The organism is Mesorhizobium sp. P2_E10 (genome assembly GCF_056404235.1).
On the sequence record NZ_JBFUEK010000005.1, the window covers coordinates 222584 to 276029 of the forward strand.

General features: G+C 62.3%; 66 protein-coding genes (2 of these 66 cut by a window edge). 40 read left to right on the top strand and 26 right to left on the bottom strand.

Annotation, left to right across the window (positions count from 1 at the left end; all coding sequences use genetic code 11):
- Positions 1 to 46, bottom strand: partial view of an IS110 family RNA-guided transposase gene (locus tag AC1D0N_RS15835; RefSeq protein ID WP_477245423.1) — the 5' portion only. Its footprint begins 896 nt before the window's first position; 46 of the gene's 942 nt are visible here — the first part of the coding sequence; its start codon is at positions 44 to 46; the stop codon falls past the left edge of the window.
- A gap of 435 nt (positions 47 to 481) precedes the next feature.
- On the opposite strand from AC1D0N_RS15835, the gene AC1D0N_RS15840 reads away from it, so the two are divergent.
- The 3 genes from AC1D0N_RS15840 (at position 482) to AC1D0N_RS15850 (ending at position 3494) form a co-directional block, all read left to right on the top strand.
- Complete coding sequence (locus AC1D0N_RS15840; protein ID WP_477245425.1) at positions 482 to 1387, top strand: DMT family transporter; 906 nt, start codon at positions 482 to 484, stop codon at positions 1385 to 1387.
- Between the two features lie 253 nt (positions 1388 to 1640).
- Positions 1641 to 3167: an ABC-F family ATP-binding cassette domain-containing protein gene (locus tag AC1D0N_RS15845; RefSeq protein WP_477245426.1), complete on the top strand. Its 1527-nt coding sequence runs from the start codon at positions 1641 to 1643 to the stop codon at positions 3165 to 3167.
- 153 nt (positions 3168 to 3320) lie between these two features.
- Entirely contained in the window at positions 3321 to 3494 is a 174-nt protein-coding gene (locus tag AC1D0N_RS15850) for a hypothetical protein (RefSeq protein ID WP_477245428.1), read from the top strand.
- A 49-nt stretch (positions 3495 to 3543) separates the two neighbouring features.
- Here AC1D0N_RS15850 and AC1D0N_RS15855 read toward each other — a convergent pair whose 3' ends face one another.
- Entirely contained in the window at positions 3544 to 4158 is a 615-nt protein-coding gene (locus tag AC1D0N_RS15855; RefSeq protein WP_477245429.1) for a glutathione S-transferase family protein, read from the bottom strand.
- Positions 4159 to 4368: 210 nt separating this feature from the next.
- On the opposite strand from AC1D0N_RS15855, the gene AC1D0N_RS15860 reads away from it, so the two are divergent.
- From AC1D0N_RS15860 to AC1D0N_RS15870, 3 genes are all read left to right on the top strand, one after another.
- The gene (locus AC1D0N_RS15860) at positions 4369 to 4797 is read left to right on the top strand and encodes a VOC family protein (protein ID WP_477245431.1); all 429 of its coding nucleotides are present in this window, start codon (positions 4369 to 4371) and stop codon (positions 4795 to 4797) included.
- A gap of 190 nt (positions 4798 to 4987) precedes the next feature.
- Complete coding sequence (locus AC1D0N_RS15865) at positions 4988 to 5341, top strand: DUF1428 domain-containing protein (RefSeq protein WP_477245433.1); 354 nt, start codon at positions 4988 to 4990, stop codon at positions 5339 to 5341.
- A gap of 70 nt (positions 5342 to 5411) precedes the next feature.
- The gene (locus AC1D0N_RS15870) at positions 5412 to 5999 is read left to right on the top strand and encodes a dihydrofolate reductase family protein (RefSeq protein WP_477245435.1); all 588 of its coding nucleotides are present in this window, start codon (positions 5412 to 5414) and stop codon (positions 5997 to 5999) included.
- A gap of 4 nt (positions 6000 to 6003) precedes the next feature.
- Here AC1D0N_RS15870 and AC1D0N_RS15875 read toward each other — a convergent pair whose 3' ends face one another.
- Together AC1D0N_RS15875 and AC1D0N_RS15880 are read right to left on the bottom strand one after the other, a co-directional pair.
- The gene (locus AC1D0N_RS15875; protein WP_477245437.1) at positions 6004 to 7587 is read right to left on the bottom strand and encodes a sulfotransferase; all 1584 of its coding nucleotides are present in this window, start codon (positions 7585 to 7587) and stop codon (positions 6004 to 6006) included.
- Positions 7588 to 7791: 204 nt separating this feature from the next.
- On the bottom strand, positions 7792 to 7974 hold the full coding sequence (locus AC1D0N_RS15880) for a hypothetical protein (RefSeq protein ID WP_477245439.1): 183 nt from the start codon (positions 7972 to 7974) through the stop codon (positions 7792 to 7794).
- A 367-nt stretch (positions 7975 to 8341) separates the two neighbouring features.
- Between AC1D0N_RS15880 and AC1D0N_RS15885 the strand changes: the two genes are divergently transcribed.
- The 4 genes from AC1D0N_RS15885 to AC1D0N_RS15900 all read left to right on the top strand — a co-directional run bounded on the left by AC1D0N_RS15885 (position 8342) and on the right by AC1D0N_RS15900 (position 9480).
- Positions 8342 to 8608, top strand: a complete 267-nt coding sequence (locus AC1D0N_RS15885) for a hypothetical protein (RefSeq protein ID WP_477245440.1) — start codon at positions 8342 to 8344, stop codon at positions 8606 to 8608.
- Positions 8605 to 8853: a hypothetical protein gene (locus AC1D0N_RS15890; RefSeq protein ID WP_477245442.1), complete on the top strand. Its 249-nt coding sequence runs from the start codon at positions 8605 to 8607 to the stop codon at positions 8851 to 8853. The genes AC1D0N_RS15885 and AC1D0N_RS15890 overlap by 4 nt, the downstream gene beginning before the upstream one ends.
- Positions 8854 to 9016: 163 nt before the next feature.
- Positions 9017 to 9151 carry a hypothetical protein gene (locus AC1D0N_RS15895; protein ID WP_477245443.1) on the top strand — a complete coding sequence of 45 codons (135 nt, stop codon included), beginning with the start codon at positions 9017 to 9019 and terminating at the stop codon, positions 9149 to 9151.
- 104 nt (positions 9152 to 9255) lie between these two features.
- A complete protein-coding gene (locus AC1D0N_RS15900) occupies positions 9256 to 9480 on the top strand; it encodes a hypothetical protein (RefSeq protein WP_477245445.1) in 225 nt (74 codons plus the stop codon).
- Between the two features lie 19 nt (positions 9481 to 9499).
- Here AC1D0N_RS15900 and AC1D0N_RS15905 read toward each other — a convergent pair whose 3' ends face one another.
- A complete protein-coding gene (locus AC1D0N_RS15905) occupies positions 9500 to 9898 on the bottom strand; it encodes a Kazal-type serine protease inhibitor domain-containing protein (protein ID WP_477245447.1) in 399 nt (132 codons plus the stop codon).
- A 496-nt stretch (positions 9899 to 10394) separates the two neighbouring features.
- On the opposite strand from AC1D0N_RS15905, the gene AC1D0N_RS15910 reads away from it, so the two are divergent.
- The 3 genes from AC1D0N_RS15910 (at position 10395) to AC1D0N_RS15920 (ending at position 11764) form a co-directional block, all read left to right on the top strand.
- Positions 10395 to 10607 carry a cold-shock protein gene (locus tag AC1D0N_RS15910; RefSeq protein ID WP_006202520.1) on the top strand — a complete coding sequence of 71 codons (213 nt, stop codon included), beginning with the start codon at positions 10395 to 10397 and terminating at the stop codon, positions 10605 to 10607.
- Between the two features lie 345 nt (positions 10608 to 10952).
- Positions 10953 to 11165 carry a cold-shock protein gene (locus tag AC1D0N_RS15915; RefSeq protein WP_013530020.1) on the top strand — a complete coding sequence of 71 codons (213 nt, stop codon included), beginning with the start codon at positions 10953 to 10955 and terminating at the stop codon, positions 11163 to 11165.
- A gap of 188 nt (positions 11166 to 11353) precedes the next feature.
- A complete protein-coding gene (locus AC1D0N_RS15920) occupies positions 11354 to 11764 on the top strand; it encodes a BA14K family protein (RefSeq protein ID WP_477245449.1) in 411 nt (136 codons plus the stop codon).
- 167 nt (positions 11765 to 11931) lie between these two features.
- Here AC1D0N_RS15920 and AC1D0N_RS15925 read toward each other — a convergent pair whose 3' ends face one another.
- The 3 genes from AC1D0N_RS15925 to AC1D0N_RS15935 form a co-directional block, all read right to left on the bottom strand.
- A complete protein-coding gene (locus AC1D0N_RS15925) occupies positions 11932 to 12573 on the bottom strand; it encodes an MBL fold metallo-hydrolase (protein ID WP_477245450.1) in 642 nt (213 codons plus the stop codon).
- 139 nt (positions 12574 to 12712) lie between these two features.
- Entirely contained in the window at positions 12713 to 13030 is a 318-nt protein-coding gene (locus AC1D0N_RS15930; RefSeq protein WP_477245452.1) for a hypothetical protein, read from the bottom strand.
- A 145-nt stretch (positions 13031 to 13175) separates the two neighbouring features.
- The gene (locus AC1D0N_RS15935; protein ID WP_477245454.1) at positions 13176 to 14069 is read right to left on the bottom strand and encodes a branched-chain amino acid aminotransferase; all 894 of its coding nucleotides are present in this window, start codon (positions 14067 to 14069) and stop codon (positions 13176 to 13178) included.
- Between the two features lie 247 nt (positions 14070 to 14316).
- Here AC1D0N_RS15935 and AC1D0N_RS15940 point away from each other — a divergent pair, with 247 nt between their 5' ends.
- The 5 genes from AC1D0N_RS15940 to AC1D0N_RS15960 all read left to right on the top strand — a co-directional run bounded on the left by AC1D0N_RS15940 (position 14317) and on the right by AC1D0N_RS15960 (position 19367).
- Positions 14317 to 14850, top strand: coding sequence for a MarR family winged helix-turn-helix transcriptional regulator (locus AC1D0N_RS15940; protein WP_477245456.1), 534 nt, complete (start codon positions 14317 to 14319; stop codon positions 14848 to 14850).
- Positions 14837 to 15556 carry a response regulator gene (locus tag AC1D0N_RS15945; protein WP_477245457.1) on the top strand — a complete coding sequence of 240 codons (720 nt, stop codon included), beginning with the start codon at positions 14837 to 14839 and terminating at the stop codon, positions 15554 to 15556. The genes AC1D0N_RS15940 and AC1D0N_RS15945 overlap by 14 nt, the downstream gene beginning before the upstream one ends.
- Before the next feature lie 52 nt (positions 15557 to 15608).
- Positions 15609 to 17024 (top strand): ATP-binding protein, encoded by a 1416-nt coding sequence (locus AC1D0N_RS15950; protein ID WP_477245459.1) that lies wholly within the window; start codon positions 15609 to 15611, stop codon positions 17022 to 17024.
- Positions 17025 to 17232: 208 nt separating this feature from the next.
- A complete protein-coding gene (locus AC1D0N_RS15955; RefSeq protein WP_477245461.1) occupies positions 17233 to 18255 on the top strand; it encodes a glycosyltransferase family 4 protein in 1023 nt (340 codons plus the stop codon).
- A gap of 233 nt (positions 18256 to 18488) precedes the next feature.
- A complete protein-coding gene (locus AC1D0N_RS15960; protein WP_477245462.1) occupies positions 18489 to 19367 on the top strand; it encodes a hypothetical protein in 879 nt (292 codons plus the stop codon).
- Between the two features lie 40 nt (positions 19368 to 19407).
- Here AC1D0N_RS15960 and AC1D0N_RS15965 read toward each other — a convergent pair whose 3' ends face one another.
- The 3 genes from AC1D0N_RS15965 to AC1D0N_RS15975 form a co-directional block, all read right to left on the bottom strand.
- The gene (locus tag AC1D0N_RS15965; RefSeq protein WP_477245464.1) at positions 19408 to 19767 is read right to left on the bottom strand and encodes a tRNA-binding protein; all 360 of its coding nucleotides are present in this window, start codon (positions 19765 to 19767) and stop codon (positions 19408 to 19410) included.
- 13 nt (positions 19768 to 19780) lie between these two features.
- On the bottom strand, positions 19781 to 20281 hold the full coding sequence (locus AC1D0N_RS15970) for a type III secretion system chaperone family protein (RefSeq protein ID WP_006202532.1): 501 nt from the start codon (positions 20279 to 20281) through the stop codon (positions 19781 to 19783).
- A 323-nt stretch (positions 20282 to 20604) separates the two neighbouring features.
- Positions 20605 to 20907 carry an accessory factor UbiK family protein gene (locus AC1D0N_RS15975; RefSeq protein WP_477245904.1) on the bottom strand — a complete coding sequence of 101 codons (303 nt, stop codon included), beginning with the start codon at positions 20905 to 20907 and terminating at the stop codon, positions 20605 to 20607.
- Between the two features lie 131 nt (positions 20908 to 21038).
- Here AC1D0N_RS15975 and lgt point away from each other — a divergent pair, with 131 nt between their 5' ends.
- Together lgt and AC1D0N_RS15985 are read left to right on the top strand one after the other, a co-directional pair.
- Positions 21039 to 21893: a prolipoprotein diacylglyceryl transferase gene (gene lgt, locus AC1D0N_RS15980; RefSeq protein WP_477245466.1), complete on the top strand. Its 855-nt coding sequence runs from the start codon at positions 21039 to 21041 to the stop codon at positions 21891 to 21893.
- The gene (locus AC1D0N_RS15985) at positions 21890 to 22954 is read left to right on the top strand and encodes a class I SAM-dependent methyltransferase (RefSeq protein WP_477245468.1); all 1065 of its coding nucleotides are present in this window, start codon (positions 21890 to 21892) and stop codon (positions 22952 to 22954) included. Before lgt ends, AC1D0N_RS15985 begins: the two co-directional genes overlap by 4 nt.
- 6 nt (positions 22955 to 22960) lie before the next feature.
- Here the strand turns inward: AC1D0N_RS15985 and AC1D0N_RS15990 are convergent, their stop codons facing one another.
- On the bottom strand, positions 22961 to 23860 hold the full coding sequence (locus tag AC1D0N_RS15990) for a hypothetical protein (RefSeq protein WP_477245470.1): 900 nt from the start codon (positions 23858 to 23860) through the stop codon (positions 22961 to 22963).
- 185 nt (positions 23861 to 24045) lie between these two features.
- On the opposite strand from AC1D0N_RS15990, the gene pgeF reads away from it, so the two are divergent.
- From pgeF to AC1D0N_RS16010, 4 genes are all read left to right on the top strand, one after another.
- Positions 24046 to 24840, top strand: coding sequence for a peptidoglycan editing factor PgeF (gene pgeF / locus AC1D0N_RS15995; RefSeq protein ID WP_477245471.1), 795 nt, complete (start codon positions 24046 to 24048; stop codon positions 24838 to 24840).
- Positions 24840 to 25991: a M24 family metallopeptidase gene (locus AC1D0N_RS16000; RefSeq protein WP_477245473.1), complete on the top strand. Its 1152-nt coding sequence runs from the start codon at positions 24840 to 24842 to the stop codon at positions 25989 to 25991. Before pgeF ends, AC1D0N_RS16000 begins: the two co-directional genes overlap by 1 nt.
- Before the next feature lie 54 nt (positions 25992 to 26045).
- Positions 26046 to 26645 (top strand): hypothetical protein, encoded by a 600-nt coding sequence (locus tag AC1D0N_RS16005; protein WP_477245474.1) that lies wholly within the window; start codon positions 26046 to 26048, stop codon positions 26643 to 26645.
- 158 nt (positions 26646 to 26803) lie between these two features.
- Entirely contained in the window at positions 26804 to 27739 is a 936-nt protein-coding gene (locus tag AC1D0N_RS16010) for a ribose-phosphate pyrophosphokinase (RefSeq protein WP_477245476.1), read from the top strand.
- Here AC1D0N_RS16010 and AC1D0N_RS16015 read toward each other — a convergent pair.
- Positions 27736 to 28620 carry an AraC family transcriptional regulator gene (locus AC1D0N_RS16015; protein ID WP_477245478.1) on the bottom strand — a complete coding sequence of 295 codons (885 nt, stop codon included), beginning with the start codon at positions 28618 to 28620 and terminating at the stop codon, positions 27736 to 27738. The two genes, AC1D0N_RS16010 and AC1D0N_RS16015, sit on opposite strands and share 4 nt — an antisense overlap.
- 180 nt (positions 28621 to 28800) lie before the next feature.
- Between AC1D0N_RS16015 and AC1D0N_RS16020 the strand changes: the two genes are divergently transcribed.
- Entirely contained in the window at positions 28801 to 30042 is a 1242-nt protein-coding gene (locus tag AC1D0N_RS16020; RefSeq protein ID WP_477245480.1) for an MFS transporter, read from the top strand.
- A gap of 62 nt (positions 30043 to 30104) precedes the next feature.
- Here the strand turns inward: AC1D0N_RS16020 and AC1D0N_RS16025 are convergent, their stop codons facing one another.
- Positions 30105 to 30947 carry an alpha/beta fold hydrolase gene (locus AC1D0N_RS16025; RefSeq protein ID WP_477245482.1) on the bottom strand — a complete coding sequence of 281 codons (843 nt, stop codon included), beginning with the start codon at positions 30945 to 30947 and terminating at the stop codon, positions 30105 to 30107.
- Positions 30948 to 31099: 152 nt separating this feature from the next.
- On the opposite strand from AC1D0N_RS16025, the gene AC1D0N_RS16030 reads away from it, so the two are divergent.
- From AC1D0N_RS16030 to AC1D0N_RS16060, 7 genes are all read left to right on the top strand, one after another.
- Positions 31100 to 31531 (top strand): MarR family winged helix-turn-helix transcriptional regulator, encoded by a 432-nt coding sequence (locus AC1D0N_RS16030; RefSeq protein WP_477245483.1) that lies wholly within the window; start codon positions 31100 to 31102, stop codon positions 31529 to 31531.
- Positions 31532 to 31715: 184 nt separating this feature from the next.
- Positions 31716 to 32360, top strand: coding sequence for a 50S ribosomal protein L25/general stress protein Ctc (locus tag AC1D0N_RS16035; RefSeq protein ID WP_477245485.1), 645 nt, complete (start codon positions 31716 to 31718; stop codon positions 32358 to 32360).
- Between the two features lie 21 nt (positions 32361 to 32381).
- Positions 32382 to 33107, top strand: coding sequence for an aminoacyl-tRNA hydrolase (gene pth, locus AC1D0N_RS16040; protein WP_477245486.1), 726 nt, complete (start codon positions 32382 to 32384; stop codon positions 33105 to 33107).
- 98 nt (positions 33108 to 33205) lie between these two features.
- Positions 33206 to 34309, top strand: a complete 1104-nt coding sequence (ychF, locus tag AC1D0N_RS16045) for a redox-regulated ATPase YchF (RefSeq protein ID WP_477245488.1) — start codon at positions 33206 to 33208, stop codon at positions 34307 to 34309.
- A 182-nt stretch (positions 34310 to 34491) separates the two neighbouring features.
- Positions 34492 to 35466 carry a magnesium/cobalt transporter CorA gene (gene corA / locus AC1D0N_RS16050; protein WP_477245489.1) on the top strand — a complete coding sequence of 325 codons (975 nt, stop codon included), beginning with the start codon at positions 34492 to 34494 and terminating at the stop codon, positions 35464 to 35466.
- 103 nt (positions 35467 to 35569) lie between these two features.
- A complete protein-coding gene (locus AC1D0N_RS16055) occupies positions 35570 to 36031 on the top strand; it encodes a MaoC family dehydratase (RefSeq protein ID WP_477245491.1) in 462 nt (153 codons plus the stop codon).
- A complete protein-coding gene (locus tag AC1D0N_RS16060; protein WP_477245493.1) occupies positions 36028 to 36498 on the top strand; it encodes a MaoC family dehydratase in 471 nt (156 codons plus the stop codon). The genes AC1D0N_RS16055 and AC1D0N_RS16060 overlap by 4 nt, the downstream gene beginning before the upstream one ends.
- Before the next feature lie 170 nt (positions 36499 to 36668).
- Here the strand turns inward: AC1D0N_RS16060 and AC1D0N_RS16065 are convergent, their stop codons facing one another.
- The 5 genes from AC1D0N_RS16065 to petA all read right to left on the bottom strand — a co-directional run bounded on the left by AC1D0N_RS16065 (position 36669) and on the right by petA (position 41047).
- Entirely contained in the window at positions 36669 to 37214 is a 546-nt protein-coding gene (locus tag AC1D0N_RS16065) for an adenine phosphoribosyltransferase (RefSeq protein WP_477245495.1), read from the bottom strand.
- 221 nt (positions 37215 to 37435) lie between these two features.
- Positions 37436 to 38131 (bottom strand): acid phosphatase, encoded by a 696-nt coding sequence (locus AC1D0N_RS16070; RefSeq protein ID WP_477245497.1) that lies wholly within the window; start codon positions 38129 to 38131, stop codon positions 37436 to 37438.
- 137 nt (positions 38132 to 38268) lie between these two features.
- Positions 38269 to 39141 carry a cytochrome c1 gene (locus tag AC1D0N_RS16075; protein ID WP_477245499.1) on the bottom strand — a complete coding sequence of 291 codons (873 nt, stop codon included), beginning with the start codon at positions 39139 to 39141 and terminating at the stop codon, positions 38269 to 38271.
- Positions 39142 to 39168: 27 nt separating this feature from the next.
- Complete coding sequence (locus tag AC1D0N_RS16080) at positions 39169 to 40470, bottom strand: cytochrome b (protein ID WP_477245501.1); 1302 nt, start codon at positions 40468 to 40470, stop codon at positions 39169 to 39171.
- A 16-nt stretch (positions 40471 to 40486) separates the two neighbouring features.
- Positions 40487 to 41047: a ubiquinol-cytochrome c reductase iron-sulfur subunit gene (gene petA / locus AC1D0N_RS16085; RefSeq protein WP_477245502.1), complete on the bottom strand. Its 561-nt coding sequence runs from the start codon at positions 41045 to 41047 to the stop codon at positions 40487 to 40489.
- Positions 41048 to 41360: 313 nt separating this feature from the next.
- Here petA and AC1D0N_RS16090 point away from each other — a divergent pair, with 313 nt between their 5' ends.
- Positions 41361 to 41705, top strand: coding sequence for a cupin domain-containing protein (locus tag AC1D0N_RS16090; protein WP_477245504.1), 345 nt, complete (start codon positions 41361 to 41363; stop codon positions 41703 to 41705).
- A gap of 48 nt (positions 41706 to 41753) precedes the next feature.
- Here the strand turns inward: AC1D0N_RS16090 and AC1D0N_RS16095 are convergent, their stop codons facing one another.
- From AC1D0N_RS16095 to AC1D0N_RS16110, 4 genes are read right to left on the bottom strand one after another with little or no spacing between them, the layout of a single operon-like run.
- Positions 41754 to 42065 carry a DUF6665 family protein gene (locus tag AC1D0N_RS16095; RefSeq protein WP_477245506.1) on the bottom strand — a complete coding sequence of 104 codons (312 nt, stop codon included), beginning with the start codon at positions 42063 to 42065 and terminating at the stop codon, positions 41754 to 41756.
- A 9-nt stretch (positions 42066 to 42074) separates the two neighbouring features.
- Positions 42075 to 43958 (bottom strand): ABC transporter ATP-binding protein, encoded by a 1884-nt coding sequence (locus tag AC1D0N_RS16100; protein ID WP_477245508.1) that lies wholly within the window; start codon positions 43956 to 43958, stop codon positions 42075 to 42077.
- Between the two features lie 10 nt (positions 43959 to 43968).
- The gene (locus AC1D0N_RS16105) at positions 43969 to 45849 is read right to left on the bottom strand and encodes an ABC transporter ATP-binding protein (RefSeq protein WP_477245510.1); all 1881 of its coding nucleotides are present in this window, start codon (positions 45847 to 45849) and stop codon (positions 43969 to 43971) included.
- A gap of 25 nt (positions 45850 to 45874) precedes the next feature.
- Positions 45875 to 46390 carry a hypothetical protein gene (locus tag AC1D0N_RS16110; RefSeq protein ID WP_477245512.1) on the bottom strand — a complete coding sequence of 172 codons (516 nt, stop codon included), beginning with the start codon at positions 46388 to 46390 and terminating at the stop codon, positions 45875 to 45877.
- 283 nt (positions 46391 to 46673) lie between these two features.
- On the opposite strand from AC1D0N_RS16110, the gene AC1D0N_RS16115 reads away from it, so the two are divergent.
- Together AC1D0N_RS16115 and soxR are read left to right on the top strand one after the other, a co-directional pair.
- Positions 46674 to 47132 carry a tRNA (cytidine(34)-2'-O)-methyltransferase gene (locus tag AC1D0N_RS16115; RefSeq protein ID WP_477245513.1) on the top strand — a complete coding sequence of 153 codons (459 nt, stop codon included), beginning with the start codon at positions 46674 to 46676 and terminating at the stop codon, positions 47130 to 47132.
- A 164-nt stretch (positions 47133 to 47296) separates the two neighbouring features.
- The gene (gene soxR, locus AC1D0N_RS16120; protein ID WP_477245515.1) at positions 47297 to 47770 is read left to right on the top strand and encodes a redox-sensitive transcriptional activator SoxR; all 474 of its coding nucleotides are present in this window, start codon (positions 47297 to 47299) and stop codon (positions 47768 to 47770) included.
- Positions 47771 to 47872: 102 nt separating this feature from the next.
- On the opposite strand, the gene AC1D0N_RS16125 is transcribed toward soxR, so the two are convergent.
- Entirely contained in the window at positions 47873 to 48130 is a 258-nt protein-coding gene (locus AC1D0N_RS16125) for a hypothetical protein (protein ID WP_292311022.1), read from the bottom strand.
- 102 nt (positions 48131 to 48232) lie between these two features.
- Here AC1D0N_RS16125 and hemF point away from each other — a divergent pair, with 102 nt between their 5' ends.
- The 5 genes from hemF (at position 48233) to AC1D0N_RS16150 (ending at position 52064) form a co-directional block, all read left to right on the top strand.
- Positions 48233 to 49147 (top strand): oxygen-dependent coproporphyrinogen oxidase, encoded by a 915-nt coding sequence (gene hemF, locus AC1D0N_RS16130; protein WP_477245516.1) that lies wholly within the window; start codon positions 48233 to 48235, stop codon positions 49145 to 49147.
- A gap of 244 nt (positions 49148 to 49391) precedes the next feature.
- On the top strand, positions 49392 to 49652 hold the full coding sequence (locus AC1D0N_RS16135; RefSeq protein WP_477245517.1) for a DUF1344 domain-containing protein: 261 nt from the start codon (positions 49392 to 49394) through the stop codon (positions 49650 to 49652).
- A 260-nt stretch (positions 49653 to 49912) separates the two neighbouring features.
- On the top strand, positions 49913 to 50098 hold the full coding sequence (locus tag AC1D0N_RS16140) for a DUF1059 domain-containing protein (protein WP_477245519.1): 186 nt from the start codon (positions 49913 to 49915) through the stop codon (positions 50096 to 50098).
- 298 nt (positions 50099 to 50396) lie between these two features.
- Positions 50397 to 50990 (top strand): hypothetical protein, encoded by a 594-nt coding sequence (locus AC1D0N_RS16145; protein ID WP_477245520.1) that lies wholly within the window; start codon positions 50397 to 50399, stop codon positions 50988 to 50990.
- An 87-nt stretch (positions 50991 to 51077) separates the two neighbouring features.
- Entirely contained in the window at positions 51078 to 52064 is a 987-nt protein-coding gene (locus AC1D0N_RS16150) for a S8 family serine peptidase (RefSeq protein ID WP_477245521.1), read from the top strand.
- 40 nt (positions 52065 to 52104) lie between these two features.
- Here the strand turns inward: AC1D0N_RS16150 and AC1D0N_RS16155 are convergent, their stop codons facing one another.
- Positions 52105 to 53367: a CCA tRNA nucleotidyltransferase gene (locus AC1D0N_RS16155; protein ID WP_477245523.1), complete on the bottom strand. Its 1263-nt coding sequence runs from the start codon at positions 53365 to 53367 to the stop codon at positions 52105 to 52107.
- Positions 53364 to 53446: the 3' portion of a CoA pyrophosphatase gene (locus tag AC1D0N_RS16160; protein WP_477245525.1), read on the bottom strand. Its footprint extends 547 nt past the window's final position; 83 of the gene's 630 nt are visible here — the last part of the coding sequence; the start codon falls outside the window, past its right edge; its stop codon occupies positions 53364 to 53366. Before AC1D0N_RS16160 ends, AC1D0N_RS16155 begins: the two co-directional genes overlap by 4 nt.

Here is a 53446-nt window from a genome sequence, read left to right on the forward strand (position 1 = left end):
GATCCTTGGCTACATCGATGCCGACATGAAGCGCAATTTGTGTCATCTTCTGATCCCTTCCTTGCTGGTGCGGGGTCGAACCCCTTGCAACCGTTCGGGCTATGGAAGATGCGGCGGAGCTCCTTGCTCATCCACGGGCTTATACCAAGGGTGTACGGGCTTCCGTCGCAGCGGGTGATCCGGTCGTGACCCGGATCACCCGCCACCCCAATTCTGCATGATTCGAGAGACACAAGGGGTGTTCCAGGGAACGCCAACGTCTCACTCCGCTGGAACACCCCTCATCCGTCGCCTTCGGCGACACCTTCTCCCACAAGGGGAGAAGGGAAGCGCTCCACCGTCAGGCCCTTGATAGTCCCGGCTTTGCAACGCATGAACAGCCCAGCTGGACCATGAGCCCACCCTTGCAAGCCGCCGGTGGAACCGATACGGCCGGTTGCGATCCTTCCGCGCAGCAAGCCCTCCCACTGATCCACGAACCATGAAATCCAGAGACATCGCCTCCTATATCTTCCTGGCCATCACCTGGGGGCTGTCCTTCCTGGTCCTGCTCAAGGTGGTGCATGCCTTTGGCTGGATCGGCGCGGTGACCTTGCGCTCGCTGATCGCCGGCACCACGCTTCTGCTGCTGGCAGCTGCGACCAGGCGCAAGCTCGATTTCAGCGCCGGCTGGCGGCCATTCGCCATGGTCGGCGCAACGACGGTTGCGGCACAGCTGATCGGCCTGTCCTATGCCACGCCGCGCATCGGCACGGCGATGGCGGCCATCCTAGTAGCGGCGATCCCGCTGTTCTCGATGATCCTTTCCCAGATTTGGGGGCTGGAGCGCATCACCGTGCGCGGGCTGGCCGGGCTGCTGCTCGGCGCCGCCGGCATCATGGTTCTGGTCGGCTTTCCCTCGGTGCCAGTGACAACATCCTTCGCACTCGGTTGCGCCGCATCCCTGCTAAGTTCCTTCTCGGCGGCATTCGGCAGCAACTACGCCAACCGCCATCTGCGCTCGGTCGGCTCGCTCGAAGTCACCAGCGCCGCCTTCCTGTTCGGCGGATTGATGACGCTGCCGCTGCTACTCGCCGTGCCGGTACCGGCGATGCCGCGCGCTGTGGACTTCCTCTATCTCGCCATTCTCGCCTGCGTGATGAGCGCAACGACCTACGTCGTCTATTTCCGGCTGGTTTCCAGCATCGGCGCCACCAGGGCGATCAGCGTCGAGTTCGCCGTGACCGTGATCGCAGTGCTGGTCGGCACGGCCATGCTCGGCGAGTCGCTGACCATCATCCAGGGCTTCGGCGCGGTGGCGATCATCTGCGGTTGCTTGCTGGTGCTGGATCCGTTCCCGCGCCGGGCGAAAGCGATCCCCTTGCCATCCGCCCAGCCTTTGGTGTAATCGCTCCGCACACTCGAACGTCTTGAAAGGAGGGCTCACGTGTTTGATTTTTCTCGTCACCATCGTCAGCGTGGCCCGATTTCTGCCCTGCGAGCTAGCTTGCAGGGCTGACCAGGGACATCGCGGGTTTTTCCCGCTTCGATTTTTTGGTCTGCCCTTCGTGGTGCCGCAACGCCAAGCCTGATGGCCGGCATGCGCACCGTCAAAGTGCATTGAACCGGACTTTGCCTCCGGACAGACCAGAGAAATCAAAATGGCCCTGATCAGCCTCAAATCCCTCGGCGTAGCCATGAGTGCGCCGCTGTTTTCCAACCTCGACCTCACCATCGGCACGGGCGACCGGCTCGGCATCGTTGCCGCCAACGGTCGCGGCAAGTCGACGTTGCTCAAATGCCTGACCGGCGAAATGGAGCCGACCTCCGGCGACATCACTCGCACGCGCGGCCTGCGCGTCGGCCATGTCGAGCAGGCCGTTCCACCTGCTCTCCTCGACCAGAGCTTTCATCAAATTGTCGCCGATGCCTTGCCGGCCGAGCAGGCCGAAAGCGAGCTGTGGCGCGTCGACGTGGTTCTCGATTCGCTCGATGTGCCGGAGCCGATGCGCGAACGGACGATGCGGGCTTTGAGCGGCGGCTGGCAGCGGCTGGCGCTGATCGCGCGTGTCTGGGTCACCGATCCGGATGTGCTGCTGCTCGACGAGCCGACCAACCATCTCGACCTTGCCAAGATCAGCCAGCTGGAGGCCTGGCTGAATGCGCTGCCGCGCGAGGTGCCGGTGGTCATCGCCAGCCACGACCGCGCCTTCCTCGACGCCGTCACCAACCGCACGCTTTTCCTGCGCCCGGAACAGTCGCCGGTGTTTGCGCTGCCCTACTCCAGGGCGAGGCAGGCGCTGGACGAAGTCGACGCCTCGATGGCGCGCAAGTTCGAGCGCGACATGAAGGTGGCGCAGCAATTGCGCCGGCAGGCCGCCAAGCTCAACAACATCGGCATCAATTCGGGCAGCGATCTTTTGGTGGTCAAAACCAAGCAGCTCAACCAGCGGGCAGAGCGCCTCGAAGTATCAGCGGCACCGGCACACTGCGAGAGATCGGCGGGCGCGATCAGGCTGGCCAATCGCGGCACACACGCCAAGGTGCTGATCACGCTCGACGACGCCACGGTTGAAACGCCCGAGGGAACCCTGCTGTTCAAGACCGGCAAGCGTCATATCTGCCAGGGCGACCGCATCGTCCTGCTCGGCCGCAATGGCGTCGGCAAGACGCGTTTCGTCACCTTGATCCGCAACGCCATCGCCGAGCCGGAAACGGTGCCGAACGTGAAGGTGACGCCGTCGACGGTGCTCGGCTACAGCGACCAGGCGTTGGCCGGCATTAGCGGCAACGACACGCCGCTGGCGATGGTTTCGCGTCGCTACGATGTCGGCGAGCAGCGCGCCCGCTCGCTGCTTGCCGGCGCCGGGGTGGTCATCGAGATGCAGGAGAGAAAGATCGGCATGCTGTCCGGCGGACAGAAGGCGCGGCTGATGATGCTGGCGCTCAGGCTCGCTAATCCCAACTTCTATTTGCTCGACGAGCCGACCAACCATCTCGACATCGACGGCCAGGAAGCGCTGGAGGGGGAACTGCTGGCGCATCAGGCAAGCTGCCTGCTCGCCTCGCACGACCGCTCCTTCATCAGGGCCATCGGTAACCGCTTCTGGCTGATCGAGAAGCGGAAGCTGATCGAGGTCGAGGACCCCGAGGATTTCTTTCGCTCGGTGGTCGAAGCAACGGGCTGAGGAACTACCGGAGTGCATGGGCCGCATGGCGTTGCGGCCCATGCTTTCGCGTGTCTCGTAAAATACTTCCGGCGCCCTGTCGGATCGCCTGAACGTGCCGCGTCCTTGGGATGCCGACACGATGATGCCGGCTTCATCCGAGGAGAAAGCATCATGTCCATTCTGTCATCCATAGGTCGCGTCGCCATCCGTTACGCACAGAACCGCGCCCGCCATCGCAGTGAGCGCGAGCTGCTGTCCCTGCCGATCGAACTGCGCAAGGATATTGGCTGGCCGGAAATCGTTATCGACGCGCAAGACGGCCCGCGGATCCGCAGGGCGCCCTGACCATGCGGGCGAAAGATATCGATGCAGGCAGCCGTCGGGCGACCGTTGCTCAGTCATGCGTATCGCCCGACAGCGGCGTCGCCTGCATCGATCCGCGCCTTTCGAAAGCCTCGAACCAGCGCGTCAGCCGTGTCCGCTCGCGAAACGACGGAAGCTGGCGGAATGCCATCCAGGACAGTGTGGTGGCGAGCGCTATATGGCCGACATGGAGCGGGGCCTCATCATCCAGCGTGCTTTCGATCCAGTCGTAGCTCGCCTCGATTTTGTCCCGGTATCCCTCGGCAAGGGCGCCATAGCGTAGTTGTTCGGGTCTTCTTTCTGTCTCCCAACGCAAAGCTATGCCCGTCTGCGCCAACCCTTGAGCGACTGCTTGCAGCCGCAATGCTTGCCAGCGCGCCTCGCCGTCCTGCGGCAGCAGCTTGCGGCCGTCATGCAGCGTGTCGAAATAGGCGCAGATGACATCGGAATCGAAGAGCGGCGACGCGTCTGGCCGCAACAGCACCGGCACCTTTCCAAGCGGGTTTTCGGCATAGACGCGCGCATTGCGCAAGGTCGGACTGGTCTCGTGATGGATGACCTCGAGCCGATCGGCAATGCCGGCCTCATGCGCGAAGACGAGTGCCTTGCGCGCGAAGGGCGAATGGGTCTGGTAATAGAGAATCATGGTCGTCTCAGGCGGTTTGAAGAAGCGGCGCGGAGCCCCCTTTTCTAGCCTGCGAGCTCCGAGATTTGCGCTCTGATTGGCGGCCCCCGACGCAAGTTCATTTCACGCAAAAAAATTGCGGCGGCCATGTAGGAATGCCGGCACCTCGTTCGTCCTATGGTCCGCAAGGCCAGACCAAACGCCCGGACCAAACGCAAAGAGGAGCAAGACATGACCGACCAGACCCCCGTTCAGCCGGCCGCGAAAGTTCTCGGTGGATTGACCCCTTATCTGCAACTGGACGGCGCCTTCAAGGCTGCCGAGTTCTACAAGAAGGCCTTTGGCGCCGAGCAGGTGTTCTTCTACCCGCCCGATGACCAGGGCCGCACCATGCACATCCACCTCCACATCAACGGCTCGACCTTGATGATTTCGGATTTCTACCCCGAAAACGGGATGCCTGCCGTCAAGCCGCAGGGCTACACCATGCAGCTCCACCTTGGCAGCGACGACATCGATGCCTGGTGGAAGCGCGCCGTCGAGGCCGGCTGCGAAGTCGCCGTGCCGCTGCAGGTCATGTTCTGGGGCGACCAATGGGGCAACATGCGTGACCCCTTCGGTGTCGAGTGGGCGATGAACGCGCCGGCCAAGAAAGCCTGAGGCTTTTACCTCTCCCCCTGTGGGAGAGGTCGGATTGCCCCGGATTGCTCTTGGCAATTCGGCTGGCAATCCGGGTGAGGGGTAACTTGGCGCCAAGCCGGAACACCCGTCATCCGTCTCGGCGCTGCGCGCCGATCCGCCTTCTCCCACAAGGGGAGAAGGAAGAGCGCCGCTAACCAAGGAGAAACTCATGTCCTATGTCGATGGTTTCGTGCTGGCCGTGCCCAAGGCAAAGCTCGATGACTACAAAAGGCTGGCCAACCTCACCGGCCCCATATGGATGGAACACGGCGCACTCGCCTATGTCGAATGCATCGGCGACGACGTGCCCTATGGCGAGGTGACCTCGTTTCCGCGTGCCGTGCAGGCAAAAGACGACGAGATCGTCGTCTTTTCCTGGGTGGTCTATGAATCGAGGGAAAGTCGCGACACGGTGATGCCCAAGGTCATGGCCGACCCGCGTTTGACGCCAGATTGGGGGCCTATGCCCTTCGATATGAAGCGCATGATCTTCGGCGGCTTCCAGCCGTTCATTGAACTGTAGACCGGGCGTTCCGATGCCAACGGCAGAACGCGAAACTCGACTCGATTTCTCGAAAAAATAGGACCGACTTATGCGCAAGCTGATCGTATTCAACAGCATATCGCTCGACGGCTATTTTACCGACGGGCACGGCGCCATGGATTGGGCGCACAGCCAGGACCCGGAATGGAACGCCTTCGTCGCCAACAATGCCAAAGGCGGCGGCATGCTGGTGCTAGGCCGCGTCACCTATGACCTGATGATCCAGTTCTGGCCAACGCCGCTGGCCGCACAGATCGCGCCGGTGGTGGCCGAACGAATGAACACCATGCCGAAGGTCGTGTTTTCCCGCACGCTCGACACAGCCAGTTGGAACAACACCGAGTTGGTCAAAAGCGGACCAGCCGCGAAGCTCCGGGAACTGAAGCAGCAGCCGGGCAATCACATGACCATCCTGGGAAGCGGCAATCTCATCGCCCAATTGGCCGAGGAAGGTCTGATCGACGAATACCAATTCGTCATCGTTCCGGTCGTGCTCGGCGCCGGCAGGACGATGTTCGAAGGCATCGGCAACCGGCTCGACATAAAGCTGAGCCGATCGCAGACCTTTGGCAATGGCAACGTCTTTCTGTGCTACGAGCAGAAGGCGCAAGCCGATCAGCTCAAGGCATTGGCCTGATTGTTCAGTCCAGCCTGTCGAGCAGCGGCTTCAGCCTGTCACCATAGCGCTTCCAGAGATCGACCGAGCCCTGGTACATCGGCTGGCGCACTTGCGCCGCCGATGCCGTGCGCACCGGCCGGTCGGTCTCGTGGAACGACAGCGCCGCATCGTCCCAAGGCAGGCCGAGATGGGCGATCAGCGCCCGCGTCTGCCCTTCCTGGTCGGCGACGAAATCCTCGTAGCGCACATCGTGCACGACGCCGGGCAGCACGGCGCGCCAATGCGCCATGATGTCGGTGTAGAGATTGTGGAAATCGGCGAGCTCGCCAAGGTCATAGCCATAGCGGTGGCTGTCGCCGCGGAAATGCACCTTGTAGATCGACAGGCATGTCGCCGCCGCATCGCGCGCGCAATGGATGATCTTGGCCTTGGGCAGCATCATGTGGATGAAGCCGATGAGCAGGAAGTTGCCGGGCATCTTGTCGGTGACATGCTGGAGGCCGGGATAGCGGGCGTGCAGCATGTCGAGATAGGCTTGGCCCGCCTCGGCGAAGGCCTTGTCGGGCATGTCGGCTATCCCCTGGGGGAAACCGCCCTTCATGGTCAGCGGAAACTGTTTTCCCACCGCCGTCTTCAGGATCGAGAGCTCGCCCGCGCCATAGACCTTGGGATGGCTGGCAATGATCTGCTCGATCAGCGTGGTACCTGAGCGCGGCATGCCGACAACGAAGATCGGCGTGTCGTCGCTGATCGTGCTCGGCCTGTGCTTTTCGAAGAAGCCGGCGTTGAAGGTCGCCTTCATCGCCTCGAATTCGGCGCGCGTCCTGTCCGCATCGTAGTCGATGCCTTTGCGCCGGATCGCATTGCCCTCGGCGAAATAGTCGAAGGCTCTGTTGTAGTCCTTCAAATCGTCACTGGCCTTGCCGAGACCGAAGGACAGCTGCATGCGCGCCAGGCTGTCGGCCGGCGCCTTGGCATGCTGTGCCTCCATGCCGGCCAGCTCGGCGTCGCGCTCCTTTTGGCGCTTGACCTGCGCCAGCATCAGCCAGGCTCTCGCCATGCCGGGATCGACCGCCAGCGCCTGCCGGAAAAGGTCGGCCGCCTCGTCGAGCTTGCCCTTTTCCATCAGCCCGACGCCTAAGCCGTGCAACAGGTCAGCATCCTTCGGCCGGATGGTCAGCGCCTCGCGGAAGACGCCTAGCGCATCGTCCAGCCGTCCCGCCTCTTGCAGCGTTTCGGCAAGCCCGATGCGGGCGCGGACGTGGAACGGATTGCGCCCGATCGTGCCGCGATAGATTTCTTCGGCGCCCTCGAACTGGCCGAGCTGCTTCAGCGCCGAACCGAGATTGTCGCGCGCCGCAAGCTGATCTGGCTTGAGGTTCACTGCACCGCGGAAGAAATCCACGGCCGCGGCAACGCGGCCGAGATCGCGCATCACCGTGCCGAGATTGTTGAGAAAATCCGGATTGTTCGGCAGCAAGCGCACCGACTGTTCAAGCAGCGCCAGCCCATCGGCGCTGCGCCCGGTCTGGTGCAGCAGCAGCCCGAGGAAATGCGCAGCCGCAGGGTGATTGGCCTTTTGCGCCAGCACTTGCCGGTACAGCATCTCGGCCTCTTGCCGGCGACCGGCCTGATGGAGCTGCAACGCCTGCTGCACGCGCTGGTCGAGCCCTAGCGGCGGCTGTCCGCCTGCGCCTGCCCGTTGTTTTGGATCTCTGGTGATGGGAAACCTGCCGTGTTTGTCCGCTTGCCGGACCTAAGCCATGGCAGACGCAGATTCAAGAGCGGATCAAGACGGGATCCGGCCCTGTCAAATCAGGCGGTTGCTTTCGGCAAGCTGGCGCGCGCGGCGCAGCGTGCCGTCGGTGTCGGCGATCATCCGCCTTGCTGCCTCGTCGCTTCTGATCGTCAGCCGCGCCGAGGTGACTTTGATCGGCTTGACGATCGGCTTGATTGTCACGGTGGAGCCGTCCGGGGTTTTTACAGAAATCATGTTTTCTCCTCCTATGCCTAAATAAAATGCAAATGCCTGGACAAATGTTCCGGCGAAATATCAAACAATTTTTGAGAATGCATCCGCACCCTATCAGCATTCTACAGATAGTTATAGCGGACGATTTTTGCGATAAGATCAGGGATTTACAGGAATCTTCTTGATTTACCCGGGATTCCGGAATAAAGATTTGAGGTCAATTTTGGGTCAGGCTTGGCATCTCGCGGCGTCAGAGTTCTCGACCCGTGAACCTCATTCAAGATCGCCGATAACCCAGATTGCCGATACAGGGCGCGCGACACCTCGCGACCATTTCTCTCTTTCAAGAAACCGCTCGCGCGGATCGATAGAACATCGAGGCACCAGAATGTCCGGCCGCACCACCCATTCCATCGCCCACTTCGCAGCACCTTTCGTGCTCGGCGGGCTGGAAGGAAAATTGCCGGCCGGCGACTATGACATCGACCACGACGAAGAGCTGATCGACGGCATGTCGTGGCTTGCCTGGCGCCGTGTCGCCACCTTCATCCATCTGCCGGCAAGGACGGTAAAAAGCCCGACCAGCCAGCTCATCGCCATCGACCACGCCGAGCTCGAAACAGCGCTTCGGCAAGACCGGGAGAACGCCGCATGATCCGTTTCCAGCAGAATGCACGCCCACGCACCGACACGCCGGCGCATCTCTTCGCGATCGGCCAGACAGTGCGCATGAAGAGCCGCACCGGCCTGGTGCAGAAGACCGCGGAATTGTTCCAGATCAAGAGCATGATGCCGGTCAAGGACGGCTCGCCGCAGTACCGCATCCGCAGCGAGCAGGAGAGCCACGAGCGGGTCACCACGGAAGACAATCTCGAAGCGGCCGACAATCCGGCGGTCTAATGCATGTCGCCCAAAAGTGTGCAGCGGTTTTGGGAGAACGACATGCATGAAACAAAGGCCTAACCATCGCGGTTGAATGACAAGACAGGGCCCCATCCCGATCCACCGGAATGGATCAGGCTCTCGTCCGCACCTCAACAGACACACAACGAGGGACCAGAGAATGGCCAAGGGTCAACAGCGCAGCAATCGCGAGACACGCAAGCCCAAGAAGGACAAGGTGGCGGCAAAACCGGCCTCGCCCTTCGGTTCGGCGGTCAAGCAGGCGGAAACCGGACTGAAGCCGAAGTCCAAGTAGCGGAAGCAAACGGACCGCTCGCCGGTGCCTCGAAGGCGAGAGGCGCCGCTGCATATCTGACGCGATGCAGGATAGTTAAACGCCTGTCCAACACGGAGGCGCGCTTGAACTTCGTCATCGAGTTCTATCGGTCGCGCGATGCCGACGAGGCGATGCTCGACAAGGTGTCGCTGGAGGCGCCGAATTTGCGCGCCGCCTTGCAAGGCGCGAGCGCGCTGTTCCACACACTGGCCATGCCGCAGATCCCCGACCGCCTGCGTATTTCCGACGAGGATGGCAGCGAGCTTTACGCCGGGCCGGCTGATGGGGCATATCCCGTAGAAATGTGAGACGCGCCCCGCTCACGCCTCAGCAGGGACCGTCGTCGACGACGTTGTAGTCGGCGGCACGCGCCTCGCATTCGTTGGGGAAAGTGCGCAGTTCGCCATGGCGGCGGGCACAGACCGGAGCATATTCGCGGGTGCAGAATGTCTGCTCCTCGCCGGCACCACCACCGTCGCGGCACTCGCCGTCGCGCAGAATGCGATATCCGGCCCGCTCGGCAAGGCAGGCATTGGCGAAGGTCTGGCGGTCGCCGCCGCGCCGGGCGCAGACAGGCTCATAGTGCTTGGGGCAGAATTGCGGCTCCGGCCTTGGCGGGCGCGACCCTGGTCCCTCATCGACCACCACCGTGCAGGCGCCGAGAATTGCCGACAGGAACAGGATGGCAAAGCCCTGTCGCGAGAAGATTGCCGCAAGAAATCTCATGAATATGTCTCCCTCGAGACCCCCCGTCCCGGCACTAAACACGCCAGCCAATCCTCTTCATTCCGGTCGCAAATGCAACCCCCGTTTGCGGTCCGCCGTTTGCGGAAACGACGCGGCGCGCGTGCCGGCGCCACCCCTGACATCGCCCGCTTTCCAGCGCTGGACCATGCGTGGCGGGGCTCTGGCCGATGACCGGGGAGAGAGCCGGGGTTATCGATGCGCTACGTCGGGATGCGCCCATCGGGGCGCCCCGCGGGCCTATCTTGCAACCATCACGTTTCCGTGCGATAAATTTTGTGTTCGGGCATTTGCGACCCGGAGAGCGGAACGTTTTGGACGACCTTTCCCCGATACTGTGAATCTCTGACGGCCCCGTTTTCGGCGGGGGGTTTGACCATGCGCAAATGCGTGACTGCCGAAGCAACCACCGGGACTTGCCCACGGCGCCAGGCGGCGGGCAAACCACAAGACTGACACGGGTGAAGGAGTTTCCCCAATGGCCCAGACCGGCACCGTTAAATTCTTCAACGCGACCAAAGGCTTCGGCTTCATCACGCCAGACGGCGGCGCCAAGGATGTGTTCGTCCACATTTCCGCGATCGAGGCTTCGGGCCTGCGTACTCTCGTCGATGGCCAGAAGGTCACCTTCGACGTCGAGCCCGACCGCATGGGCAAGGGTCCGAAGGCGGTCAATCTGCGCGCAGCCTGAACCGTTGCGCGTCCGTTCGGACGTGCGAGAGGACGCTGCAAGACCTTGAGCCGGCTTCCGGAGTCGGGCCCGAATTTTTTCGAAGGCGCGACGGTTCTTGTCGCGCCTTTTTCGTGTCCGGCGCGCCTAATGCATGTCGCCCAAAAGTGCGCAGCGGTTTTGGGACAACGACATGCATCAAAACAAAGACTTAAAGTGCGTTGCATGAATCCGCTTCAACGCGACGCGCTTTAGCCCACCCCCGCAAAACTTTCTCTTGCCGATAGCGCTAAAATAAAGGACAAATTTCCCTTCGGGCATTTGCCGGCCCGAGACTGGACTTTATGGGATCAAAGGGAGCTTCCCATGCCGCAGACCGGCACCGTCAAATTCTTCAATCATGCCAAAGGCTTCGGCTTCATCACGCCGGACGATGGCGCGAAGGATGTCTTCGTCCATATTTCCGCCGTGCAGGCGTCGGGTCTTCCCGGTCTTGAGGATGGGCAGAAAGTGTCCTTCGACACCGAGCCGGACAAGCGCGGCAAGGGGCCGAAGGCCGTCAACCTTTCGGTCGGCTGAGCCGGCCTGAAAGACAGGACCGAACGGGGTGAGGTCCGCTCTCTGCGAGCGTGCGGTTTTTGTCGCACGCTTTGAATGTCTGAAAATTTCGTTCAGCCCCCGTTCAGCCACGGTCGCCTATTAATCTTTGGTAAAGCCGGACCGCATCCCCCCGAAAAATTGCACGGGCCGGCACGAAGGAGACCAAGATGAATCGCATTTTCAAGACCACCATCCTGTCCGCAGCCATCGCCGCGACCACGCTCGCCACCTTGCCTGCGGCCAATGCCGATGAGTGGCGCCATCACCGGCATCACAATGGTGACGCCCTCGCCGCCGGCGTCCTTGGCCTGGCGGCCGGCGCGCTGATCGTTGGCGCGCTCAACAACCCGCAGCCGACCTACTATGACCCCGGCTATGACGATTACGATGGTTACGCCCGGCCGGCACCGGTACGCCGCTACTACGTACAGCCGCGGGTCGTTTATGCCGATCGCTACGCCGAACCGTGGACCCGCGAATGGTACGAATACTGCTCGGATCGCTACCGGACGTTCAACTCCCGCTCGGGAACCTTCACCGGCAATGACGGCGAGCAGCATTTCTGCACCGCCAACTGAGTGCATGTCACCCAAAAGTGCGCAGCGGTTTTGGGACAACGACCTGCACAAGGCAGAGCAATAAAGCGCGAAGCGCTTTAGGACTTCCCTGCCCCAAAGCAAAAGGCGCTGTCCGCAAGGCCAGCGCTTTTTGTATTGAGTTCCCCGATTTCTGATCCGTTGCTAAATTAGGTCAGGAACGGATTGCTCCGCCGCTCCTCGCCGAAGCGGCCACCAGGTCCATGGCCGCAGATGAAGCCGATGTCGTCGCCAAGCGGCAGAAGCTTCTCCTTGATCGAGGCGATCAGCGCGGCATGGTCACCGCCCGGCAGATCCGTGCGGCCGACCGAGCCGCGAAACAGCACGTCGCCGACATGGGCGAACTTCGCCGCACGGTTGTAGTAGACGACATGGCCGGGCGCGTGGCCGGGACAATGAAGCACCTCGAACACATGCTGGCCGAACGACACGGTTTCGCCTTCGGTGAGAAACCGGTCGGGCACGCAGTTGCGCACCGGGTCGGTGATGCCGAAGCGCCTGGCCTGGTTCTCGAGATTGGCCAGCAGCGGCTTGTCGGCCTCGTGCGGGCCGATGATCTCGACGCCGAGCGCCTCCTTCAGTTCCATCGCACCGCCGGCATGATCGATATGGCCATGCGTGATCCAGATCGCGCCCGCGGTGATCGTATTGTCCTTCAGCACCGACAGCACCTTGTCGATATCGCCGCCCGGATCGACGACGACACCATGCTTGTTATCCATGTCGAACAGGATGGTGCAATTCTGCTGGAAGGGTGTGACCGGCACGATGCCGGCATTGAGCTGCCCCATGGTCGTCCTTTCGCTATCTCATCTCCGATGTAGAGACAGAGGCGAAAGCCGTCCACCGCCAAAAAGCGGCCGGCGCGTAGCCCAAAATAGAAATGGGCGGCCGCAGCCGCCCATGCGAGAAGCCTGAAACGCTGAAGGCTTATTTCTTCATCGCACCCATGACCGCACCGATGATGCCGGTCAGGATGGCGCCGCCGCCGGCACCGCCAACAATGTTGTTGAGGTTCAACGCGCTGCCCAATCCGCTGGTGGCCGCCGCAGCCGCTGCCGGATCGACCGCGCCGCCGCCGAGCAGGCTGCCGAGGATAGCCGCGCCGCCGACGCCGCCGAGAGCGCCGCCCAGGATTTTGGGAAGCTGACCCAAGGCTGCCTGTTTGAGCGCCGCGCCCACCGCCTGACCACCGATGATACCCGTAATCACCTGAATAATGATCGGAAGAAGCGTGTTCATGTCCATATTACCAGTCCCTCCATGACTGCCAGCCTCCCGGGCCGACGCCATCATGAGACGCTGAATTGGAGGAAAGTCAAATGCAGAGATGCTGAAATAAAAGGGGCGGCCCGAAAACCGCCCCTGCTTGACTAAAAAGCTGTGACTTACGCTATTCTGCGGCGATCGCATGCTTAGGCTGCACTGCGGCCGAGTAGTCATTCATCAGTGTTTTGGCGATTTCGCCGACCTCGAATCGGTAGGGCCCAACCTCCGAAACCGGCGTCACTTCGGCCGCCGTCCCGGTCAGGAAGCACTGCTGGAAGCCTTCCAACTCATCCGGCATGATGGCGCGCTCGATCACCTCGATGCCACGCTCCTTGGCAAGGCCGATGACCGTGCGGCGGGTGATGCCGTCGAGGAAGCAATCGGGCGTGGGCGTATGGATCTTGCCGTTCTGGACGAAGAAGATGTTGGCGCCCGTGGCTTCCGCGACCTGGCCGCGCCAGTCAAGCATCATGGCATCGGCATAGCCCTTGGCTTCGGCGGCATGCTTGGACATGGTGCAGATCATGTAGAGGCCGGAGGCCTTCGACTTGGACGGCGCGGTGCGCGGATCGGGCCGGCGCCATTCCGCCAGATCGAGACGGATGCCCTTGAGCTTCTGCGCCGGATCGAAGTAGCTCGGCCACTGCCAGATGGCGATGGCGCAGTTGATGCGATTGTTCTGTGCCGCAACGCCCATCTGCTCGCTGCCGCGCCAGGCGATCGGCCGCACATACGCGTCCTGGAACCCCTGCTTCTTCAACAGCGTGGTGGAGGCATCGTTGAGCTCGGCCACCGAATAGGGAATCTTGTAGCCGAGCAGATGTGCCGATTCATGCAGGCGCTCGGTATGCTCGTTGAGCTTGAAAATCTCGCCGCCATAGGCGCGCTCGCCCTCGAAGACGGCGCCGGCATAGTGCAGGCCGTGAGTCAGCACGTGGATCTTGGCGTCGCCCCATTTGACGAACTCGCCGTTCATCCAGATAAAGCCGTCCAGCTGGTCAAAGGGAACGGATGCCATGGAAACCTCCCGCGAGCGGCCGCCCGCACATTTTTTTCGTTGCGTGTTTCGTCTCGGCCGCGCCGGGCAGCCGGTGTCTCAAAGCGTAGGCGGATATTTGAGGGTTGGCAAACTCACGAAGTTCCGGAAAAACCGCTTCCCTTTGCCTTTTCGTTCGCAATCCACCGAAAAGCTTGTCAAAAATTACCATTGCCAGGAAATTACGTCAATAGTACTGACATAATTTCCTGCTTTGCATGGAGAAAAGATGACGGATCGAAGCCCAGCTGCCGGAAAACCGATCAGGACGGCGATCACCGACGAGGACGGCATCGACTTCGCCATCATCGAATTGTTCTTCTTCGCCTATCGCGATTTCACCTCCGATCCCGATCAGATCCTGGCCGACTATGGTTTCGGCCGCGCCCACCACCGCGTCCTGCACTTCGTCAATCGCCGGCCGGGCCTCACCGTCGCCGAACTGCTGGACGTGCTGAAAATCACCAAGCAGAGCCTGGCGCGCGTGCTCAAGCAACTGATCGACACCGACCATATCGTCCAGTTGCAAGGTCCTCGCGACCGCCGCCAGCGCGAACTCTACCCGACGGCCAAGGGCCGTGCCCTGGCACTGGCCCTGGCGCGGCCACAGTCGCGCCGCATCCGTGCGGCATTGGAGGATTCCGGAGCCACCGAACGCGCCTTGATCGAACGTTTCCTGGAAGCGATGGTGAATCCGGAACTAAGAGCGCAGATCGACATTGTGCCTGCGAACGCATCGGGGAAAAGCCATGGAGACCATTGAGAGGGTTGATCACCCGGCAGCACCGGACGACGACGCACCGCATCTGCTTGTGGTCGATGACGACACCCGCATCCGCAACCTGCTCAAGCAGTATCTGACCGAGAACGGCTTTCGCGTCACCGTTGCCGGAAATTCCGGCGAGGCCAGGCGAAAGCTTGTCGGTCTCGATTTCGATCTGATCGTGCTCGACGTCATGATGCCGGGCGAAAGCGGCGTCGATCTGACCAAGGCGCTGCGGGCCGAGAAGAACGTGCCCATCCTCATGCTCACCGCGCTGTCGGAAACCGACAGCCGCATCACCGGGCTCGAGGCCGGCGCCGACGATTATCTGCCCAAGCCCTTCGACCCGCGCGAGCTGATCCTGCGCATCAACAACATCCTGCGCCGTGGCGGCCCGACGACGACGCCCAAGGTCGAGCAGCTGGTCTTCGGCCCCTACACGTTCCAGATCGCCAGGCGGGAGCTGAAGCGCGGCGGCGAGGCGCTGAAGCTGACCGACCGCGAGCAGGAGATCCTGGCGATTTTCGCTGCAAGGGCCGGCGAAACCATACCGCGCCATGAACTCGTCGGCGACGATTCGGAAGTCGGCGAGCGCACCATCGACGTCCAGATCAACCGGCTGCGCCGCAAGATCGAGCGCGATCCGTCCAATCCGGTCTGGCTGCAGACCGTGCGCGGCATTGGCTATCGGCTCAGCGTGGAATAGAATGCCGACCTCGGCCCTTTGCTGAAAGGCCGCAGACGAGCGAAAAGGGCGAATGGCGACCACGGAACTGCAACAGCCGGGAAATGGCGGCTTGAGCGATCGCTTGACGCGCACGCTGAAAGCAATGCCGCGTGCCTGGAACCGGTTCTGGCGCCTGGTTGCGCTTTATATGCCCAAGCGGCTCTATGCCCGCTCCCTGATCATCGTCATTGCGCCGATGATCCTGCTGCAATCGGTCGTCGCCTTTGTCTTCATGGAACGCCACTGGCAGACCGTGACGCAGCGCCTGTCGCAGGCCACCGTGCGCGACATCGCCGCGATCATCGACCTGATCGAGACCTATCCGCACGACGCCGACTACGCCAATGTCATCCGCATCGCTCAGGATCGCATGCAGCTGAAGGTTGACCTGCTGCCGCCTGATCCGCTGCCGGCGCCCGGTCCAAAGCCGTTTTTCTCGATTCTGGACGATGTTCTCTCAACCGAGATCACCCGCCAGATCAACCGCCCGTTCTGGATCGATACGGTCGGCAATTCCAACATCGTCGAGGTCCGCGTCCAGCTAGAGGGCAAGGTGCTGCGCGTCTTCGTGCGCCGCAGCCAGGCCTATGCCTCGAACACCCATATCTTCCTGATCTGGATGGTCGGCACCTCGCTGGTGCTTTTGATGATCGCCATCCCCTTCCTGCGCAACCAGATCCGGCCGATCCTGACGCTCGCCGAGGCCGCCGAGAGTTTTGGCAAAGGCCGACCGATGCCGCGCGATTTCCGCCCGCGCGGGGCCGAGGAGGTTCGCCGCGCCGGCTTTGCCTTCATCCAGATGCGCGAGCGCATCGAACGCCAGCTCGAGCAGCGCACCGCCATGCTGACCGGCGTCAGCCATGATCTGCGAACCATCCTGACCCGCTTCAAATTGCAGCTGGCGCTGACCGGCGGCAAGGGCGAGACCAAGGCAGCGCTCGATCAGGACATCGACGACATGCAGTCGATGCTGGAGGGCTATCTCGCCTTCGCGCGCGGCGAGGCATCGGAAGACGCCGGCCGTTTCGATCTCGAGGCCTATTTCCAGAAGCTCGGCGAGGAGGCGACGCTGCACAAGCGCAAGCTGTCGACCGTGCTTGCCGGCGACCCGGATGTGCATGTGCGGCCCCACGCTTTCGCCCGGCTGCTGTCCAACGTCGTCGGCAATGCCTTCCGCTATGCCAAGACCGTCGAGATCACCGCCAACCACGGCCGCGGCTCGCTTCTCGTCACCATCGATGATGACGGCCCGGGCATTCCAGCCGAAAAACGCGAACACGTGTTCAAGCCTTTCGTGCGCCTTGACGAAGCCCGCAACCTCGACGCCAGCGGCACCGGGCTTGGCCTGTCCATCGCCCGCGACATTGCCCGCAGCCATGGCGGCGACATCACGCTTGACGACAGCCCGCTCGGCGGTTTGCGGGCGGTGATCAAGGTTCCCGCCTAGCTGCGCCTGGAACGAGGCTTCATCCGCCCGTCATGAAACCATGGTGAAGAGCGCGCATGAAGCGCGCGACCACTCTTGATTCGGCCTTGCCGCCTCACTTTGATCCCGTGCCCGCCCGGGTGCGCTGGAGCGAAGCGAGGGCGGCAAGCTGGTCGCCGTTCCGGCATCGTTTCAAGGCAACCATCGACCTTTCAAGCAAAGGGCCGCCATGCGCATATTGATGGTCACCGACGCCTGGCGCCCGCAAGTCAACGGCGTCGTCCACACGCTGGAACGGCTCACCGAAACGCTGAAATCCTTCGACGTCTCGGTTGATTTCCTGACGCCGAACATCTTTCGCACGCTGCCTTTGCCGACCTATCCGGATATAAGGCTGGCACTGACGACGCCGGGCAATGTTTCGCGCCTGATCGAGGCGCGCAAGGCAGACCATATCCACATCGTCACCGAGGGACCGCTCGGCATCATGGCGCGGCGCTACTGCCGCCACGCCGGCCGGCCGTTCACGACCAGCTATCACACGCGCTTTCCCGAATATCTCAGCGCCCGCCTGCCGGTCCCCGAAAGCTGGGCCTATCGCTGGCTGCGTGACTTCCACAATTCCGGACAGGGCACGCTGGTCGCCACCCAGTCTCTGGCCGACGATCTTGCGGCACGCGGCTTTACCAAGCTCAGGCCATGGACGCGCGGCGTCGACACAGATCATTTTCGGCCGGAGAAGAGGAAAGACCTTGGATTTCCCGGCCCGATCTTTCTCTGCGTCGGCCGTGTCGCCATCGAGAAGAACCTGACCGCTTTCCTCGACCTCGACCTGCCCGGCAGCAAGGTGATCGTCGGCGAAGGGCCGGAACTGGCAAAACTCAAGGCCAGATATCCGCAAGCGCATTTCCTCGGCCACCGTCCCAATGACGAATTGGCGGAAATCTATGCCTCAGCCGATGTCTTCGTCTTTCCCAGCCGCACCGACACGTTCGGCAATGTTATCATCGAGGCGCTGGCCAGCGGCACGCCGATCGCCGCCTATCCGGTGACCGGACCTATCGACATCGTCGGCGACGGCATTGGCGGGGCGGTGTCGAACGACCTGCGCGAAGCGTCACTCACCGCGCTCAATGTCGACCGCGCCGAGGCGCGCCAGCGTGCCTTGCGCTACAGCTGGAAGGCTTGCGCGGAAATGTTTCTCGACACGGTCGAGGAAGCACTGGGGATGCCGCGGAAACTTGCAGCCTGATAGATTTCGCGGTGGGATGTATTGGGATTCAGGTCAAACGAGCCGTGAATGGTGACTCCAGTAACCGGAGCGGAGCATACTTTTGGTATGTGAGCAGCGCAAGCACAGTTCCTTTCGAGAGCTTGTGCGACAGTTCCTTGCAGTGCATTATTCCGCATCTGTAGTTCTCTGCGGGATTGACGCCGATATCAACGCTGGACGAATTGCCTGCCGTATCGCCGAAGCGTCGCGTCTTGCGCATCAGCAAGACCGTTGCGAGGGTGTTCGACTATTGCCGTGCGAATGCCTGGTCACTCTTCGTGGCCGCCTGGTTTCCCTGCTTTCTGACGACGCTCTGTCTGACGGTGCTTGCTCTCATTCTTTTTGCCGATCCGGGGCAGGCGCCCACCTGGCTTCTATCGCGAGGCTTTGACCCCAGGACGTGGCTTTCTCCGATTGTTGCCGCGCCGTTCTCGGCGATGGTCCTTGCGTTCGTTCTGGACCGCATGGCAAACGCGCCCGAGCACGGCCGTGTCGTTGTTTCGCGCGGCGTTGAAAGTGTCAAACGCTTCGCTATCCCGGGCCTGCGCTTCGAGCTCGGCCGGCGGATCCTCCTGGCTGCGTTGCTTCTCGCGGCCATCCAGCTTCTATGCGGCTTTGCGGTGGACGGCGAGCACCGACTGCTTATTGCCGGCCTGCTGGCCACACGTGACCTGCCGCTCAACCCCGAGGACGTCGCGCCTTGGGCGTCGGCGATGGGAGTCTTCAACGGAATCGCAGGTGGTTTCGTACTGGCCTGCACATATCTCTTTGTCGGCGACTTTCTCTGGACGGGATCATTTGATCCAATCGGGTGCTGGCGTGCGCTCGACGGCAATCGTCTGCGCTTCGTCGCCATAATGTTCATCGTTTTCGCAATAGTTGCCATACTCAAATACGGGCTGGTCCTGGCCGCAGCCTTGATCCTGATTCCCGGGGATGGCGCGTCGCCCTTGAACCTTATGCTGATGCATTTCGGTCTAGCCTGGCCGTTCGACGTCCTGCATCTCGTGCTCTCAGCCGCAACGGTCGGAACCATTCTCGGCGCGTTTCGGCCCCCAGCTATCGCTTCAATCCGGCCGGCTGCGGCGTGATGGCGCCTGCCGCGACTTCTGAGCAGCGGCAGGCTGCTCGCTAGAACAGGCGACCGCCGTCGGGCACTTTGCGCTCGATCGCGCCAAGCACCACGGCGCCCTCCTCGTCGGGAAAGCCGAGCGTCAGCACTTCCGACATGAACGGCCCGATCTGGCGCGGCGGAAAATTGACCACGGCGAACACCTGCCGGCCTACAAGCGTTTCCGGCGCATAGTATTTGGTGATCTGCGCCGACGACTTCTTGATGCCGATGTCAACGCCGAAATCGATCTTCAGCCTGAATGCCGGCTTGCGCGCCTCGGGGAACGGCTCGGCTTCGACGATCGTGCCGGCACGAATGTCGACACGGTCGAAATCGGCAAAGCTGATCTCGGGCTTGCGCGCGCTGTTCGAACTCATCGCAGGTTCTGGCTCAAGCGTTTCCGTAGGTCTCGAACAGCACGCCGGCCAGCGCGTCCTTGGCCGATGTTCCCGACCAGACGACGAACTGGAATGCCTGGAAATAGCATTCGCAGGCTTCCAGCGCCGACGACAAAAGCACCTCGACCTGCTGGCTCGACGGCTCGACTCCGCCGGCCAGCAGCAGCGACTGGCGGAACATGATCGCGCCTTCCTGCTCCCAGAGGTCGAAATGGCCGAACAGCATCTGCTCGTTGATCAGCGACAACAGCCGCATCACCTCAAGAGCGCGTGCCTCCGGCACCTTGATGTCGAAAGCGCAGGCCAGATGCAGCGCTTCGAAATCCTCCATCCAGGAGAATGAGACATGGTAGTCGGTCCAGCTTCCGGCAACCGAAATCGAAATCTCGTCATCACCGGCCCGCTCGAAGGACCAGTCGTTGTTGTGCGCCACCTGCTCGATGACATCCACCGGATGGATTTCGCGGGAGAATTCGAGTTCGAGAAGTTCCATGGAATGCTTCCTGTCGTTCTGGGAGCGCCACCACACGCTCCGCGGGAGAGGCACACACAACGAACAATCGTGTCTAGAACTCGGACGGCCGGGACTTCATCAACGCAAAGACCCCAGACCGGACCCCACCGCCCGGCGCATGACCCTGCTCCGAATCATGCAACAAATTCAGTCTATTGATCGGGAGTCGCGTGAACAGCCCAATTTTTCGCACTGCGTCATTCGCATGTGGAAAGGCGCTGTCACAAAGATTCATGCAATGCCGGTAAGCGATTCACGGCAAAGCGCTTTTTCGGATTGTGCTTTGTGGAAAAGTTTAACGATTATTTTTTTGGTTTCGGCTTGGCCGCCGCCGCCGGTGCGGCCTGCCCGGTCAATTCGGCGAGCTTCGCCTCGAGGGCTTCGATGCGGGTAGCCAGGCGGGTGTTTTCCTCGCGCGCCTTGGCAGCCATATCGCGGGCGGCCTCGAACTCCTCGCGCTGCACCACGTCCATGGTGTTGAGAATGCGCTCGGCCTGCCCCTTGAAGGCTGTCTCCACCTCGCGCCGCACCCCTTGCGCGGCGCCGGCGGCGTCGGTCATCAGTTTGGCGAATTCATCGAGAATGCGGTTCGGTCCGGTCGACATGGCAAATCCTCGCTTGCTCGAATTGACGTAGTGGCGCGCGGCGCGGAATGCAAGCATAGGCTTGCCTTGACCCTGCCAAAACCCTGCCGCATGGTCCGCGCCCAAACGCGATCGCAATCGAGAGTTCCCCGTTGAACGAATATTTCCTGCTGCCGCTGGCCTCCCTGCCCTTCCCCAACATCAACCCGATCCTCATCCAGATCGGGCCGCTGGCGGTGCATTGGTATGGCGTCGGCTACATCGTCGGCATTCTCTTTGCCTGGTGGTACGCCAAGCGACTCGTTACCAACTCAAAGCTGTGGCCCGATGGCGTCCTGCCGATGAAGCCCGTGGATCTCGACGACTTCATCGTCTGGGCGGCCATTGGCGTCGTGCTGGGCGGCCGCATCGGCTACGTGCTGTTTTACGATCTGTCGCGCTACATCGCCCACCCGCTCGACATCGTTGCCGTCTGGCAGGGCGGCATGTCGTTCCATGGCGGTCTGCTCGGCGTCATTATCGCCATGACCCTGTTTTCCCGGAAGCGCGGCATCCGCACCTGGTCGCTGTTCGACGTGGTGGCGGCCGGCGTGCCGGTTGGGCTGGGCCTTGTGCGCGTCGCGAATTTCATCAACTCCGAACTCTGGGGCCGGGTGACCGACGTGCCGTGGGCCGTAGAATTCCCAAATGGCGGACCGTTTTCGCGCCATCCGAGCCAGATCTATGAGGCGCTGCTCGAGGGGTTGGTGCTGTTTCTCGTCTTGCGCATCCTCACCCATTCGCGCCTCAAGCTGAAGACACCGCGCTTCGTCGGCGGCGCCTTCATCTGCGGCTATGGCCTGTCGCGTATCTTCGTCGAATTCTTCCGCGAGCCCGACCAGCAGCTCGGCTATCTCCTCGGCACCAGCTGGCTGACCATGGGCATGATCCTCTCGCTGCCGATGGTGCTTGTCGGCATCTGGGCAATGGCGACGGCCAGGCAGGTGCCACAGCCGCAGCCGGCATGACACGGCTGAAAACCCGCATCATCGACCTGATCGGCGCGGTAGGGCCCATCCCCGTCAACGAGTACATGGCGCTCTGCCTGTTCGATCCTGACGATGGCTACTATACGACGCGCGAGCCTTTCGGTGCTGCCGGCGATTTTGTCACCGCGCCCGAGATCAGCCAGATGTTTGGCGAGCTGGTTGCCGTCTGGTTCTACCAGGCCTGGCAGGCGATCGGCCGGCCGGCGCCGGTCACCGTCGCAGAGATCGGCCCCGGTCGCGGCACGCTGATGAAGGACATGCTGCGCACTTTCTCGCGGCTCGATCCGGCGCTCACCACCGGCGCATCCTTCGCCATGATCGAGACCAGCCCGAGACTGTCCGAAATCCAGAAGCAGACACTTGCCGGGACTGCCGCCAAGATCGGCTGGCACGAAACCATCGACACGCTGCCAAAGGCGCCGCTGCTCATCGTCGGCAACGAATTGTTCGACGCGGTCCCCATCCGCCAGTTCATCCGTGCCGGCACCGGCTGGCGCGAACGGGTGATCGGCCTCGACGACGCCGATGAATTGCGTTTCTTCGCCGGCGTCGGTTCGGTCGATGCCACATTGTTGCCTGACGACGCCGGGAATGCACCGCAAGGCGCGATCGTCGAGATCGCGCCCGCCCGCACCGCCTTGATGGCGGCCATCGCCGAACGCTTGGCCACGCATGGCGGGGCTGGCCTGTTCATCGACTACGGCCATCTCAAGCCTGGCGTCGGCGACACATTGCAGGCCTTGCGCAGGCACGATCACGAAGATGTGCTGGCCAATCCGGGCGAAGCCGATCTCACTGCCCATGTCGACTTCGCCGCCTTGGCCAGGATTGTCCGGACGCACGGCCTCGATGCACAGCTCAACACACAGGGCGAATTCCTGCTTGGCATGGGCCTGCTCGAGCGAGCCGGACTGCTGGGCGCGCAGGCGAATGAACAGTCGCGGCAGACCATTGCCGAGGCCGTCGAGCGCCTGGCCGGCCCCGATGCCATGGGCGAGCTTTTCAAAGTGCTGAAAATCCAGCCGAAGGCCGCCGGCTGACCATCCTTAGAGGTCGTTTACAAGCCGTCCCGCCACGCCGCCGAGATAGGTGTCCCAGAGATAATCCGACATCAGCCGGCGGTGGCGCTGCGTGCTGATCAGGTTCCCGTATGAGGCGCCGCCAATATGGAAGAAGCTGTCGCCGAGCATGCGGTGGTCGACGTCTACGCCACCTAGCCCCAGCCTGACCGTCGTCTTTCCAACGTCGGCGATGTTGCCTTCGTCCAGCCTGCCACGAAGCATGGGCCAATTGCCGCCGCCAGTGTCCAGCCCGGTCTCGAAGCGAGGCGTGAAATCGAGATCGAGATCTTCCACCACCGCATAGCGAAAGAAGCAAAGTCCTGCCCAGAAATACCACCCTTCATGGCCTCTCTTGGCGGGATATCTGGCGCCAAAGGCCGCTTTGCCCTGCATTCGCCTGGGTATGTCGATCGGAACGATCGGCAGGCAATCATGATCCAGATAGCCAAACAGCTCTGGCCGCAGGTGACGCACGATGTTGTGGAATACCCAGTTCATCGAGGTGCCATGCGACCGGTTGGGGTTCCATTCCGGGTTTCGCGGCAAGCCGAAATAGGCAATGCCTCGCGCCCGGCAAACGGTCTCGATCGCCTGTCGTGCTGCGCGGTTTGACGAATTGTCGACAACGACAAGCGTCATGTCGGTCGAATAGGTCAGCCAGGCCTTGGCTAGCGCATCGATGACCCAGGGCGTGTTGAAGGCAATGGCAAAGCAATAGTGCCGCGAGCCGGTCTGCCGCAATGTTTCAGCGAATTTGAGCCCCGAAGCCACATCCCGCGAGCGAAAATAGCCTTCCACCAGCGCGTTGCGGAAATCCTTCGCCTTGCGCACGTGGCGGTTCTGATGAATCCGGCGGATCAGGCTCTTGAGTGGTTTCCAGGCCATTGACACTTTCGCCGGAACCCAAACCGTCTGGTCCGTCGATCACTGCCTATAGTCGAAGGCCGGCTTTTCGCCAAGCCGGCGAGGCCGCCGGACATGGCGTCCGGCTGCCTTTGTCGAGCGCCTGATCCGGCACTCGCCTTGAACTTCGCCTTGACGAAATCGCCGCCGCGGACAACAACCCGTCCATGCTGAATCAGACCAAGCCGGATCCCGTTCGGTCGCCCTTGCTGGAGAATGCGCGCGCGCAAGGCATCCGTCACGGCTATTTCACCCGTGTTGGCGGCGTCTCCAGCGGCATCTATCAGGGTCTCAACATCGGCACCGGCTCGAATGACGACCAGACGCTGGTTGCCGAGAACCGCCGCCGTGTCGCCGACTGGATGGGTGTTCCCGCAAACCATTTGCTGACCGCTCACCAGATCCATTCACCGGATGTCGTCATCGCCCGCGAGCCCTTTGCCGGCGAGCGGCCCAGGGCCGACGCCGTCGTCACCGACCGGCCAGGTATCGCCGTCGGCGCCTCGACAGCCGATTGCGGACCAATCCTGTTCGCGGATACCGAAGCGCGCATCATCGGCGCAGCACACGCCGGCTGGAAGGGCGCTTTCACTGGGGTGCTCGAAAACACGGTTCGCGCGATGGAAGGCCTCGGCGCCCGCCGCGAACGGATTGTCGCCGTGCTCGGCCCTTCCATCGGCCCCGAAAACTACGAGGTCGGCCCGGAATTCGTCGCCCGCTTTGTCGACGCGGATGCCGAAAACATCAACTATTTCACACCCTCGGCCAATCCAGGGCATGCGATGTTCGACCTCAACCTCTATACGGTCGACCGGCTCAATAAGGCCGGCGTGACCGCAGAAGGCCTCCGCCGCTGTACCTATGCCGAGGAAGAGCTTTTTTACTCCTACCGGCGCACCACGCACCGGAGGGAACCGGACTATGGGCGACAGATTTCGGCAATCGTTTTGGAGAAAGAGTGATGGCGCTGCATTTCGAACGGCCGGAATTTGACGCGCGGCGCGATCGTCTGATGATCGAACTCGCCGAGAAGAAGCTCGACGCAGTGCTGCTGTTTGCGCAGGAAAGCATGTACTGGCTGACCGGCTACGACACGTTCGGCTTCTGTTTCTTCCAGTGCCTGGTGGTGAAGGCCGATGGGTCGATGGTCCTGCTCACCCGCTCGGCCGATCTGCGCCAGGCGCGTCACACCTCGATCATCGACAACATCGTGCTGTGGACCGATCGCGACGGTGCCAATCCGGCGGTCGACCTGCGCAATTTGCTCAATGAACTCGGCCTGCTCGGCGCCCGCATCGGCGTCGAATACGACACGCACGGCCTGACCGCCTACAATGGCCGGCGTCTGGACGAACAGTTGCAGACCTTTGGCCAGATCGCCGACGCTTCCGGCATTGTCGGCCGGTTGCGGCTGTTCAAGAGCCCGGCCGAAATCGCCAAGGCTGAAAAGGCTGCGAACCTCTCCGACGATGCGCTGGATGCGGCGCTGCCGTTGATCAAGCAGGGCGGCGACGAAGCCTTGATCCTGGCCGCTATGCAGGGCGCGATCTTTGCCGGCGGCGGCGACTATCCGGCCAACGAATTCATCATCGGCTCCGGCGTCGACGCGCTTTTGTGCCGCTACAAGGCCGGCCGCCGCAAACTCACCAAGAACGACCAACTGACGCTCGAATGGGCCGGTGTCTTCCACCACTATCATGCGCCGATGATGCGCACCGTGCTGACCGGCAAGGTGTCGAAGCGTCACCAGGAGCTTTTCGATGCCGCCCGCGCTGCAATTCTTGCCGTCGAAAAGGCGATGACGCCGGGCAACACCTTCGGCGACGTCTTCGACGCCCATGCCCGCACGCTCGAGGCCCACAATCTGACCAAGCACCGGCTGAACGCTTGCGGCTATTCGGTCGGCGCTCGCTTCACGCCATCCTGGATGGACATGCCGATGTTCTACCAGGGCAATCCCGAGCCGATCGCGCCCAACATGACGCTGTTTGCCCACATGATCATCATGGACTCCGAAACCGAGACGGCGATGACCCTTGGCCGCACCTATCTGACCACCGAATCGCAGCCGAAGCCGCTTTCGCGCCATGATCTCGACTTGATCGTACAGTGAATCCATAATGGCAGGAATGCGGAGGGCGTTCAGCGCCAAGGAGTTTTCAGGCAAATGAGACGATCGCATGTGACGACCGTGTCATTGCTCGGCGCACTGGCGCTGGCTGCCTGCACCAATGCCAAGGACGTCCTCGAGCCTTCGGCCATCGCCCCGCCAACCACCTTGACACAGACGGTGCCGGCGGCACCGGGCAGCACGGCAGTCGCCACTCCGGCGCCTTCGTCGCCCGCCACTGCTGCTCCGACCCCAACCACACCGGCCCAGAGTGCGGCCATCCTGTCGAAGACGCGGCTGCAGGTGGCGCCGATCGTCGGCGCCTCGGTGGAAGCCGCAACGCCGTTGACGGCGGAACTTCAGACGCGCGCCAGGCAGCGCGGTATCACGCTTGCCGGCAGCGCCGACCAGACCGCCACGCATGTGCTGAAGGGCTATTTCTCGACGATGACGGAAGGCAAGGACACCACCGTCATCTATGTCTGGGATGTCTATGACCCCGCGGGCAACCGGCTGCATCGCATCAACGGCCAGCAGAAATCCCCCTCGGTCAGTGGCGGCGAAGGCTGGGCGGCGGTCGCACCCGCAACCATGCAGGCGATCGCCGACCAGACGATCGACCAGTTCGCCGCATGGCTTGGCGGCGCCGCCGGCTGATCGGCGTGTTGCCGGCTTTCGTCAGTGTTGACGTTTTTGAGATTAGCCGGCGGATTCCCGATCACGAGGCTTGCAATACCGGCGCGGCCCGCTAAAAGCCCGGTTAAGAGGCTCTTGAGAGTCTGCTAGGTCTCTCCATCCTTCACCAGGAACGGTGCATGAAGCTCTTCGCGGGCAATTCCAACAGGGTGCTGGCCGAAGCGGTCGCCCGCTACCTCAATGTCCCGCTGGGCAAAGCCAGCGTCAGACGCTTCGCCGATCAGGAAATCTTCGTCGAAATCCAGGAAAACGTGCGCGGCGAGGATGTCTTCATCCTGCAGTCCACCTCTTTCCCGACCAACGATCACCTGATGGAACTGCTCATCATGATCGATGCGTTCATGCGCTCGTCGGCCAAGCGCATCACCGCGGTCATTCCCTATTTCGGCTATGCCAGGCAGGACCGCCGTGCCTCCGGCCGCACGCCGATCTCGGCCAAGCTGGTCGCCAACATGATTACGCGGGCCGGCGTCGACCGGGTGCTGACGCTCGATCTCCATGCCGGCCAGATCCAGGGCTTTTTCGACATCCCGACCGACAATCTGTTCTCGGTGCCGGTCATGGCCCGCGACGTGAAGGCCAAATACAAGCAGCTTGCCAATGTCGTCGTCGTCTCGCCCGACATCGGCGGTGTCGTGCGCGCCCGCGCGCTGGCCAAGCGCTTTGACGCACAACTCGCCATCGTCGACAAGCGCCGCGAGCGGCCGGGCGAATCCGAAGTCATGAACATCATCGGCGCCGTCGCCGGCAAGGATTGCCTGCTCATCGACGATATCGTCGATTCGGGCGGCACGCTCTGCAATGCCGCCGACGCACTGCTTGCCAACGGCGCCACCAGCGTCACCGCCTACATCACCCACGGCGTGCTGTCGGGCGGCGCCTGCGCACGTATCGCCGGCTCGAAGCTGCAGGAACTGGTGATCACCGATTCCATCCAGCCGACCCAGGCCGTGCTCGACGCTCACAACATCCGCGTCATCTCGATCGCCGACCTGATGGGCGAGGCAATCTCGCGCACCGCGACCGAGGAATCGGTGTCGAGCCTGTTCGACTAGAGCGTCGGACCCTCAAGCAGAGCCGGCCCGCTTTTCCGCCGCATGCCTTCGCCGGCATCGCGCGCGCCGCGCATGTAGCCGCGCGGTGACGCCCCCAGCATGCGCTTGAACATGGTGATGAAGGCCGGCACGCTGTCATAGCCGAGATCGAGCGCCACCCTGGTGATCGGTTCGCCGTCGGCCAGCCGCGGCAGGGCCGCGAACAGACAGGCCTGCTGGCGCCATGTCGACAGCGACAAGCCGGTCTGGCGATGGAAGGCGCGGGTGAAGGAGCGGCGGCTCATGCCGACGATGTCGGCCCATTCGTCGATCGTCGCATGCGGCGAAGGTGCCGCGACAAAACGCCGGCATAGCGCTGCCAGTTTCGGATCCGAAGGAAATGGCAGGCCGAGCGGCCGTTCCGGCAGGTTCGGGATCTCATGCAGAAGAAGATTCATGATCAGCCCGCCGCGCCCCTCCAGCTCGGCGCCTTGCGGCAGCTTCTCCGATTCCACGATCAGGCTGTGCATCAGGTCGGTGATGCCGACGACACGCAAACTATTCGGCAGCCCAGCAATCGCTTCCGGCATGACGTAGACCGAGCGCATCGAGACGTCGCCCAGCATCTCGACGGAATGCTCGATGCCGGCCGGGATCCACATGGCGTGATCGGGAGGCACCATCCAGCGTCCATGCCGCGTCGTCACCAGCACGACGCCGACCAGCGCGTGCAGCAATTGGCTGCGGCTGTGATGGTGTTGCGGCACATGGTAGCCGTCCGGATATTCGGTCGGCAACGCCACCGCCGGCCCGACAGCCTGCTCCAGCCACTGCCAGCGACTCTGATGCAGTCGGCCGAGCTCGGCGGCGTCGCCTCTGAAGATTTCCCTGCCATGCGGCATCGGCTATGGCCCACTTGCGAAACTATTGGACCAAACCACGAAAGAAGTCGCCTCGCAAGCGGCTTATAAGGCAACCATCCCCCAAGGCGCTTCAGACAAGCGTCCTTAAGGCGGTCCGCAGGAGCGGCCGCCAAGCCTGCCTGCGGGTAAACACCCGCCAAAAAGACCTCGGAGCCCGCCTTGACCGATACGACAGCCACCAGCATTGCGCCGCCAGCCGGCGCCAGCCTCTCTTCAGCCCAGGCGACCGCCTTCACCGTCATCCTGGCGGTGAGCTTTTGCCATGGCATCAATGACATCATGCAGTCGCTGCTGCCGGCGATCTATCCGCTGCTGAAAGAGAATTACGGTCTCGATTTCTGGCAGATCGGTCTTTTGACCTTCACCTTTCAGGTAACGGCGTCGCTGCTGCAGCCGGTCATCGGCATGATCACCGACAAGCGACCGATGCCCTATTCCCTGCCCTATGGCATGGCTTCCTCGCTGATCGGCCTCATCGTGCTGGCCTATGCCGGCCACTATGCCCTGCTTCTGGTCGGCGCCTCGCTGATCGGCATCGGCTCGGCGATCTTCCACCCGGAATCCTCGCGCATTGCCCGCTTTGCCTCGGGCGGTCGCTTTGGCCTGGCGCAATCGCTGTTCCAGGTCGGTGGCAATTTCGGCCAGTCCATGGGGCCGCTGCTCGCCGCCTTCATCGTCGTGCCGTTCGGCCAGACGAGCATTTCCTGGTTCGCCGTTGGCTCGCTGATCGGCATCATCGTCTTGTGGCGGGTCGGCGGCTGGTACAGCCGGATGCGCGCCGCGCAGGGCAACCGCAAGGCGGCAAGCTTCGTCTCGCCCTTCCCGCGCCGCAAGGTGATGGGAGCGCTGGCGGTGCTGACCTTGCTGGTGCTGACCAAGAACGCCTACATCGCCTCGCTCTCCAGCTACTACACCTTCTATTCCATTCATAAATTCGGCGTGTCGGTGCAGATGAGCCAGGTCATGCTGTTCCTGTTCCTCGGCGCCTCGGCGCTCGGCATCCTGCTCGGCGGCCCGTTCGGCGACCGCTACGGCCAGAAGGCGATGATCTGGTTCTCGATCGTCGGCGTGCTGCCGTTCACGCTGGCCCTGCCCTACGCCAATTTCGAATGGACAATGGTGCTGACGGTGCTGATCGGCCTGATCCTGTCCTCGGCCTTCTCCAACATCGTCGTGTTCGCCCAGGAACTGGTGCCTGGGCGTGTCGGTACGATCGCCGGCATCTTCTTCGGCTTCGCCTTCGGCATGGGCGGCATCGCGGCCGCCGTGCTCGGCGTTATCGCCGACATGAAAGGCATCGATTTCGTCTTCCAGGTCTGCTCCTACTTGCCGCTGCTCGGCCTGCTGACGGTGTTTTTGCCGAACATGAAAGAAGCCAGGAAGGCGCAGGCAGCCGCCTGAGCAATTCCAAACAAAGCACCCGCCCGACGGCGGGTGCTTTTTTCTGTGCCGTTCCCGAGGAGCTAGGCCTTGAAGAAGGCCAGCAGGTCGGCGTTGATGACATCGGCATGGGTCGTCGCCATGCCATGCGGGAAACCCTTGTAGATCTTGAGCTCGCCCTTCTTGAGCAGCTTGATCGCAAGCAGCGCAGAGTCGGCGATCGGCACGATCTGGTCGTCATCGCCATGCATGACCAGCACCGGCACGTCGATTGCCTTCAAATCGTCTGTGAAGTCGGTTTCCGAGAAGGCCTTGATGCAATCATAGTGCGCCTTGGTACCGCCCATCATGCCCTGACGCCACCAATTCTCGACGACTGCTTGCGAGACTTCGGCGCCGGGACGGTTGAAGCCGTAGAACGGGCCGGCCGCAACATCGTGGAAGAACTGGGCGCGGTTGGCCGCCTGGGCAGAGCGGAAACCGTCGAACACCTCGATCGGCAGGCCGCCAGGATTGGCCGGCGTCTTCAGCATAATCGGCGGCACGGCGCCAATCAGCACCGCCTTGGCGACACGGCCGCCTGAACCATATTTCGCGACATAACGCGCCACTTCACCGCCGCCGGTCGAATGGCCGACATGGATGGCGCCCTTCAGGTCGAGATGCGCCACAAGTTCCGCGACATCAGCAGCGTATGTGTCCATCTCGTTGCCGGTATCGGTCTGGGTCGAGCGGCCATGGCCGCGCCGGTCATGGGCAATGACGCGGTAGCCCTTCGACAGGAAGAACAGCATCTGGGCGTCCCAGTCGTCGCTGCTCAGCGGCCAGCCATGATGGAAGACGATGGGCTGGCCGGTTCCCCAATCCTTGTAGAAAATCTCGGTGCCGTCCTTGGTGGTGATCGTGCTGCTGCCGGGCTTGGTCATCTCAATCTCCGTTGATTGCTATCACGATAATCAATATCGCGATAGCAATATGATTAGCGCAGATCGAAATCCTTGTCTACCGAAAATATGTATCGCGATATCATTTTTCGTGGTACATATATGAGATGCTCAGTCGGCAAAAGGAATGCGCCGTGCCTCTCCCATTGGACAATCAGCTCTGTTTCACGCTTTACGCCACCAGCATGGCGATCAACCGTACCTACAAGCCGATGCTGGACGAGATGGGGATCACTTATCCGCAGTACCTCGTTCTGAATGCGCTTGCCGAGGCCGCCGGCATGTCGGTCGGTAGCATCGCGCACAGACTTGCCTTGGAATCGAGCACGATCACGCCGCTGGTCAAGCGCATGGAACAGGCAGGCCTGGTCACCCGCCAGCGCAGCCACACCGACGAGCGCCAGGTACAGGTCGATCTGACTGCCGCCGGGCGCGCGCTGCTGGTGCAGTGCAACTGCCTGAACGAAACCCTGATCGAGCGCTCGGGCATGACGCTGACACAGCTCGACGCGCTGAACCGGCAGATCCAGACGCTGCGCGGCGCGCTGAGCGGCAATCAGGAGTAACCCTGCCCCGCCCTTGCCCGCCATGGCTTGCACCTCCGGCCGCCTTCCGCTATAGAGCCGCCACCCGCGTAGACACCCTTGGAGGCAACGCGGCGGAAGGCCGCCTCACCCGGCGGCTTTCGACGTTTACGGCCAGGCACATTGCTTGCCGCGAACGCTCCAGAACAAACCGAAAGGAAATGCCATGAGCCACGACACTTACGAGCTCAAGGCCGAAGCACGCGAACAGGTCGGTAAGGGGTCCGCCCGTGCAGTTCGCCGCAACGGTAAAGTGCCTGCAGTAATCTATGGTGACAAGCAGCCTCCCCTGGCTATCGCGCTCACCTACAAGGACATCTACTACAAGATCCATGGCGGCGGGTTTCTGACCACGATCGCCACGATCGATGTCGACGGCAAGAAGATCCAGGTCCTGCCGAAGGACTTCCAGCTCGACCCGGTCAAGGATTTCCCTGTCCATGTCGACTTCCTGCGCATCGGCAAGGACACCGAAGTCAATGTCGACGTGCCTGTCCACTTCATCAATGAAGACAAGTCGCCCGGCATCAAGCGCGGCGGCGTGCTCAACATCGTGCGTCACGAGGTCGAGTTCCACTGCCCGGCCAATGCGATCCCGGAATTCATCACCGTCGATCTCACCGGCGCCGACATCGGCGATTCGATCCACATCTCGGCAGTCACCCTGCCGGCCGGCGTCAAGCCGGTGATCTCCGACCGCGACTTCACCATCGCGACCATTGCCGGCTCGTCGGCGATGAAGCCGGAGGTCGAAGAGACGGCTGAGGTTGTAGCACCTGAAGCGGCGACCCCTGCCGCCGAAGAGAAGTAATATTCCGGCCCGGAGCTGACGATGCTGCTGTTTGCAGGCCTCGGCAATCCGGGCGCGAAATACGCTGATAACCGGCACAATGTCGGCTTCATGGCGGCGGACGCAATTGCCCGCCGCCATTCCTTTTCGCCCTGGTCGAAGAAATTCCAGGGCCTGATCGCCGAAGGCACGCTTGCCGGCGAAAAAATCATCCTGATCAAGCCGCAGACCTTCATGAACCTGTCGGGACAGGCGGTCGGCGAAGCGCTGCGCTTCTACAAGCTCGGCCCTTCGGCGCTCACTGTCTTCTATGACGAGATCGACCTTGCTGCCGGCAAATTGCGGGTCAAAATCGGCGGCGGATCCGGCGGCCATAACGGCATTCGCTCGCTCGACCAGCATGTCGGCAAGGACTATCGCCGCGTGCGCATCGGCGTCGGCCATCCCGGCGTCAAGGAAATGGTGCACGGCCACGTGCTTGGCGATTTCGCCAAGGCCGACCGCGAGTGGCTGGACGTGCTGCTCGACGCTATCGCCGGTGACGCCGGATTGCTGGCCAAGGGCGACGACAATTCCTTCATGAACCGGGTGACACTGGCGCTGCGTGACAAGCTTACGCCGACCGGCGACGACGACCGTCCGCCGCCCAAGGCGCCAAAGGCCCAAAGTCATGTCCGCCAGGCGCGGCAACAGCAGCCGGCTGTCAAACTGCCCGAGACCGGGCCGATGGCCGCCATGCTGAAGAAGCTGTTCGGCGGCAAGGACTGACTCTGGGCACGGATCAGGGCTCAAGGGCTTGACGTTGATCCACCCTATCGCCCATAGCCCTGATCAAATTTCTATTTTCCCGATAGGACCGGACAAAAATGGGTTTCAAATGCGGCATCGTTGGCTTGCCCAACGTCGGCAAGTCGACGCTATTCAACGCGTTGACTAGGACGGCGGCGGCGCAGGCCGCCAACTATCCGTTCTGCACCATCGAACCGAACACCGGCGAGGTAGCGGTGCCCGACCCGCGCCTGCAGAAGATCGCCTCCGTCGCTAAGTCGAAGGAGATCATTCCGACCCGCATCTCTTTTGTCGACATTGCCGGTCTGGTGCGCGGCGCCTCCAAGGGCGAAGGGCTGGGCAACCAGTTCCTTGCCAACATCCGCGAAGTCGACGCCATCGTCCATGTGCTGCGCTGCTTCGAAGATGACGACATCACTCATGTCGAGGGCCGCATCGACCCCGTCGCCGACGCCGAGACCGTCGAGACCGAACTGATGCTCGCCGATCTCGACAGCCTCGAGCGCCGCATCGTGCAAATCCGCAAGCGCGCCGGCAGCAAGGACAAGGAAGCGACCACCGTGCTGCCGATGATGGAAGCAGCACTTGAGCTGCTGCAGGCCGGCAAGCCGACGCGGATCCTGCTCAAGGGCATTTCCGCCGAAGATTTGCGCATCCTGCAAGGGCTGAACCTCTTGACCTCGCATCCCGTGCTCTATGTCTGCAACGTCGCCGAGGCCGACGCCGCCACCGGCAATGAGCACACCAAGGCCGTGGAAAAGATGGCCACCGCGCAGGGTGCCGGCACCGTGGTGATCTCAGCCGCGATCGAGGCCGAAGTAGCCCAGCTCTCGGACGAAGAAGAGATGGAGTTCCTGTCCTCGCTCGGTCTCGATGAACCCGGCCTCAACAAGGTCATCCGCGCCGGCTACGATCTGTTGCATCTCATCACCTATTTCACTGCCGGGCCGAAGGAGACGCGCGCCTGGACGATCCACAAGGGCGACAAGGCCCCGCAGGCCGCCGGCGTCATCCACACCGATTTCGAGCGCGGCTTCATCCGCGCCCAGACCATCGCCTACAACGACTATGTCACGCTGGGCGGCGAAGTGGCGGCCAAGGAAGCCGGCAAGGCGCGCGACGAAGGCAAGGAATATGTCGTCCAGGACGGCGACGTGCTGCTGTTCAAGTTCAACACCTGAGCTGGAAGCGGCTGTCTAACAGGCTCTGACGTTTGGCGCGATTGTAGCTTCGCGGGCGTCGGGCCGTGCGTTTTCACGCGCCTTGACCTTGCCACGTCGCAGGTCTAATCGGCTGCTGCACGTGGTCGGCGCTTGGCCGTCCCGTGCCATCCATTTTTTGGCCCCAGCAGGGAGACCCGGCGATGATCAAGGCCTTCGTCGTGGACAATGACCGGCTGCGCACCGTCGATGATCTCTTGCAAAACAGCGACAAAGTCGTCTGGGCCGATCTTCTCAATCCGACCAAGGATGAGGAAGCCGCCATCGAGAGCTGGCTCGGCGTCGCCATCCCGACCCGCGAGGAGATGGAGGAGATCGAGATTTCGAGCCGCCTCTATGTCGAGGACGGCGCCTATTTCATGACCGCCACGCTGCCCGCCCAGACCGAGGCCGACGATCCGCTGATGTCGCCGGTCACCTTCGCGCTCGCCGGGCAGCGGCTGGTCACCATACGCTATCACGAACCGAAGGCCTTCAAGACCTTCCCGCTGCGCGCCGAGAAGGTCGCAACCGGCTGCACCAGCGGCGACACCATCCTGATCGGCCTGCTGGAGGCGATCGTCGACCGTCTCGCCGACATTCTGGAGCGCGCCGGCCGCGACGTGGAAGCGATTTCGCGCGACATCTTCGAGGCGCGCTCGACCAAGGTGTCGAAGCGCAACCGCGACTTCCAGGAATTGCTGAAAGCCATAGGCCGCAAGGAGGACATCGCCTCCTCGGTCCGCGACAGCCTGATCTCGCTGCAGCGCCTTGCCGGCTTCCTCGCCCATGTCGCCACCCAGACGAAGATGAGCAAGGACATCCGCGCCCGCATTAAGACGCTGTCGCGCGACGTGCTGTCGCTCGCCGACCACGCCACCTTCCTGTCGCAGAAGATCTCGTTCCTGCTCGACGCGACGCTCGGCATGATCTCGATCGAACAGAACGCCATCATCAAAATCTTCTCGGTCGCCGCCGTCATCTTCCTGCCGCCGACGCTCGTCGCCTCGATCTACGGCATGAATTTCGACATCATCCCCGAGCTCAAATGGCAGCTCGGCTACCCCTTCGCCATCGGCTTGATGATCCTGTCGGCGATCCTGCCCTTCTGGTATTTCCGTCGCCGCGGCTGGCTCTGAGCAAGGCTTGGCTCACCAGAAATCGCTTGACCAAACGCCGTCCGGCCTGCATCCGGGAACGCCGATCCTTGGCGATCGTACAATCTTGAACCGGATTCGGATGATGACCGGAAAGACTTGGGCCTACGAGGATTTCACCGAGGGCGCGTCGCTCGACCTCGGCAAGAAGCAGGTAAGTGCGGCCGAGATCATCGAATTCGCGCAGGAATTCGATGCGCAGCCAATGCATCTCGACGAGGAAGCCGGCAAGGCCAGCATCCTTGGCGGGCTGGCGGCTTCCGGCTGGCACACCTGCGCCATGTTCATGCGCATGCTGTGTGATGCCTTCCTGCTCGACTCGACCTCGCAAGGGGCACCCGGCGTCGACCAGGTCAAATGGAAGAAGCCGGTGCTGGCCGGCGACACGCTCACCGGCAAAGCGACAGTGCTTGCCAAACGCGTTTCCAGGTCGAAGCCGCAGATCGGCCTGATCACCATGCGCAGCGAACTGTTCAACCAGCGCGGCGAAAGCGTCTTCGAATTCGAAAACACCTGCATGTTCCTGACCCGTGAGGCCAGCGCATGACGCTGGACGAGTACTTTTGCATCGGTGTCGCCGTCACGCTCGGTTCGCATAGATTCGAACCCGAGGCGATCAAGACATTCGCCCGCAAATACGATCCGCAGGTTTTTCATGTCGACGAAGAGGCGGCAAAGAACAGCGTCTTGGGCGGCCTCTGCGCGTCAGGCTGGCATACCGCCGCCACCTGGATGAAATACAATCTCGAAACCCGCATGGACGCCGAAGGCATCAACTGGACCGGCCCCGGCCCGTTGCCCGAATTCGGCCCCTCGCCCGGCTTCAAGAACCTGAAATGGCTGAAGCCTGTCTATGCCGGTGAAACCGTCACCTTCAGCCGCACCGCACTTTCCCATCGCCCCATTGCCTCGCGCCCCGGCTGGCGAATGCTGGCGCTACGCGCGGAAGCCTTCGATTCGACCGGCGACAAGGTGCTGGAGTTTGAGAGCGCGGTGCTGGTGAAGGCGGGGTGAGTTTCTTCCTTCTCCCCGTTCACGGGGAGAAGGTGCCCGAAGGGCGGATGAGGGGCGGCACCAGCGTTGGTGTCCCGCGTTGCCCTACCCTGCCCTTCGCTATCGCTCCGGGCGTTCGAGCCCTTTGAAAGGTCCACTGGACCTTTCAATTTGCCTTCGGCAAACCGGTCTCAAACCCCCTCAAACCCGATCAGCGTCCTGACCGGCACGCCGAGCGCTTCCAGCTTGGCACGCCCGCCCAGGTCCGGCAGGTCGATGACGAAGCAGGCGGCGAGAATGTCGGCGCCGATCTGCCGCAGCAGCTTCACCGCCGCCTCCGCCGTGCCGCCGGTGGCGATCAGGTCGTCGACGAGGATCACCTTCTCGCCCGGTGCAACGCCGTCCTTGTGCATCTCCATCTCGTCCAACCCATATTCCAGGCTGTAGGCGACGCGCACCGTCTCGTAGGGCAGCTTGCCCTTCTTGCGGATCGGCACGAAACCGGCCGAAAGCTGGTGGGCGACGGCGCCGCCGAGAATGAAGCCGCGCGCTTCGATGCCGGCGATCTTGTCGATCTTCTGGCCGGCATAGGGATGCACCAGTTCGTCGATGGCGCGGCGGAAGGCGCGCGCATTGCCGAGCAGCGTCGTGATGTCGCGAAACAAGATACCGGGCTTCGGATAATCGGGAATGGTGCGGATCGCGGCAAGCAGCGTGTCTTCAAGGGACGATTTCATCAGGCGGCTCTCCGGGGATCGGTCGTCCAGATTCGGCAGAAGGACGTCAAAGGGATTTGGCCGATCGTAACCCGGCGAGGCCAAGGACGGCTACCGCCATGTGCCGCTTGGCAAAAAATTGTCTGGCAAAGGATCGGTTCGCTTTGTGGCCGTGACCGCACTAAAAAGGGCGCCTGGGGCGCCCTTTTCGTGTGCCGGCTGCCTTTTGGGCAGGATGGTCGTCACATGCCAAGGTCGGAGCGGAGCTCGGACCGCGCCACTTCGTATTCGGCCTTGAAATCGGGGCGGCTGAGCAGGATCGCGGCAATGACGCTGCCGGAAATCTTGCCCATCTCGATATCGGAGGGATAGTGGATGCCGCCGACCTCACGGTTGTGAGCGTATTCGGCCGCCCGCGCCATTATCTCGGCGCGCTTTTCGGGAACCATGTCGGAAAGGATGATGCCCATCATGGTGCCGACGGTCGCATGGCCGGACGGCCAGGACCCGGAACTCGACAGCTTGACCACCGGCTTGACCAAGTCGCTGAGCTGATGCGGTCGCGGACGCTTCCAGACATCCTTGGCCGGGTCGACGACCGCGCCTTCGGTGGCAACGACGCGATCGAAGAAGGCGCTGAACTTCGGCAGCGTCTCCTTGTTGAACTTCGGTCCCATGACATCGGCGAAGCGCCAGACGTCCTCCTGGGCATCGGCGATGGCCCGGGCTTCCATTTCAGGGGTACGCGTCACCTGCAGCGTCAGCACCTCGCCCAACTCGGCTTTCGTCTGGGCGGAATCGTTTGCCGGCGGCGGTGGCAGGATCATCGTCAGGTCGATGTCCTTGTTGGTGACGAAGGGTGCCGCGTCCTCGGCATAGGCCGTGGAGCCGACGACAAGCAGCAGAAAGCCTGCTGCCAGCGATGCATATTTTTTCATGGTGCGATCCTTTGATGAGGGCGGCACAGCATCGCCGAATGCGGTGACGGCCATGTGACACGGCCGGTGTTCTCACCTGCTCCAGAATGCAAAAAGGGCGCCTTCCGGCGCCCTCGCATTTTCGAAGCTTGCAGCGCTCAGTGCGCCACGCCTTCCCATACCTTGCGCTTGGTCAGGTAGACCAGCGCGCCGAACAAAAGCAGGAACACCAGGACACGGAAACCGGTCTTCTTGCGGTCTTCCATGTGCGGCTCGGCCGCCCACATCAGGAAAGCCGACACGTCGCGGGAATACTGGTCGACGGTCTGCGGCGAACCGTCGTCATAGGTCACCTGGCCGTCCGAGAGCGGCTTCGGCATCTTCAGCGACACGCCGGACAGGAAGTAGGGATTGTAGTGCGTACCTTCCGGGATCACCATGCCGGCCGGCGGCTGCTCGTCATAGCCGGTCAGCAGCGAGTGGATGTAGTCGGGACCGCCCTGGGCATATTGCGTGAAGATGTCGAAGACGAAGCGCGGAAAGCCGCGCTCGACGCCGCGCGCCTTGGCCAGCAGCGACATGTCGGGCGGGGCAGCGCCGCCATTGGCGGCAGCGGCGGCCTCGACGTTGGCGAACGGCGCCGGAAAATGGTCGGACGGCTTGCCGGGTCGATCGAACATGTCGCCGGCGTCGTTGGGACCGTCATGGATCGTGTATTCGGCCGACAGCGACTTGATCTGGGCTTCCGAGTAACCGAGGCCTTCGAGCGTGCGGAACGCCACCAGGTTCATCGAATGGCAGGCCGAGCAAACTTCCTTGTAGACCTTCAGGCCGCGCTGCAGCTGCGCCTTGTCGTAGGTGCCGAACGGACCGGCGAAGCTCCAGTCCATCTCCTTCGGCTCGTCGATCGGGAAATGCGTCGGCGCGGCAGCGTTGTGTGCCTCTTCGGCGGCGATTGCCCCGGTGTTTGCTGCTCCAACGCCGGCGGCGACAAGGCCAATCAGCGCCAGCGAGGTGAGAATCTTCTTCATGCCAAATCCCCTTAGATTCTCTACCGCTCAGCCCTTGGTTTCCGGCGCGGCCGTAGCCCCCGCAGGATGATGACCGCCGCCCTTGTTCTTCTCAAGCACCGCCTCGGTGATCGAATTGGGCAGCCTTCGCGGCGTCTCGATCAGGCCGAGCACCGGCAACGCGACCAGGAAGAAGGCGAAGTAGAACAGCGTCGCCATCTGCGCCATGAAGACATAGCTGCCCTCGGCAGGTTGCGAGCCCAACCATCCGAGCAGGATGGCGTCGGCCGCGAACAGCCAGAAGAACAATTTGTACCACGGGCGGTAGACCGCCGAGCGCACCTTCGAGGTGTCGAGCCAAGGCACCAGGAACAGCATGACGATGGCGCCGAACATGCACAGCACGCCGCCGAGCTTGGAATTGATCGGCCCGATGTTGAAGGTGATGGCACGCAGGATCGCGTAGAACGGCAGGAAGTACCATTCCGGCACGATATGGGCCGGCGTCTTCAGCGGGTTGGCGATCGTGTAATTGTCGGGATGGCCGAGAAAGTTCGGCAGATAGAACACGAAATAGGCAAAGACGAACAGAAACACGATCATGCCGAACGCGTCCTTGATGGTCGCGTAAGGGGTGAAGGCGACGGTGTCGGTCTTCGACTTGACCTCGATGCCGGTCGGATTCGACTGCCCGACCACATGCAGCGCCCAGACGTGCAGCACGACGACACCGGCGATCATGAACGGCAAGAGATAATGCAGCGCAAAGAAGCGGTTGAGCGTCGGATTGTCGACGGCAAAGCCGCCGAGCAACAGCTCCTGGACCCAGGTGCCGACCAGCGGAATGGCGGTGAAGAAGCCGGTGATGACGGTGGCGCCCCAGAAGCTCATCTGGCCCCAGGGCAGCACATAGCCCATGAAGCCCGTCGCCATCATCAACAGGTAGATGATGCAGCCGAGGATCCACAGCAGCTCGCGCGGCGCCTTGTAGGAGCCGTAGTAGAGGCCGCGGAAGATGTGGATGTAGACGGCGACGAAGAAGAACGAGGCGCCGTTGGAATGGAGATAGCGCAGCAGCCATCCCGAATTCACGTCGCGCATGATCTTCTCGACCGAATCGAAGGCGAGATTGGTGTCGGCCGTGTAGTGCATGGCCAGCACGATGCCGGTCAGTATCTGTGCCACCAGCATGATCGAGAGGATGCCGCCGAAGGTCCACGCGTAGTTGAGATTGCGCGGCACCGGATAGGAGACAAAGGAATCATGGACCAGCCGCGGCAGCGGCATGCGGGCGTCGAACCAGCGTTCGATACCGGTCTTGGGCGTATAGGTCGAGTGTCCCTCGCTCATCGAAATATCCCCTGCCTCAACCGATAAGGATCTTGGTATCGGAAATGAACTTGAATACCGGCACCGCCATGTTCTCGGGCGCCGGGCCTTTGCGGATGCGGCCGGCGGTGTCGTACACCGAGCCATGGCACGGGCAGAACCAGCCGCCGAAATCGCCTTCCTGGCCGAGCGGGATGCAGCCCAGATGGGTGCAGACCTGAACCATGACCATCCAGGCTTCCTTGCCCGGCGTGGTGCGGTTGGCGTCGGTCGCCGGCGCATCGGCAGGCAGGTTGGCGTTGCGGGCGATCGGATCCTTGAGGTCGGCCAGATTGACGGTCTCGCCGTCCTTCATCTCTTGTTCGGTGCGGTTGCGCACGACCACCGGCTTGCCGCGCCATTTGACGATCAGCGACATGCCCGGGGTCAGCGAGGAGACGTCGACTTCGACCGAGGCCAGCGCCAGCGTCGAAGCGTCCGGGCGCATCTGGTCGATGAACGGCCAGGCGACGGCACCCGCGCCGACCACTGCGGCCATGCCGGTGGCGACGTAGAGAAAATCACGACGGTTGGGATCCTGGATGTCGGTTGCGCTCACGGGTGCCTGATCCTTTCGCCTCTTCCGTGCCGGTGGTCGAGCCTTGTTCCCCGCTCATTCACGCCAACCCGACAGCGCATGGCGAACAGGCTTGCGAATTCCTCCGGCATTTGGACTTCGGTTTATGCGTGAAGCCCGTTTTTGTCCAGCGGGGTGGAGGCACAAGGGCAGATTGTCGCGGGGGCGCAATCCGGCATCCGACAAGGCGGCGCCGGATACTGTTCGGCCCAGGCCAAACCGCCCTATATCAACGGCAGATCCGGGGTCGGCCTTTGCCTCGACAACAGACGCCAGCGCGTTCTATCCTTCGCCCATGGCACACGTCATAGACCGCGACACATGGGCTGTTCGCTCCGACGGCTGGAAGGGGGAGCTGCAATGCGGCGCCTATGGCTCCAACTCCTGCCTGATCTTCAATTATCTGCCTGAAGTCGGTGGCGGCCCGCGGCTGCACACGCATCCCTATGCGGAGATCTTCATCATCCGAACCGGCACCGGCCTGTTCACGGTCGGCGACCAGGAGATCGAGGCCTCCGCCGGCCAGATCCTGATCGTGCCGCCCAACACGCCGCACAAATTCACCAATCTCGGCCCAGGCCCGCTGGAAACGACCGACATCCACGAGAACGGCAGTTTCATCACCGAGTGGCTTGAATGATGTCTGCCCCGGGGACAGCCTGAGGCGGCTGCATCACATCTCGTCCGCCTAGCTGGCGCCGAGCCTGACCAGCACCGCCCTTGGGATGTCGTATTCTCGGATCACCGACTCATGCCTGCGCAAGCCGCAGAGCTCGCGCTGGATGAAATAGGCATGGACGGCCGCGGCAGCTTCCTTCAGCAGCCGGGCGCGATGGTCGTCCTCGCTATTCTCGCGCAGCTTCTTCAGGGTTTCCTCGACGCGCTGGCCGGTGCGGCCAAGTGCGGCTGCCTTTTCGGCCAGGATCTCGTGGCCGAGCAGGTCGAGCGCGCTCTCTTGCGCGCTGCTTTGTCCAAGATTCGAGGGCATTCTGACCGACATGATCGCGTTCTACTCCGCCGGCCGCGTCTCTTCCAGCACGCTGTCCTCGTGATAGAGGAACCCGCCGGACTGCCGCTTCCACAACCGGGCATAGAGCCCGTCGAGCGCCACCAACTCGTCATGCGTGCCTTGCTCGACGATGCGGCCGCCGTCGAGCACCACCAGGCGATCGAGCGCCGCGATCGTCGACAGCCGGTGCGCGATGGCGATGACCGTCTTGTTCTCCATCAGCCTGGTCAGGTTTTCCTGGATCGCCGCCTCGATGTCGGAATCGAGCGCCGAGGTCGCCTCGTCCAGCACCAGGATCGGCGCATCCTTGAGGAAGACGCGCGCAATCGCCACGCGCTGGCGCTGGCCGCCTGACAGTTTTACGCCGCGCTCGCCGACAAAGGCCTCGTAGCCGGCACGGTCGCGATTGTCGCGCAAACCGAGGATGAAGTCGTGCGCCTCGGCCTTTTTCGCCGCCGCGATCACTTGCGCGTCGGTCGCCTCCGGCATGCCGAGCTTGATGTTGTCGCGCAAGGAACGGTGGAACAGCGCGGTATCCTGGCTGACCACGCCGATATTGGCGCGCAGCGAGTTCTGCGTCACCGCGGAAACATCCTGCCCGTCAATGGTGATCTTGCCACTCTCGAGGTCGTAGAGGCGCAGGATAAGATTGACCAACGTCGTCTTGCCGGCGCCGGACGGCCCGACCAGCCCGACCTTCTCGCCCGGCCGCACGACGAGGTCGATCCCGTTGAGCACGCCGAATCCCTTGCCGTAGTGGAACTCGACGTTTTTGACATCGATGCGCCCGCCCGCCACCACGAGCTCCTTGGCATCCGGCGCATCGATCAGGCCGAGCGGCTGCGAGATCAGCGCCTTGGAGTTCTCTAGCACGCCGAGGTTCCGCAATATGCCGTTGAGCTGCATCATCAGCCGTCCCAGCAGCATGTTGAGCCGCAACACCAGCGACAGCGTGAAGGCGACGGCGCCGACGGTGATCGAACCTTCGACCCAGAGATAGACGGCAAAGCAGGCGATCGCCGTGATCATGATGCCCGACAGCGTGGTCAGCGCCATTCGCACGCCAGTCAGCCGGCGGGTGAACGGCCGCAGTGCATCGAGATAGATATCAAATCCGTTCCTGATGTAGCGGTCGTCGCCGTCGGCGGAAAACAGTTTCAACGTCTGCACGTTGGAGTAGGAATCGACGATGCGGCCATTGATCATCGAGCCGGCCTCGGCGGTTGCCTCGGCATGCTTGCGGATCGCCGGCACATAGAGCTTGGCCAGCAAGCCGAAGGCCGTGATCCAGATAATCACCAGCCCAGCCAGCCTGAGGTCAAGGCCGGCGACCAGCGCCAGCGTCGTCGCCGTGTAGACGAGCATGAACCAAACGACCTCGATGAAGCTTTCCATCAGGTCGCCGGTCGCCTGCCCCGCCTGCCAGACCTTGGTTGCGATGCGGCCGGCGAAATCGTTCTGGAAAAAGGCATAGGACTGGCGCGAGACATGCCGGTGCGCCTGCCAGCGAACCAGATTGTAGAAGCCGGGCGTGATCGTCTGCTCGTCGACCAGTGCCGACAGGCCGACGACGATGGTGCGGACGACCAGCACCACGACGACCATGAACACGAGTTCGGGGCCGGCGGCGGTCCACAAGGCGTGCCAGCTGCGCTCGCCGGGAAGCTGGTCGAGAATGTCGACCAGCCGCCCGACGAAGTAGAACAGTCCGGCTTCGACCAGCGGCGCGATGCCGCCAATGACCAGCATGGCGAAGAAGGCGAACTTCGCCTGGCCGACGTAATGCCAGAGGAAACCACCGACGCTGGCAGGTGGCCGAAGATTCGCGGGCTCCCTGAACGGATAGACCCAGTTCTCGAACCAGCGATAGACGGCTGTCATCATGCGGCGGCCATCATTCTGCGGCTTGCCCCTTGGCAACCGCATCGTTGGCGGCTTCGGACGGCCCGTCGTCGAGCAGGAAACCGCCCGACTGGCGCTGCCAGAGCTGCGCATAGAGCCCGCCGCTGGCGACCAGTTCCTCGTGCGACCCCTCCTCGATGACCCGACCCTTGTCCATGACGACGAGCCTGTCCATCGCCGCGATGGTCGACAGCCGGTGGGCAATGGCGATGACGGTCTTGCCTTGCATGAGCTTGTAGAGGTTCTCCTGGATGGCCGCCTCGGCCTCGGAATCGAGCGCCGACGTCGCCTCGTCGAGAATGAGGATCGGCGCGTCCTTCAGCATGACGCGGGCAATGGCGATGCGTTGCCGCTGGCCGCCGGACAATTTGACGCCGCGGTCACCGACATGCGCCTCGAACTCCTTGCGGCCGCTGGCGTCCGAAAGCCCCGAGATGAAGTCCAGCGCCTCGGCGCGCCGCGCCGCCTCGACCAGCATCTCGTCGGAAGCGTCCGGCCGGCCATAGAGGATGTTCTCGCGCACCGAACGATGCAGCAGCGAGGTGTCCTGCGTGACCATGCCGATCTGGGCGCGCAGCGAATCCTGCGTCACCGAGGCGATCTCCTGGCCGTCGATCAGGATCTTTCCGCTTTCCAGGTCGTAGAAACGCAACAAAAGATTGACCAGCGTCGATTTGCCGGCACCCGAGCGGCCGACAATGCCGACCTTTTCGCCCGGCTTCACCGTCAGCGACAGGCGCTCGATGACACCCTTCTGCTTGCCGTAGTGGAAGCGGATGTCGTCGAAGCGTATCTCGCCCTTGGTGACGGCAATGTCCTTGGCGCCCGGCCTGTCGTCGACCAGGCGCGGCAGCGAGATCGAGCCGATGCCGTCCTGCACCGTGCCGATGTTTTCGAACAGGCCCGACATTTCCCACATGATCCATTGCGACATACCCCAGAGCCTGAGCACAAGGCCGATGACCACGGCGACGGCGCCGATCGTCACCGCCTGGCCGAGCCACAGCCAAAGCGAAATCGCGGTGACCGAAAACAGCAGCAGCGAGTTCAGGATGTAGAGCAGGCCGTAGAGCACCGTCACCAGCCGCATCGAGCTGTAGACGGTCTGCAGGAAGCCGGCCATGCCCTCCTTGGCGAAGGACGCCTCGCGACGCGCATGACTGAACAGCTTGACCGTCTGGATGTTGGTGTAGCTGTCGACGACGCGTCCGGTCATGGTCGAGCGCGCATTGGCCTGCGCTTCGCCGACCTTGCCCAGCCGCGGAATGAAATAGCGTAGCAGACCGACATAGCCGAGCAGCCAGACGGCAAGGGGTGCCGCCAGCCGCCAGTCGGCCGAGCCGACAATGAACAGCATGCCGAGGAAATAGACGACGACATAGTTGAGCACGTCGATGAGCTTGATGACGCATTCGCGCACGGCAAGCGCCGTCTGCATCAGCTTGGTGGCGATGCGGCCGGCGAATTCGTCCTGGTAGAAGGCCATCGACTGCTTGAGCAGGTAGCGATGCACCTGCCAGCGGATGCGCATGGGGTAGTTGCCCATCAGCGTCTGCTGGTTGAGCAGCGAGTGGAACCACACCGTGCCCGGCAGCGCGAACAGCACGACGAAGGCCATGCCGGCAAGCTTCAAGCCCTCGGTCTGCAGGAAGGTCTCGCGGTTTTGCCCCGACAGCCAGTCGACGATCCGGCCGAGAAAGCCGAACATCCACACTTCCGCCAGCGCGATGGCCGTCACCAGCACCGCATCGAGCAGAATATAGGGCCAGGCGCCGCGCGTATAATGCACGCAGAATGCAACCAGTGTCTTGGGCGGCTCGACCGGTTCCTCGGCTGGGAACGGGTCGAGCCTTTTTTCAAACCAGGCAAACATCGTCTTGGTACTCGCTTGTGTGCGCTCACGCGGCGCGGGATCGCACGACTTCGACGCCAAACGGCTCGGAATCACCCGAGTCGCTGGCTTCGTTTCGCGCAATATAGGGTGTCGAACGCATTTCGCCGACAGGCTCGTTTGACGATCCTGACGCCGCTGTGTGAACGACGCGGATTTTCGCACCCGGCCGGATCAGCCGGATGATCCGACGCACCAGCGACGGCCGGCTGTAGTCGGGAACGGCGTGCGAGAAATCGACATCCGGCAGCATGCCGCGATGCGGACGCCGGCGGATCTCGGCGTGGACCGCCGACGAATAGGTTTCGCCGATCAGCAGCGCCCATGTCGCCATCTTGCGCTCGTGCAGGCTTCTTGAACCCGGTATCTTGTAGGGATCGAACATCGGTCCGTCCTCCATATGAAAATGCAGATGAAAGGGTGAAACAAACCCGGCCGCGGGCATGGCGCCGGCGGCAGAGGGAACATCGGTCGAGGCGTGTTCAGGTGGGGCGTTCAGCCCCTTAGACAGCTTGAAAAACATCGCAGGATTCCTTCGAAGACCGAAAAAGGTTTCGGCTGGGAATCGGTGCGACTAAGTCTAAAAGTTCAGGAGAATTGTCGTACCGAAACCGCCGGCAGGCAGGTAAGCCCACGAGAGGGGCGCTGGACGTGCATGGTCATCATGAGTTTCCCCTCCATCGGTTCGGGTTGACAATGCTGGGCGTATATTCGATTTCGCAGAAAATGACCATCCGCAGGTCCAGGAATTTCCAAAACCTGGCGATGCCTGTGGCCGATCTGCCACTTATTAGAAGGACGCGGAAATGAACGATCGTCTCCGCATCGCGCTCTACCAGCCGGATATCGCCGGCAACACCGGAACAATCCTGCGCTTCGCTGCTTGCCTTGGTCTCGGTGTCGACATCATCGAACCGGCCGGCTTCCCGCTCTCCGACCGGACGCTGAAACGGGCCGGTATGGACTACCTCGAAATGGCTGATCTGACCCGGCATGTCGACTGGCACGCCTTCGAAGACTGGCGCGGAGCCAACGCGCGACGGCTGGTGCTGTTGTCGACCAAAGCCGCGACCGCCTACACCGACTTCGCGTTCAGCAACGGTGATATTCTTCTGTTCGGCCGTGAGTCGGCAGGCGTGCCGGATCCAGTCCACGAAGCCGCCGACGCGCGACTGACCATCCCGATGCAGCCAGGCACGCGCAGCATCAATGTCGCGCTTTCCGTCGCCATGGTAGCGGGCGAGGCGATCCGGCAGTTGCGGTAGCATTTGCAGCCGATCGGCAGCCGCCGGCGCCTCGTTCCCGCCGACGATGGCGCCCTCACCCGTCATTCTCACCCAGGCGCACATTGCCTTCTCATGCGGTTTGCATGTCCAAGGTTTCATCGCTACAAGCTCAAGTTAAGTTGAGGTCAAGCGGAAAATCTGAAATGGCTCCGGTAACGGAATTGACGGTTGGCCAGGTGGCCATGCGCAGCGGTGTGGCGGTGTCGGCACTGCATTTTTACGAGGCACGCGGACTGATCCGCAGCCACCGCACCTCAGGCAACCAGCGCCGCTACGGCCGCGATGTGCTGCGGCGGGTGGCGATCATCCGGGTCGCGCAAGAGGTCGGCATCTCGCTGGCCGAGATTGCTGCGGCCCTTGAATCACTGCCCGAAGGCCGAACGCCGACGCGCGAAGACTGGAACCTGCTGTCGACCGCCTGGCGCGACAGTCTCGACCAGAAGATCGACCAGTTGAAGAAGCTGCGCGACGGGCTCACCGACTGCATCGGCTGCGGCTGCATGTCGATCGACAAATGCCCGCTGAGGAACAAGGGCGACCGGCTGGCGAAGGAAGGCACTGGGGCGAGAAGGTTGGTGACTCTTGCTTCTCCACGTTTACGGGGAGAAGGTGCCTGAACGAAGTGAAGGCGGATGAGGGGCAGCGCCTGCATCCGAAGGTTTGCGCCGCCCCTCACCTGCCTGCCGGCATCCTCTCCCCGTAAGCGGGGCGAGGAAATCCTAATCCGCCGCCGGCAGCCGCCGGATGGTGAACTCGATGACATCGCCCGGTCGTTCGAACCAGCTTTCGATCTCGGTCCAGTAGGCCTGCTTGGGAAAGCGCTCGAACCACTCCTTGGCCTTCAGTCGCGCATCGGAGCGTGGCAGCACGAAGGTCTCGCGCAGGAAACCGTCGCGCGGCATGCGCTCGCGCTCGGCGCGCGAGCGGTCGAGCCTTTTCTTCAGCCCATCCAGCGATGGTCTTGCCGGGGTGCGCACGAAAGAACCCTTATTCACTTGACCCTTGCACGCAAGAGATTAGGGATCGCGCCCGGAAAAGACGAGTCATTTGTCGGGTCAGCCCGAAACCGGAGACAGCATTTGGAAAGACCCGAAATACCGGCGGGGCTGCCGGCCGACATCGAACAGAAGAAGATGAAGGCCAGGCTTTGGTTCGAGACGTTGCGCGAGCGCATCTGCGCCAGCTTCGAGCAGATCGAGCAGGACCTGCAGGGGCCGCTGGCCTCGTGGTCGCCTGGCCGCTTCGAAAAGACGCCGTGGGAACGCGACGAGGGTCGCGGCGGCGGCGGCACCATGTCGATGATGCATGGCCGTGTCTTCGAGAAGGTCGGCGTCCACACCTCGACGGTCTACGGCGAGTTTTCGCCGGAGTTCAGGAAGCAGATGCCTGGCGCCGAGGAGGACCCGAGCTTCTGGGCGAGCGGCATTTCGCTGATCGCGCACCCCTGGAACCCCAACGTGCCGGCCGTGCACATGAACACGCGCATGGTCGTCACCTCGCGCCAGTGGTTCGGCGGTGGCGCCGACCTGACGCCGGTGCTCGACCGCCGCCGCGACCAGGACGACCCCGATACAATTGCCTTTCACCGCGCCATGCAGTTCGCCTGCGAGAAGCATGTGGCGGTTGCCGATTACCCGAAATTCAAGGCCTGGTGCGACGAGTATTTCTATCTGCCGCACCGCAACGAACCGCGCGGCACCGGCGGCATCTTTTTCGACTGGCTGCATTCGGGTGAGGAGAGCGGTGGCTGGAATGCCGATTTCAACTTCGTCCAGGACGTCGGCCGCGCCTTTCTCGTCGTCTACGCCCATCTGGTGCGGGCCAACTTCAACGAAAACTGGACCGACGGCGACCGTGACGAACAGCTCATTCGCCGCGGCCGCTACGTCGAATTCAATCTTCTTCACGATCGCGGCACCATCTTCGGACTGAAGACTGGCGGCAATGTCGCCTCGATCCTATCCAGCCTGCCGCCGGAGGTAAGATGGCCGTAAAAAAACGGTGAGCGGGATGTGAGCCGCAATGATGTCCCATTCGCCGAATTCTGGCAGGGAATGTGGCGCCAAGGATTTCTTTTTCGTCTAATATCCATTTGAAAAAACTGGGTTATTTGTCGTTCCGGGTCGGGAAGCGCCGGCGGTTCGTCCGCGAAACCGCGACTCGACGCAACCGGACGGCCCAGACAATGCGGATCATTCTCTCAACAAGGATGCCCGCTTTTCCCAGGAGTACTTTGCAATGCGCAAAATCATTGTGTCGGCCGCCGCAGCCGCCCTTCTCGCCTCTGGCTCGGTTGCCTTTGCCGCCGTCAAGCACACCACCGGGACGATCAAGGCCTTTGACGCAACGGCCATGAGCCTGGTTCTCGATGATGGATCATCTTTTACGCTGCCCAAGACCTTCAAGGATCCTGGCCTGAAGGCCGGCGAAAAGGTCCGCGTTTCCTGGGACATGAGCGGCAAGAACAAAGTTGCCGAGGCAGTCAAGATCGTGAAGTGATGGACCAGCCCGGACGAGACCTATTGGTCTTGCCCCAAGGTAGCGTAAGAGGGCGGAGCAGCGATGCTCCGCCTTTTTGGTCCTGACTGGCATTCTGCGGCAACCAAAATCTTGCATCCGTGTTATGCTTGTCACCCCGCATATGACCCGAAAACCCGGATACGGTTTTCGAAAAACGATCATGCGCGGAACAAACATGCCGGAGTGTCCGTTGCCTGCCCGACGGGCGCGGCGCTCCAAGGAGGAAAGGAGAAACTCCAATGAAGCAATTTCACTGCGGCTCGCTGGTTCCCGGCTGTGACTGGCATACGCGCGCCGAGGAAGAAGCCGAAGTCATGCGCCGCGCCGCCGAACACATGCGCGAGACGCATGGCGAGACGGTCATCCGCGAGACAATGATCGAGGCGATCCGCTCGCGCATCGAGAAAGTCCGTGACGCGGCGTAGGTGCGTAGCAGAAAAGCCCTCGACCGATAGCGCCCGCCATTGGCATTCCTGACGCCTTGGCGGGCGATTTTGACAAATGCGGCCACACCGGCGTCGAATGGCCTTGGAACATTGCGGCCCGTGAATTTCACCCCGGCGTTCCCGGTCGAAAAAAATCATATTCGCTGCAGCTGAAATAAACCCTGCGGTAACCGAGCCCGTGCGACTGTCGCGCGGATAATCCGGCTACAGGGGCTGATCGAGAAGCCCGTCGCTACCAGGCACTGGTCCGGAATCGGTGGGGCGAGGTGTTTCGCGCATGCGCGAAAAATCCGGCAATAGAGCCAAATTTCGCACGACGGCGCTCCTGGTGTCCGCGCTCCTTGGGGCGTCTCCGGCGATTGCCCAGGAAATCCCGACCCAGGAATTTACGACATCGCTGGTCGATATACACCAGGGCTCGCCGCTCAGCGACCGCGCGAGAGGTCTGGGCGACGGCGGCTATGAGCTGCAGAATGGAAGCTGGCAATCGTTCAACCGTTGGTACCGCACAAGATGGGTCGACATGCACGTGGATCTGCTCACCCAGATCACGAACGATACCGGCATCCTGTGGGGGTTTGGGACCGGGGAACAAGGCGAGAAGTATCGAATCGAGCCCAGCTTCAAGCTTGGCTTCCTCACTCAGGTTCATCCGAGCGCGAACAGCATCCTTTCCTTGTCCTTCACAACGACCTTCGGCGGGAGCCTCTCAGAAAAGTCCTGCGAAGCCGATTATGGCGACTTGGGCACCTACAGCGTCAATTGTCGGCTCGCGGCCGGCGAGATGGCGCCTGAGGAAACCTTGAAATATCTGGTTAACGCTAAACCGGAGAGCCAGCATATCTGGCTGAATTACCGTGTTACTTTCTGATCGCGAGGGGGCGTACGAGACATGTCACGTAGCCGCCAGAACTTCGCGATCGGCCGTCGTAGCTCTTGTTTGATCCGGGGTAAGAACATGTCACGCAATCGTTGGAAGTTCGCTCTCGCCACAGCGCTCGCCCTCCTGCCGGCATCGATGGCGGCGGCGCAGGATACTCTTGGTCCGGATCCGCTGGGGGCGCTTTGCGTCAGCGATCAATCAAACGCTTCCATATGCCTGAGCGCAACGCTGCCGACCGCCACGACGCAGGCCGTGCAAAGCTGGATGAGCCCCGATGTCGGTGCAGCATGGGCTGCAGGCTACAAGGGAAAGGGCGTCACGATTACCATCGTCGACGACTTCTCCAGCACATCGCGCTTCTCCGGCAATTTTGGCACCGGAGTGCAGAACCAGCGGCATGGCGAATGGACGCGCCTGGAAGCCAGCATGATTGCACCCCTGGCGACCATCAGATCGAAGGACTTCTCCACGAGTTCGGCGGTCACGCTGGCGCCGGGCCTGAACGTGCTCAATCTGAGCTATGGCATGTACGCCAAGGCGGGCTATAGCCCGAACCAGATCGGATGGAGCGCCGAGGAAGCCTCCATCATCTCCTACGCCACCAAGGGAACAGCCGTCGTTTCGAAGGCAGCGGGCAACGACGCGGTTGCGGTCGGCGGTGTCGTCGGCGGCCAGCAGGACTATCTCGACCTCGCTCTGGTTGGAAAGGCGTCAGCGATCTTCGTCGGCGCGCTCGACGGGAATGGCACGACGTCAGCCAAGACCAAAATGGCCTGGTATTCCAACACTGCCGGTTCCAACCCGGTTGTGCAGAGCCATTTCCTCGTCGTGGGTGTCGCCGGGAACAAGACGGGCCTTTATGGCACCTCTTTCGCCGCGCCGATCATTTCCGGCTACGCCGCGATCGTGGGCAGCAAGTTCACCAACGCAACGCCGACCCAGATCACCAACCAGTTGCTTAACACGGCCCGTACCGACACGCTGGTCAACTATAGCGCCTCCGTCTATGGCAAGGGCGAGGCAAGCCTTTCACGCGCGCTGGCTCCCTTGGCGATCAAGTGAGCGGCATCAGACTGTACAATGCGGCCGCCAGGCCAGGGTTCTAGGCTTCAAGTGCCTTCGCGGCGCGCTCAAGCAGCATGCCGCGATCGGGGGCGAAACCGGCCTCGATCCATTCTCTTTCAAGGTTTTTCAGGATGGCGCCGAGTTTCGGCCCCGGCGACGCGCCAAGCCTGGTCAAATCGGCGCCCTTGAGCGGAAAGAGCGGCTTTTCCCATTTTGCGGCAAAGGCAAGCAGGCGCGAAAAACCGCCGGCTTCGAGCAGTGCATCATTGTCCTCGACGGCCCGTGCCCGCGCTGAAGCCAGCGAAAGCCGCAGCCGGTCGACAAAGCCTTCCTGATCGCCAAGATAAAGCTTTTTCGCCAGTTCGCCTTCGGACGTCTTCGGCTCGACGGCAGCGGTCAGCGCCCAGTGACGCAGCCGATCGGCTTCACTGGTGGAAAACTTCAGCCGCTCGGCCAGCACCTTCACGCGCGCCACATCAGGCGGCACGATGGCTTCCAGCCGGAGCAGCGGATCCGGCGTCCAGCCCAGATCCTTTCCGGTTTTGACCAAGCCGTGAATGGCATCGATGCCCCATTTCTCACTTTCCGGCAAAACGCTGGTCAGCACGCCGGCCTGGCGCATCCACAACAGGGCGCGCGACGGATCGGGCGCCGACAAAAGCTTCTTCAGTTCGGACCAGACGCGCTCGGCCGAGAGTTGGCCAAGCCCCTCCTTCAGCCGGGCGCAGGCCTTCAGCCCTTCGGCGTCGGGTCGGCCGTCGCCATACCAGGCGAAGAAACGGAAGAAGCGCAGGATGCGCAGAAAGTCCTCGCGGATTCGCGCTTCCGGGTCGCCGATGAAACGCAGCCGGCGCGCTTCGATGTCGGCGACACCGCCGACCAGGTCGATGACCGTTCCGTCGGCTTCGGCATAAAGCGCGTTGATGGTGAAGTCGCGCCGTTCCGCGTCGGCCTTCCAGTCGCGGCCGAACGAAACCTTGGCGCGACGCCCGTCGGTCTCGATGTCGGCGCGCAAAGTGGTGATTTCATAAGGTTTGCCGCCGGCGACGACGGTGATTGTGCCGTGCTCGATGCCGGTCGGCACCGCCTTGAAGCCCGCCGCCTCGGCACGGCGGATCGTTTCCTCAGGCAAACAAGTGGTGGCGATGTCGATGTCGGCAACCGGCTGGCCGATCAGCGCATTGCGCACCGCGCCGCCGGCGACACACGCCGCCTCGCCGCCATCCGTCAGCACGGCGAGCAGGCGCTGCAGGTGCTTTTCGCCGAGCCAGTCGGCTTTGCCCGCGATCGATACGCTCACGTATAGAGCCTTTCATAGAGCGTGCGGATGATGCCGGCGGTAACACCCCAGATGCGCCGATCGCCATAGGGCATATCGT

Coding starts and splice junctions, on each gene's coding strand:
- AC1D0N_RS15990 (WP_477245470.1), bottom strand. CDS start 23,860: ATGGCCTGGAAACCACTCAAGAGCCTGATCCGCCGGATTCATCAGAAC.
- AC1D0N_RS15910 (WP_006202520.1), top strand. CDS start 10,395: ATGGCCCAGACCGGCACCGTTAAATTCTTCAACGCGACCAAAGGCTTC.
- AC1D0N_RS15840 (WP_477245425.1), top strand. CDS start 482: ATGAAATCCAGAGACATCGCCTCCTATATCTTCCTGGCCATCACCTGG.
- AC1D0N_RS15895 (WP_477245443.1), top strand. CDS start 9,017: ATGGCCAAGGGTCAACAGCGCAGCAATCGCGAGACACGCAAGCCCAAG.
- AC1D0N_RS15850 (WP_477245428.1), top strand. CDS start 3,321: ATGTCCATTCTGTCATCCATAGGTCGCGTCGCCATCCGTTACGCACAG.
- AC1D0N_RS16070 (WP_477245497.1), bottom strand. CDS start 38,131: ATGAAAAAATATGCATCGCTGGCAGCAGGCTTTCTGCTGCTTGTCGTC.
- AC1D0N_RS15875 (WP_477245437.1), bottom strand. CDS start 7,587: ATGCTGTACCGGCAAGTGCTGGCGCAAAAGGCCAATCACCCTGCGGCT.
- AC1D0N_RS16150 (WP_477245521.1), top strand. CDS start 51,078: ATGTCACGCAATCGTTGGAAGTTCGCTCTCGCCACAGCGCTCGCCCTC.
- AC1D0N_RS16110 (WP_477245512.1), bottom strand. CDS start 46,390: ATGTTTTTCAAGCTGTCTAAGGGGCTGAACGCCCCACCTGAACACGCC.
- corA (WP_477245489.1), top strand. CDS start 34,492: ATGATCAAGGCCTTCGTCGTGGACAATGACCGGCTGCGCACCGTCGAT.
- AC1D0N_RS16005 (WP_477245474.1), top strand. CDS start 26,046: ATGAGACGATCGCATGTGACGACCGTGTCATTGCTCGGCGCACTGGCG.
- AC1D0N_RS15860 (WP_477245431.1), top strand. CDS start 4,369: ATGACCGACCAGACCCCCGTTCAGCCGGCCGCGAAAGTTCTCGGTGGA.
- AC1D0N_RS16015 (WP_477245478.1), bottom strand. CDS start 28,620: ATGCCGCATGGCAGGGAAATCTTCAGAGGCGACGCCGCCGAGCTCGGC.
- AC1D0N_RS16145 (WP_477245520.1), top strand. CDS start 50,397: ATGCGCGAAAAATCCGGCAATAGAGCCAAATTTCGCACGACGGCGCTC.
- AC1D0N_RS16100 (WP_477245508.1), bottom strand. CDS start 43,958: ATGATGACAGCCGTCTATCGCTGGTTCGAGAACTGGGTCTATCCGTTC.
- AC1D0N_RS16010 (WP_477245476.1), top strand. CDS start 26,804: ATGAAGCTCTTCGCGGGCAATTCCAACAGGGTGCTGGCCGAAGCGGTC.
- AC1D0N_RS16105 (WP_477245510.1), bottom strand. CDS start 45,849: ATGTTTGCCTGGTTTGAAAAAAGGCTCGACCCGTTCCCAGCCGAGGAA.
- AC1D0N_RS15940 (WP_477245456.1), top strand. CDS start 14,317: ATGACGGATCGAAGCCCAGCTGCCGGAAAACCGATCAGGACGGCGATC.
- pgeF (WP_477245471.1), top strand. CDS start 24,046: ATGCTGAATCAGACCAAGCCGGATCCCGTTCGGTCGCCCTTGCTGGAG.
- AC1D0N_RS16095 (WP_477245506.1), bottom strand. CDS start 42,065: ATGTCGGTCAGAATGCCCTCGAATCTTGGACAAAGCAGCGCGCAAGAG.
- AC1D0N_RS16060 (WP_477245493.1), top strand. CDS start 36,028: ATGACGCTGGACGAGTACTTTTGCATCGGTGTCGCCGTCACGCTCGGT.
- soxR (WP_477245515.1), top strand. CDS start 47,297: ATGGCTCCGGTAACGGAATTGACGGTTGGCCAGGTGGCCATGCGCAGC.
- AC1D0N_RS16140 (WP_477245519.1), top strand. CDS start 49,913: ATGAAGCAATTTCACTGCGGCTCGCTGGTTCCCGGCTGTGACTGGCAT.
- AC1D0N_RS15915 (WP_013530020.1), top strand. CDS start 10,953: ATGCCGCAGACCGGCACCGTCAAATTCTTCAATCATGCCAAAGGCTTC.
- AC1D0N_RS16075 (WP_477245499.1), bottom strand. CDS start 39,141: ATGAAGAAGATTCTCACCTCGCTGGCGCTGATTGGCCTTGTCGCCGCC.
- AC1D0N_RS15880 (WP_477245439.1), bottom strand. CDS start 7,974: ATGATTTCTGTAAAAACCCCGGACGGCTCCACCGTGACAATCAAGCCG.
- AC1D0N_RS15920 (WP_477245449.1), top strand. CDS start 11,354: ATGAATCGCATTTTCAAGACCACCATCCTGTCCGCAGCCATCGCCGCG.
- AC1D0N_RS16035 (WP_477245485.1), top strand. CDS start 31,716: ATGAGCCACGACACTTACGAGCTCAAGGCCGAAGCACGCGAACAGGTC.
- AC1D0N_RS16115 (WP_477245513.1), top strand. CDS start 46,674: ATGAACGATCGTCTCCGCATCGCGCTCTACCAGCCGGATATCGCCGGC.
- AC1D0N_RS15985 (WP_477245468.1), top strand. CDS start 21,890: ATGACACGGCTGAAAACCCGCATCATCGACCTGATCGGCGCGGTAGGG.
- AC1D0N_RS15845 (WP_477245426.1), top strand. CDS start 1,641: ATGGCCCTGATCAGCCTCAAATCCCTCGGCGTAGCCATGAGTGCGCCG.
- AC1D0N_RS15955 (WP_477245461.1), top strand. CDS start 17,233: ATGCGCATATTGATGGTCACCGACGCCTGGCGCCCGCAAGTCAACGGC.
- AC1D0N_RS15950 (WP_477245459.1), top strand. CDS start 15,609: ATGGCGACCACGGAACTGCAACAGCCGGGAAATGGCGGCTTGAGCGAT.
- AC1D0N_RS15945 (WP_477245457.1), top strand. CDS start 14,837: ATGGAGACCATTGAGAGGGTTGATCACCCGGCAGCACCGGACGACGAC.
- AC1D0N_RS15865 (WP_477245433.1), top strand. CDS start 4,988: ATGTCCTATGTCGATGGTTTCGTGCTGGCCGTGCCCAAGGCAAAGCTC.
- AC1D0N_RS15930 (WP_477245452.1), bottom strand. CDS start 13,030: ATGGACATGAACACGCTTCTTCCGATCATTATTCAGGTGATTACGGGT.
- AC1D0N_RS15975 (WP_477245904.1), bottom strand. CDS start 20,907: ATGTCGACCGGACCGAACCGCATTCTCGATGAATTCGCCAAACTGATG.
- AC1D0N_RS16090 (WP_477245504.1), top strand. CDS start 41,361: ATGGCACACGTCATAGACCGCGACACATGGGCTGTTCGCTCCGACGGC.
- AC1D0N_RS16080 (WP_477245501.1), bottom strand. CDS start 40,470: ATGAGCGAGGGACACTCGACCTATACGCCCAAGACCGGTATCGAACGC.
- AC1D0N_RS15890 (WP_477245442.1), top strand. CDS start 8,605: ATGATCCGTTTCCAGCAGAATGCACGCCCACGCACCGACACGCCGGCG.
- AC1D0N_RS15965 (WP_477245464.1), bottom strand. CDS start 19,767: ATGAGTTCGAACAGCGCGCGCAAGCCCGAGATCAGCTTTGCCGATTTC.
- AC1D0N_RS15935 (WP_477245454.1), bottom strand. CDS start 14,069: ATGGCATCCGTTCCCTTTGACCAGCTGGACGGCTTTATCTGGATGAAC.
- AC1D0N_RS16055 (WP_477245491.1), top strand. CDS start 35,570: ATGACCGGAAAGACTTGGGCCTACGAGGATTTCACCGAGGGCGCGTCG.
- ychF (WP_477245488.1), top strand. CDS start 33,206: ATGGGTTTCAAATGCGGCATCGTTGGCTTGCCCAACGTCGGCAAGTCG.
- AC1D0N_RS15970 (WP_006202532.1), bottom strand. CDS start 20,281: ATGGAACTTCTCGAACTCGAATTCTCCCGCGAAATCCATCCGGTGGAT.
- AC1D0N_RS16025 (WP_477245482.1), bottom strand. CDS start 30,947: ATGACCAAGCCCGGCAGCAGCACGATCACCACCAAGGACGGCACCGAG.
- AC1D0N_RS15855 (WP_477245429.1), bottom strand. CDS start 4,158: ATGATTCTCTATTACCAGACCCATTCGCCCTTCGCGCGCAAGGCACTC.
- AC1D0N_RS16065 (WP_477245495.1), bottom strand. CDS start 37,214: ATGAAATCGTCCCTTGAAGACACGCTGCTTGCCGCGATCCGCACCATT.
- AC1D0N_RS15870 (WP_477245435.1), top strand. CDS start 5,412: ATGCGCAAGCTGATCGTATTCAACAGCATATCGCTCGACGGCTATTTT.
- AC1D0N_RS16000 (WP_477245473.1), top strand. CDS start 24,840: ATGGCGCTGCATTTCGAACGGCCGGAATTTGACGCGCGGCGCGATCGT.
- AC1D0N_RS15885 (WP_477245440.1), top strand. CDS start 8,342: ATGTCCGGCCGCACCACCCATTCCATCGCCCACTTCGCAGCACCTTTC.
- AC1D0N_RS16135 (WP_477245517.1), top strand. CDS start 49,392: ATGCGCAAAATCATTGTGTCGGCCGCCGCAGCCGCCCTTCTCGCCTCT.
- pth (WP_477245486.1), top strand. CDS start 32,382: ATGCTGCTGTTTGCAGGCCTCGGCAATCCGGGCGCGAAATACGCTGAT.
- AC1D0N_RS15925 (WP_477245450.1), bottom strand. CDS start 12,573: ATGGGGCAGCTCAATGCCGGCATCGTGCCGGTCACACCCTTCCAGCAG.
- AC1D0N_RS15905 (WP_477245447.1), bottom strand. CDS start 9,898: ATGAGATTTCTTGCGGCAATCTTCTCGCGACAGGGCTTTGCCATCCTG.